Raw genomic sequence first — 56953 nt, 5'->3', positions numbered from 1 at the left:
TGGGTCTCGGCGTACGCCCGAACACGGCCCTCGCCGCAGCGGCCGGCCTGCCGCTCGGCCCGACCGGCGGGATCCGCACCGACCTGCGGATGCGGGTGCCCGGGATGCCGGGCGTCTGGGCCGCCGGCGACTGCGTGGAGACCCTGCACCGGGTCAGCGGCCTGCCGGTGCACATCCCGCTGGGCACCCACGCCAACAAGCAGGGCCGGGTCGCCGGGATCAACATCGGCGGCGGGTACGCGACCTTCCCCGGCGTGGTCGGCACGGCGGTGACCAAGGTCTGCGACCTGGAGGTGGGGCGGACCGGCCTGCGGGAGCCGGACGCCGCCGCGGCCGGGTTCGAGTTCGTCACGGTACGGGCCGAGTCGACCAACCGGGCCGGCTACTACCCCGGCGCCCGCCCCATGACGGTGAAGCTGATCGCCGAGCGGCCCGGCGGCCGGCTGCTCGGGGCGCAGATCGTCGGCTGGTCCGAGGCGGCCAAGCGGATCGACGCGCTGGCCGTGGCGTTGTGGAACGGCATGACGGTGGACGAGATGACCGCGCTGGACCTCGGCTACGCCCCGCCGTTCGCGCCGGTCTGGGATCCGGTCCTGATCGCCGCCCGCCGGGCCGTCGACGCCCTCTCCCGCACCGAACGGTAGGGCTGCTGTCGGTTTCGGGTGCAGTTGTTGTCGTCCCAGCGACAACAACTGCACCCAAAGTCGGCTCTGATCGTCAGATGCGGCTGCCGAGGGACGACGCGTCGGGGTTGGAGTGGCTGCTGTTCGAGCAGTCGGGGATCGTCACCTGGGCGCAGGCGACGGCGGAGTTGACCCCGGCCACCGTGCGACACCTGCTGGCCAGCGGGCGCTGGCAACGGGTGTGTCGCGGCCTGCTCCGCGCGGCGCCCGGCGGCCCGTTCAGCCAGGACGAACAGTGGTGGGTCGCGGTGCTGGCCGCGGGCGAGGGGGCGGTACTCGCCGGGCTGGCCGCCGCCCGGGCCGGCGGCCTGCGCGGGACCTGGCGGTACGAGGTGGTGGACGTCCTGGTGCCCCACCAGCGGCGCGCCACCGACCTGCTCCGCCGGCTCCCGCCGGGCCTGCCAGCCGTACGGGCGCGCCGGGTCCGCCAACTCCCGCACGCCGACCGGCAGCGGGGCCGGCCGGACCGGACCAGCATGGCCAGGTCCCTGGTGGACGCGGCGCAGTGGGCGCGTACCGACGACGAGGCGCAGGAGATCCTCGCGGCCGGCTGCCAGCAGCGGCGGGTCACCCCGGCGGAGGTCGGCGCGGTGGTGGACCGGCTGCCGCGCGCCCGGCGCCGGAGCCTGATCCGGGAGACGTTGCGCGACGTGGCCGGCGGTGCGGAGGCGCTCTCGGAGATCGATCTGGTGCGGCTCTGCCGCCGGCACGGCCTGCCGATGCCGGACGGGCAGGAGCGCCGGCGGGACGCCGAAGGCCGGATCCGCTACCTGGACGCCTACTGGCGGCGCTGGCGGCTGCACGTCGAGGTGGACGGCGCGCACCACATGGACGCCCGGCACTGGGCGACGGACCTGCGCCGGCAGAACCGGGTCTGGATCGAGGGCGACCGGATTCTCCGCTTCACCGCCCTCGACGTCCGCCGCCCGGAGGAGGTCGCCGCACAGCTGCGCGCCGCGCTGTCCGCCGCGGGCTGGCGTCCGTAATCCGCTTCGGGTGCAGTTGTTGTCGTCCCAGCGACAACAACTGCACCCAAAGTTTCTTGTCGGGGGGCGCGGTTAGCGTGTGCGCGCTGTCGCGGTGCCGGGTCCGGCGCCTTTTCCCCTCGGAGGCATCCCATGTCGCAGGAGACGACCTACCTCGAACTGTCCGAAGTGGACGGAGGAGCGCACAAGTTCTACGAGGTCGTGGTGGCGGACACCGCGATGACCGTGCGCTACGGCCGGATCGGCGACCAGGGCCAGGTGAAGACGACCACCTTCCCGGACAACGCCCGGGCCCGGGCCGCCGCCGCGAAGAAGATCGGCGAGAAGGTCCGCAAGGGGTACGCCCCGGCGGTGCGGGGCGTACGCCAGAAGCGGGCGGTCTCCCGCCGACAGATCGTGAGCACCCGCTCCACCGCCCGCACCGCCCCGGTCCTCTGGCGGTACGACTCGGGCGCGCCCGCGTTCGGCATCTTCATCGACGGGCAGAGCTGCATGGTGGGCAACGAGCGCGGGGTGATCACCACCCTGGGTCACGACGCCCGGGTGCTGAACCAGGTCCGGCTCCCCGACGGGGTGAAGTGCATCGTCGCCGACGACGCCTGGATCTACGCGGGTTGCGACGACGGCAACGTCTACGACCTCTCCGGCAAGGTGCCCCGGGTGGCGTACGCGATCGCCCCGGACATCGACATCTACTGGCTGGACATCCACGACGGCGTCCTGGGCGTCTCCGACCGCGAGGGCGGCATCGCCGCGATCGACCACGAGGACGAGTTCCTCTGGCGCCGGCCGGGGCGGGGCCGGTCCGCCTGGATGGTGCGCTGTGACACCGATGCGCTCTACCACGGCCACTCGCAGGGGGTGACCGGCTACGACTGGCGTACCGGGCGGGAGCTGTGGCACACCCGGACCGGGGCGGTGCTCTTCGGCTGGCAGGAGCGGGACAGCGTGTTCGCCGGCACCGGCACCCGCGAGGTGGTGCGGCTGCGCAAGGACGGCCGCGCCGAGCGGACGTACCGGTGCGACGCGGCGGTCTTCTCCTGCGCCACCGCCGAGGGCGGCCGGTACGTCTTCGCCGGCGACAGCGCGTCCTCGATCTACTGCTTCGACGCGGCCGGCAACCGGCTGTGGAAGCTCGGCACCGGCTGCGGCTCGGCGTACTCGATGCAGTACCACGAGGAGCGGCTCTACGTGGTCACCACCAGCGGCTACCTGGCCTGCATCGACGCCAGCGAGCCGGCGATCCGGGCCGCCGAGGCGGGCAGCGTGCCGGAGGTCGTGGACGTCAAGGCCCCGACCCGGCTGCCCGAGCCGGCCGCCTGGACCACGGTGGAGGTCACCACCGACGACCGGGCCGGCGTGGTGGTGGAGTGCGTCGAGGCGAGCGGCCGGCTGCGCATCCACGTGCTGTCGGACGGCTACCGCCGGGACTGGTCGGTGCAGTTCCCCAAGGGCATCCGGGAGCCGGGCGCCCGCTACCTGGTCACCGAGGTCCGGGAGGCCGGCCGGGGCGGGTTCTACCGGGCGTACGGCGACATCCGCCGCCTCCGCTGAGGGCTCCGGTCCGGGGGCGGGGCGGGACCGCTCCCGGACCGGTCATCGGCAGGTCCAACGCACCGCCCGCCACCGCCCCTGCCAGCCCGTCCCGGAATCGGTTGTACGCGACCCGCCGACGTGGTCCAGGATGGCCGGATGGCCGGGCAACTGGAGATCCCCGAGGGACTGGGTTGGGTCCGGCGGCTGCCGGCGGGCCGGGTCTGGCTGGCCGAGCTGCCGGATCTGCTGGCCGAGTGCGTACGGCGGTGGGAGCTGCGGGTCGGGCCGCCCTACCCGTACGCGTTCGCCTCGCTGGCGATGCCGGCGGAGCTGCCCGACGGCACCGCCGCGGTGCTGAAGCTCCAGTACCCGGACGCGGACAGTGCGCACGAGGCGACCGCGCTGGCCCGCTGGGCCGGTGCCGGCGCGATCCGGTTGCTGGCCCACGACCCGGCACGGCGGGCGCTGCTGGTGGAGCGCTGCGTGCCCGGCACCCCGCTGCACGAGCTGCCCCTCGATGCGGCGCTGGACGTGGTGGTCGAACTGCTCCCCCGGCTCGGCGTGCCGGCCGGCCCGCCGTTCACCCCGCTCGCCGAGGAGGCGGCCGGCTGGGCGGAGCAACTACCGGCGAACTGGGAGCGGGCCAACCGCCCGTACGAGCGGCGGCTGCTGGACGCGGCGCTCGGGCTGCTCGCCGACCTGGTGCCCAGCCAGGGCGAGCAGGTGCTGGTCAACCAGGACCTGCACGCCGGCAACGTGCTCCGGGCGACCCGGGAACCGTGGTTGGTCATCGACCCGAAGCCGCTGGCCGGCGAGCGGGAGTTCGCGCCGGTGCCGATGGTGCGCGGCGCGGAGCTGGGGCACTCGCCCGAGGCGGTCCGCTATCGGCTGGACCGGCTCAGCGCCGAGCTGGGCCTCGACCGGGAGCGGGTCCGGGGCTGGACGATCGTGCACACCACGGCCTGGAGCATCGGCGGGGACCAGGTCTTCCCGAACCAGGTCGAGGTGGTCCGCTGGCTGCTCGGCGAGGGGTGACCGACCCCGGGGAGGGGTCGGTCACCCCGCGAGGCCCGGCGCTCAGGCCGGGTACGGCGCCGCCTCCCGTGCCGTCCGCAGGGCCCCGGCCCACCAGGCGAGCTGCTCCAGCAGGGTCTTGGCGTATCCGGAAGCCTGGGGATCCAGCGGCCGGCCGTCCTCCCATCCCGTGAAGTAGTTCGGGAAGGCCAGGCCGTCGCGGATCGTCACCGCGTGCAGTTCGGTGAGGACGTTCTCCAGGTGCAGCACGGCGTGCCGGCCGCCGGCGGCCCCGCCGTAGCTGACGAAGGCGACCGGCTTGGCCGTCCACTGGGTGAAGTGCCAGTCGATGGCCGCCTTCAGGGCGGCGGGGTAGCTGTGGTTGTACTCCGGGGTGACCAGGATGACGGCGTCCGCGTCCGCGAGCCGGGAGGTCAGGGGCGCCATCCCCGCCGGGCGCGGGTACGCGTCGCCGGCGAACTTCGGCGACATCGCCGGCAACGACAGCGGGATCTCGATCTCCGCAAGGTCGATGACCTCGACGTCGAACCCGCCGTGCTCGCGCGCCCGCTCGGCGACCCAGGACGCGACGACCGGCCCGAACCGGCCCTCACGGACGCTCCCCACGACGATGACCAACTTGTGCTTCTCGTTCATGCGATCCACGGTCCGCTGTCACGTCGACGGTAACCAGACCGGGCGCAGGCTGGCCCCCGTAGGGCCACGCTACGACGGCTGCGGCTGCCGGGAGCCGCCCTAGACTCTGGATCCATGAGTACGCCGTTGGGCGACTTCGTCCGGGCGAAGCGCGACAGCATCCAGCCGGAGTCCTTCGGTCTGCCCGATCGTGGCCGGCGCCGCTCCCCCGGCCTGCGGCGCTCGGACCTGGCCACCCGTGCCGGGATCAGCGTGGAGTACCTCACCCGGATCGAGCAGGGACGGGACCGCAACCCGTCCCCCGCCGTGGTGAACGCGCTCGCGGACGCCCTGAGCCTGGATGCCGGGGAGCGCCACCACCTGCGCTACCTCGCGAAGATCACCGGTGGTGCCTGCTCCGCGCACCGGCGGCCGTCGCCACCCAACCGCGAGATCCGGCCCACCGTGCGGGAGACCCTCCGACTGCTCGAACCCGGCGCCGCGTTCGTCACCAACCGGCTGGGCGACGTGCTCGCGTACACGAGCGGGTTCGAGCTGGTCATGCGCGAGAGCGGGCTGCTCGACACCGAGTCACCGAACCTGACGCGCTACGTGTTCACCGACCCACGCGCCCGGACGTTCTTCCCCGACTGGGATCAGGTGGCCGACGAGCAGGCCTTCGACCTGTGGCTCGGGCCGTCCGCCGAGACATCCGAGTGGTTCAAGGCCGAGCTCGCTCCCGTCGCCGGGCAGGAGTTCACCCGACGGCTCAACCACCACCTGCCCCCGCCGCAGGTCCCGCTGCGGCTCGACCATCCCGCCGGGCAGGAGCTGCGCTGGCACCGGGAGCGGCTGGAGCTGCCCAGCATCGACGCGCAGCAGTTGGTCGTCCTCCTACCCGCGGACGGGACGACGGCGGAGGCCGTCGAGCGGCTCCGTCACCAACACCGCGTCCTTCGCGCGGTCGGTTGACGCGACCGGCGGGCTGGGGGATGCGACCGGGGATCGTCGGGCGGCAGCACCCGGGGCGGCCTGAACACCGGACCCGGCGTCAGCCGGCCTGGCAGGTGGGGCACCAGTAGAGGTTGCGGCCGGCCAGCTCGCCCCGGCTGATCGCGGCACCACAGACGTGGCAGGCCGCGCCGGGGCGGCGGTAGACGTACACCTCCCCGCCGTGCCGGTCGACGCGGGGCGCGCGGCCCAGCGCCTCCGGCAGGTGCTCGTCCCGCACGGTGTCGATCCGGCTCCGCTCGACGGCGAGGGTCATCAGCGCCACCAGGTCGGCCCAGAGCTCCGCCCAGCCGGCCGGGGTGAGGTGCCGCCCGGGCAGGGTGGGCGGCAGCCCGGCGCGGAACAGCGCCTCGGTCACGAAGATCAGCCCGGTGCCGGCCACCACCGACTGGTCCAGCAGCAGCGCGGCGAGCGGGGTGGGGCTGCGCCGGATCCGCGCGTACGCCCGGTCGGGGTCGGCGTCGGCGCGCAGCGGGTCCGGGCCGAGCCGGTTGCGCAGGGCCGCCACCTCGGGCGGGGTGAGCAGCTCGCAGGCGGTCGGGCCGCGCAGGTCCAGCCAGTGCCGGTGGTCCTCGCCGGCCGGCGGGACGCCGATGCCGGCCAGATCGAGGCCCACCTCGGCGCGCCTGCCGCCACGCCGAAAGCCGGCGCCGTCGTTGCTGAGTCGCAGCCGCACCTGCCCGACCGGGGGCGGCGGCTCGCCGGGCCCGTCGGCGAACTTGCCGTAGAGGCCGAGGTGCACGTGCAGGGTCAGCTCGCCGGCGTAGTGGTGCAGCAGGTGCTTGCCGTACGCCTCGGTGCCCTCGAGGACGGTGCCGGTGAGCCGGGCCGCGCCCTCGGCGAAGCGGCCCTGCGGGCTGGCGGCGTGCACCCGGTCGCCCGCGAAGAGCTCGGCGTGTCGGGCCGCCAGGCGGTGGATGGTGTGTCCCTCTGGCACGACGGCAACGGTAGCCCCGGCGCCCGGTCGGCGCCGCTGCGGAGTCCGGCCACCCGTCGACGGGTGTCGAATTCCCGGCGGCCGGGTACCTCCTGCGTGTCACGCGTGGTCGCCACTGCGCATCACCCGGCCTCCACGCAGCAGATCAGGAGGTGCCGAAATGAAGATTTTGTCCCACCGCAACGCCCCGGCTCGAGATGAGGACGTCAACGGCGACGGTGACGGCGTCGTCGACGGCCGCGGCCCGGCCGCCACCGGCCGTCCGGTCGCTACCGAGGAGCGGCGCACCGGGATCGACCCGGATCCGACCCTGGAGCGCACCGTCGACCTGGACCGGGACGGCCAGCCGGACCGGCCGTCGGCCCGCCCCGATGCCGATGCCCGGACGGCTCCCGTGGCCCTCGGGCCGAAGCCCCGAGCCAGCCTGCTGGCCACCCTCGGCCTGATCGTCTCCGTGGTCGGCGCCCTGTTCGTGCTGAGCGGCACCCTCGCCGGCTACGGCATCGGGCTCGGCGCGGTCGGCGCGGTGCTCGCCGTGCTCGGCCTGGTCGCCACCCGCCGGCGGCACGTGGCCGGTACGACCGACGCGCTGATCGGCGTGGTGGTCGGCCTCGCCGCCGTGGTGCTCGGCCTCGTCGCGCTGACCGGCCAGTTCGACTGGCCGACGACCGACGGCGAGTGGGTCGGCCGGTTCCGGGAGTGGCTTGATTCACAGTTTGCCGCGATGTTCTGACGGGCACTGATCGGCTCGCCTGGCGGTGCGCCGGCACGCCCGACCAGTCTGGTGGTTCACCAGCCGGGCACATCCTCTTCGGGGGCGGCGATGGCCGCCCCCGAAGTGTGTCCGGGCTGGCCGGGAGGGTCGACCACGGCGACGCCGGCCCGGATCGCGCCGGCCCGGGCGGGGCGTCGCGCCAGGTGGGCGGACCTGGCGACAGCCCGGCTGGACGAGACGCCCCGGCACCCGCAGGCCCACCTCGGGTGGAGCGGGACTGAGCGTCGACGCAACGATCCGACGCCGCCGGAGCACCAGACGCAACGATCCGACGCCGAACGCAACTTCTCGCGGTGGATGTCGCCGGCCTGCGGCGCATAACGTTGAACCACGGCGCCAGCCCGTGGGCCGACGGTGGCCGGGCGCGCCCGACCCCTGGGAGCACGACATGACGATGGACGCCACCCGCCAGCGCTTTCTGATGTGCCGGCCGACGTACTTCGCGGTCGACTACGCGATCAACCCGTGGATGGATCCGACCGCGCCGGTCGACGCCGACCTCGCGATCCGGCAGTGGGAGCAGCTCCGCCAGACCTACGTCGACCTGGGCCACGAGGTCGAGCTGATCGACCCGGTCGCGGGCCTGCCGGACATGGTCTTCGCCGCCAACGGCGGCACCGTGATCGACGGCAAGGCCATGGCGGTGCAGTTCCGTGACCCGCAGCGGGCCGACGAGGCCCCCGCCTACCGGGCCTGGTTCGAGGCCGCCGGCTTCGAGATGTACGACCCGAAGCACGTCAACGAGGGCGAGGGCGACATCCTGCTGGTCGGCGACCACCTGCTCGCCGGCACCGGGTTCCGCACCGCGCACGCCTCGCACGCCCAGCTCCAGGAGGTCTTCGGCTACCCGGTGATCACCATGCAGCTGGTGGACCCGCGCTTCTACCACCTGGACACCGCGCTCACCGTGCTCGACGAGCGGACCGTCGCGTACCTGCCGGAGGCGTTCTCGCCGGGCAGCCGGGCGGTGCTGCGCCGGCTCTTCCCGGACGCCATCCACGCCACCATGGCCGACGCCGAGGTGCTCGGGCTGAACGCGGTCAGCGACGGCCGGCACGTGGTGCTGCCCGCCCAGGCCACCGACCTCGCCGCCAAGCTGCGCGACCGGGGCTACCAGACCATCGGGATCGACCTGTCCGAGCTGCGCAAGGCCGGCGGCGGACCGAAGTGCTGCACGTTGCGACTCCGTCAGGGAAAGGCAGACAAGTGATCATCGACGACATGCTGCGGACGCCGTCCGCCGTACGGGACGCGGAGCGCCACACGGCGCACAACTACCACCCGCTGCCCGTGGTGATCTCGTCCGCCGAGGGCGCCTGGCTGACCGACGTGGACGGGCGCCGCTACCTGGACTGCCTGGCCGGCTACTCGGCGCTGAACTTCGGTCACCGGCACCCGAAGCTGATCGAGGCCGCGCACGCGCAGCTCGACCGGCTCACGCTGACCAGCCGGGCGTTCATCCACGACCAGTTCGCCGACTTCTGCCGGGAGCTGGCCGAGCTGTGCGGCAAGGAGCTGGTCCTGCCGATGAACACCGGCGCGGAGGCGGTGGAGACCGGCATCAAGGTCGCCCGCAAGTGGGGCTACCAGGTCAAGGGCGTGACCCCGGGCCAGGCGAACATCGTGGTCGCCGAGGGGAACTTCCACGGCCGGACCACCACGATCGTCAGCTTCTCCACCGACGAGGACGCGCGCGCCGACTTCGGGCCGTACACCCCGGGCTTCACGGTCGTCCCCTACGGCGACCTGGACGCGCTGACCGCCGCGATCGACGAGAACACGGTCGCCGTGCTGCTCGAACCGATCCAGGGCGAGCAGGGTGTCGTGGTGCCGCCGGAGGGCTACCTGCCGGGCGTCCGCCGGGTCTGCACCGAGCGGAACGTCCTGTTCATCGCCGACGAGATCCAGTCGGGTCTGGGGCGTACCGGCGCGACGTTCGCCTGCGACCACGAGGGTGTCGTCCCGGACATGTACCTGCTGGGCAAGGCGCTCGGCGGCGGCATCGTGCCGGTCTCCGCGGTGGCCGCGAACACCGACGTCCTCGGCGTGCTCAAGCCGGGTCAGCACGGCTCGACGTTCGGCGGCAACCCGCTGGCCTGCGCCGTCGCCACCGAGGTGGTCCGGCTGCTCGCCACCGGCGAGTTCCAGCGGCGCTCGGCCGAGCTGGGCGAACGGCTGCACGCCGGCCTGCGTGGCCTGATCGGCAAGGGCCTGGTCGCCGTCCGGGGCCGGGGCCTCTGGGCCGGCCTGGACATCGACCCGGCGCTGATGACCGGCCGGCAGGCCTGCGAGCGGCTGATGGAGCGGGGCGTCCTGGCCAAGGACACCCACGGCTCGACCATCCGGCTCGCCCCGCCGCTGGTGATCACCGAGGAGGAGATCGACCACGCGGTGGCCCAGCTCGCCGCCGTGCTGGCGGGCTGACCCCCGTACGCGAAGGGCGCCGGGACCGCGATGGTCCCGGCGTCCTTCGTCGTCGGCCTCAGGGACGCGGCAGGCGCATCGCCATGGTGGGGGCCTCCGCCATCACCGAGGTGGGGCTGAACTTCGCGTCGCTGGGCAGCTCGTCGGCGCGACCGACCTGCACGCCCGGATAGAGCTCGACGATGTCGCCCTCACCCAGCACCCGGGACTGCTGCGGGGCCAGCGCGATCCGGTCCGACTCGGCCATCGAGCCGCCCGGCCGTACGCCCGAGCCGTTGGTGCTGGTGTCGGTGACGATCAGCTCGCCTCGACCAGCCCGCAGCTCGAACCGGACGTGGCTGCGGCTGATCCAGCGCCGCGCCTCATCGTTGAGCCACTGGCCGAGCACGATCCCGCCGGACGAGTCCGGCGCCCGCCCGACCAGCACCGGCTGGGCCTCAGTGAGCACGAACCGCCGCCGGACCAGCCCGCCGATGCGTACCGCCAGCACCTCCGTCCGCGGCCGCGGCCCGGCGTCGCCGAGCCGGACGCCGTGCCGGGGGCAGGTCGGCACCCCGTTGCGCAGCGTGGGCGGGGGCTGGCCGGCCGGGGCGCGGTCCACCCGGGCCAGGTCGGCGAAGGCCCCGCCGCCCCCACCGCCGCCGAAGAGCGCGCACCCGGGCTCGGGGCAGCGCCACTGCCGGGCCAGCAACTTCGCGCCCACCGGTGAGCGGCTGCCGGCAGCCGGGCTCTGCCCGCCGCCGACGTGCGCGATGAACACCGGGCCACCGGCGCCGGGCACCGGTGCGAGCACCCTTCCTGCCTGCCCGAGCCACGGGTAGCGGCCGCTCAGGCCGTCGAAGCGGCCCCGGCTGAGCACGGGCAGCCCGAGCAGGTCGGCCACCTCCAGCACCCGGTCGCCGGGGTGGTCCAGCACCTCCACCAGACCGTCGTCCGCCCAGCGCCGCACCACCATCCGCTCGTTGGAGGTCAGGTCCGCGTCGGAGAGCAGGGCCCGGTGCACGATGGCGTAGACCGGGACGCTGTCCTCCCCCAGCTGCTGGGACAGGGCGTCGATCACCATGCCGAGCCGCAGCAGGCTGGCCGGCCGGCCGCCGTCCAGGTTCTGCCAGCGGATCACCTCGGCCAGGTCCACCACGGCCCGGGCCAGTGCGGGGTCGGTGCAGACCCGCCCCTCGATGGCGTCGAGCACCTTGCTGATCTCGAATCTCATGCCGCGCTCCGGGCCATGTCGTCGATCCGCCGGGTCGGGGCCAGCAGCCCCGCCTCGGCTGCCACCGCCTCGGCGGTGAGCACGTCTGCCATGCGACGACCCTACCGGCAGCGCTGATCGGGGCCAGTCGACGCACGCCAGAAATCGAACTTGGCCAGTCGGTGGCGGCGGCTAGGCTGACCGCCGGCCCGGCGGGCGCCGGGCCGGCCACCCTTTGTTGAGGAGAAGACCACGATGAAGATGCGACGGCTGGCGACCACGGGGGTCGCGCTGGTCGCCGTGCTCGGTCTCGGACTGACCGGCTGCGGCGGCCGAGACGGGTCAACCGGTCGCGGCACCGCCACGGCCTCCACCAGCTCGACGCCGGACCCGACGGGCGAACTGACCGCCGCCGTCCGGCGGCTCAACGAGCAGAGCATGCGGGTCGAGGTCACCTCGTCGATGCTCACCGCCAGCGGGGTGGTGGACCCGACAACCCGCGCCATGGACGTCACCCTGAGCCTCGGCGACCTCGGCGAGGTGCACTGCCTGGCGATCGGCGACGACGCCTACGTGAAGCTGAGCGGGGCGCTCGGCACGCAGTTGGGCGGGGCGAAGAAGTGGCTGCACATGGACGCCGGCAAGCTCTCCGGGGGGCAGCTGGGCCTGATGCCGGCCGACGACCCGGGCGGGGTGAAGAAGCTGCTGTCGGCCGTGGTCGACGTGCGGCGCACCGGTGACCGGTCCTACGCCGGCACGCTCGACTACACCCGCACGGGGGCCGACCCGAAGTCGCTGGCGGCGGCGGGCGACAAGGCCAAGGCGGTCCCGTTCACCGCGGCCGCGGACGAGCAGGGCCGGCTCACCGCCTTCGAGATGGACATGGCCGCGATCGACCCGGCGCTCGGCAAGATGACCGTCAGCTACCGCGACTTCGGGATGCCGGTTCAGCTGAGCAAGCCCCCGGCGGCCGACACCGAGGAGGCTCCGGCGGAGCTCGCCCGGGCCTTCACCGGCGGTTCCTGAGCGGGTACCGGGCGGAGGCCGCCGCCTCCGCCCGGCACGGTCCCGCTCAGCCGGCCCGCAGCGGGCGGCCGACCTCGTGCAGGTGACCCAGGGCCTGCCGGTACGACTCGATCAGCCCGGTCTCGACGTACGGGATGCCCTGCTCGGCGCAGTACGCCCGGACGATCGGCTGGGCCCGCCGCAGGTTGGCCCGGGGCATGTTCGGGAAGAGATGGTGCTCGATCTGGTAGTTGAGCGCCCCCAGCGCCACGTCCACGAACCGGCCGCCCCGCACGTTGCGCGAGGTGAGCACCTGCTTACGCAGGAAGTCGAGGTCGTCGTCGGCGGTGGGCATCGGCATGCCCTTGTGGTTCGGGGCGAACGCGCAGCCCATGTAGAGCCCCCAGAGCCCCTGGTGGACGGCGACGAAGAGCAGCGCCTTACCCGGCGACATCACCGCGAACAGCAGGCCGAGGTAGCCGACGGCGTGCGCGACGAGCAGCAGGCCCTCGACCGCGCGGTGCCGCACCGGGGTGCGCCACCGGCCGTCCGGCTCCCGGCCGACCAGCGCCTGGACGCTCGCCACGTGCAGCGCCAGACCTTCGAGCAGCAGCAGCGGGAAGAACAGCCACGCCTGCCGCCGGGCCAGCCACCGGCCCAGCCCCCGGGTCGCCGCCGCCTGCTCGTACGTCCAGACCAGCGCGCCCGCCCCGACGTCCGGGTCCTCGTCCTCGTGGTTCGGGTTGGCGTGGTGGCGGTTGTGCTTGTCCACCCACCAGCCGTAGCTCAGCCCGACCGCGAGGTTGCCGGCGATCAGGCCGGCAGACTCGCTCGGGCCGCGCCGGCGGAACATCTGCCGGTGGCCGGCGTCGTGCCCGAGGAACGCCACCTGGGTGGTGGCCACCGCCATCCCGGCCGCCAGCAGCAGCTGCACCCAGGAGTCACCGACCGCGGCCACCAGCACCCAACCGGCCACGAAGGCACCCAGGGTGAGCCCGATCCGGGCCGCGTACCAGGCCGGTCGGCGATCGAACAGGCCCGCCTCGGCGACCCGCCGGGACAGCCGCGCGTATTCGCTGCCCCGCCGGGCCGGTGGTGCCGTCAATGCTGAGGTCATGCCGTTCCCCGCTCCTCGGTCGGTACGTCACACCGGGCGGCGCGACCCTCCGTAACCAAGCATGCCTTGATCGACTGCGCTGGGTAATCCAGCCAGCCCCCCAGCCCTCGGTGGTGCTACCCCTACCCCATCCGGCCCACCACGGCCCGCAGCCGGGCCAGGTCGCGCCGGCGGCGCTCGTACGTCGCGGCGAGGGCGATCAGCGCCAGGCCGCCCAGGCCCAGGTAGATCCACCGGGGCAGCAGGTCCCAGCCCCGGGCCAGCTCGTGCAGCGCCAGCGGGACCAGGGTGACCGCGCCGAGCACGACCGGCGCCTGCCAGCGCCGGACCGCCCCGCCGAGCACCACGCCGAGCGCGACGACGCCGAGCGCCAGCCGGCGCCACGGCTGCGGGTCCGGCGCGGCCAGCACCGACACCAGGCTGGGCAGCAGCGCCGCCGCCAGCCCCGGGCCGAGCGCCAGCCAGCTGTTCAGGCCCGGCCGGGTGCGCAGCGCCACCAGGCCCGCGCCGAGGGCCAGCGCCGCCGCCGGCACGGTGTACGCCTCCAGCACCGCCACCCCGCCGGCGGCGAGCAGCAGCCAGCCGCCGAGCAGTTCGCTGCCGCCCGCGACACCGGCGAGGACCCACCGTCGGCCGGCCGGCTCGTCCCGCCGGAGCACCCGTACCGCCACGACCGCGCCCCACAGCGCGCAGACCGCCGCCGCGTGCCGCAGCGCACCGGTGGTGAGCAGCAGCGCCAGCAGGGCCACCGCGTGCGCCGCCACCTCCACCGCCAGCGCGGCCCGTGGGGTTGCCGTCGCGGGGCGGAGCAGCGGGCCGGCGTGCAGGGCCGCCGCCGCCACGGCCAGGACCGCGAAGGCGGCGGTACGCAGCGGCAGCCCGCCGGCCAGCGACGCGGTCACCGCGAACCCGGTGGCCGCCGCCAGGGCCGACAGCCGGCCGGCGAGCTGGATCCCGTCCGCCCGGCCGACCGCGCCCACGACCGCCGCCGCGACGACCAGCGCGCCCAGCCCGGCGAGCGTCCCGGCCCGGGTGGCGAGCAGCCCGCCCAGCCCGGGCACGGTGAGCGCCAGCCCGAGCGGCACGGTGACCGGCAGCAGCGCCCAGCGCGGCGCGGCGAGCGCCGCCACCAGCAGCGTGGCCAGCCCCGCCCCGAACGTCAGCGCGGGGACCACCGGCCAGGGCGCGCCGGTCGCCGCCAGCAGCACCGGCAGGGCGACCGCGCCGAACGGGAGCGCGGCCAGCGTGGGCAGCCGTCGCCCGCCACTCGGACTCCGGCTCGGCTGACGGCCATAATTCGGCCTCCGCGCCGCTAGGCGGCGCTCCGGACCGAATGAAGGCCGGTCCGGGCCGGCGCCGCGATCTGGAGCCGTCGCGGCGCGGGCGTACGCGGCGGCGGCCGTGCCGAGCAGCAGCAGCGCCAAGCCGGCGGGCACCGCGCCAGGCACCGGCCCGCTGGCGGGCACTCCGGACCAGGGCCGGACCGGCAACTCCAGGAGCACCCGCAGGACCGCCGGGGCGGCCGCGAGCAGCGCCAGGCCGGCCAGTCCGGCGCCGACCACCCGCGGGGCGACCGCCGGCCGGGCCGCCCCACCGGCGGCCACCGCCAGCAGCACGCCCGCCGCGGCGTAGAACGACACCCGCTCGGCGCCCGGTACGACCAGTGGGGCGACCCCGACCGAGGCGAGCGCGACGGCGAAGCCGGCCGAGGCGTACCCGTGCAGGTCGGGCCAGTGTCGGCGGACCGCGAGGACGGCGACCACGAGCAGCACGACGGCGCCCGACGCACCGCGCAGCCGCCACCAGGGCGCCGCGCCGAAGCCGAGCAGCGCGACCGCCACCGCCGCCGGTACGGCCAGCAGCGCACCGCCGAGCGCCACCCCGGCGACGGTCGGCTGGGCCCCCTCGCCCCGGCGACCCCGCGCCGCGCCCGCCACGCCGACGATCGCCAGGACCGCGAAGACCGTTCCCGCGCCGGCCGGGTCGGCGCAGCCGACCAGCAGGGCGTGGCCGAGGAGGACCGCCGCCGCCAGGGCGGGGACCAGCACCGTCGGGTACCGGCGGCGCGGCCGGTATACCGCGCCGAGCAGCAGCGCGGTGGCCGCCACCAGATCGAGGGTCACCACCAGCGGCCAGGGGGTGGCCACGGCGGCCGGCCCGGCGAGCACCGCCAGCGCGCCGCCGACGGCCCCCACCACCGGCCGCGCGGACGGGGGCACCAGCAGCACCACCGCCCCGGCGGTGAGCAGCACGGCCACCGGCAGCTGCCAGCCCCACGACGGGGCCGGGACCGGCTCGGCGCCCTGCCAGGCCGGGAACGCGGCGAGCACGCCGGCCCCGGCGACGAGCCCGGTGAGGATTGTGGTGACCTGCCCCGCCCCGGCCGCCACCACCAACGCGCCCACCCGCGGCCCGGTACGCAGCCGCTGCGGCACCGCCCGCACGGCCCCGGCCAGCCCGGCCGCCAGCAGCCCGGCCGCCACCAGCAGCAGCCCCGGGTGCAGCGCGGCGACCGGCCGGATCAGTACGGTGGCCAGCACCGGCACCAGCAGCCCGGCGGCGATCGCCCGGTACGTCCGGCCACCGGCCGCCAGCGCGCCGGTCAGCAGGGCGAGCGCCACCACCAGCAACGGACCACCGGCCAGCAGCGGAGTGCCGGCCACCCGCCCCAGCCCGAGCGGGATCAGCGCGCAGCCGGCCGCGACGGCCAGCGCGACCCCGTGCCCGATCCAGCCCAGCGCCCAGCCGGCCGCCACCGCCGCCGAGCCACCGGCGGGCACCGGCACGGAACGCGGGCCCACCCGGGGACCGGCCGGCGCCGGACCGGGCGGCACGGCCCCCGGGGCGACGACGCCGGTGGGCGCGGCGGCCGGCCCCCCGCCGGCCGCCGCTTCCCCGTGCGGACCGAAGTGGACCGGCCCCCCGCCGGCCACCCCGCCCCGCCCCGGGTCACCGCCACTGGCCGACGTCGCGCCGTCCGACGGCAGCGCGACGTGGGCCCGCGGAACCCGGTTCCGCAGGGCGATCACCACCACGAGATCGCCCAACGCCACCCCGGTGAACACCAGCGCCCAGCCGGCGGCGGACGGCTCGGCGGCCACCGCGGCCAGCGGCAGCACGGGCTGCGCGGTCAGCAGCGCCGCGAACCACGGCACGGTGAGCCGGCTGAGCCGCGCGTACCCGGCCGCGACCGCCGCGCCGATCCCCCCGACCAGCGCCGGGTAGCGGCTTCCGGGCCAGCCCGCCACCCCGAGCAGGTCCACCGACCAGGCGGCGTACCCGTCGAGGAGCACCAGCAGCAGCCCCACCGCGGCGAACGTCTCGGCGGTGCCGCGCAGCCCGCGCCGCCGGGCCACCAGCGGGGCAGCGAGGGCGAGCGCGGTGCAGCCGAGGAGGATCACCGCCCGCCCGGCGACCCCGAACGTGGCCCAGGCGACCGCCGTGAACACCACCGCCGCGGTGCCGAGCAGCAGTCCACCGAGGACGAACAGCAGGCCCTGCACGGTCCGGGTGGAGGTCTCCGCCCCGCCGGGCCGGACCGGGACGGCCGGCGGCGCGGGCAGCGGTGGCAGCGGCCCGACCGGGCGCGGTGCCGGGATCTCCCGACGGATCCGGGCGGCCAACTCCGCCCGGTGCTGCCGGGCGGCGCCGAGCCGGGTCGCCAGCTCCTGGTACGCGACCCGGGCCCGCTCCACCTGCGGCGTCAGCGCGGCGATCTCCCGGTCCAGCCGCACCACCTCGGCGGCCGGCGGGTACGGCGGACGACCGCAGCCGGGGCAGCCGGAGGCGAGATCGGCGGGGGCGCCGCAGCCGGGGCAGGGGTAGCCGGTGTTCTCCACCCGGCCAGCATCGTGACCGGCGGTCCGGCCGGACAGAGTAGGCGTACTCAGGGACGGGTGTGTTGGTGCACCCAGGCCGTGTAGTCCGGGTTGCCGCTCTCCACCCGGGTCACCAGGATCTCCGGCACCTCGTACGGGTGGTTGGCGCGGAGCTGGTCGATCAGCGCGTCCACCCGGTCCGGCGCGGTCTTGAGCTGCACCGACCACTCGGCGGTGGTCTGGATCGCGGACTGCCACCAGTAGGTGCTGTCCACCTGTCCGCTCACCTGGGCGCACGCCGCCAGGCGTCCGGCGACGGCCGCGGCCGCCAGGACGTCCGCGACCGCCCGCGCGTCCACCACCGTCGTCACCACGCAGATCTGCTCCACGAGCGCACCATACGTGGCCGCCCGCGTCACCGAGGGTTTGCTGCGCCCGCCACCCCGTCCCGGTTGGCCGCGATCCACCGGTCGATCCGCGACCACCAGTCGAAGAGCCAGTCGATGCGTTCCTGCCGCCCCACCGGGATGTCCTCCGGCGGCACCGACCAGAACCGCATCACGATCCGCTTGTCCATCGGCAGCTCCCGCCACACGTCGGTCACGGTGAGCATCCGGTCCAGTCCGGTGTGGGCGACGAAGACGACCCCGGCGTCCGGGGCGGCCTCCAGGGCGGCGAGCAGCCCACCCGGCTGCGGGGCGAGCACGTGCTGCATCCGTTCGGCGCGCGACGCCATCCGGTCCAGTCCGAGCGCCCGCAGCCGGGAGATGGCCCGCAGCCGCCGGCTCGGGGTGAAGTTGCCGCCCTCCGGGAAGATCACGAACGCGTCGTCGTCGTCCAGGTCGGCGGCGAGGTGGCCGATCTGCTCGAGCATCGTCTCCCGGCCGTCCGCCCCGGGCGCGATGAACCGGTTGGGCAGCCGGTTGAGCAGGACGTCGATCGCCGGGTCCCACTGGAGGGTCGCCTTGAGCACGATCCGGGGCTCCCGGTGGAACCAGTTCACCAGCGCGTGGATCAGGATGAACGAGTCACCGGGCCCGGCGTGCCGGCAGAGCACCAGCTCGGGGCGGCCGGGCAGGGCGGTGTCCGGGTCGGCGCCGACCACGTCGATGCGCAGCCGCAGCGCCCAGCGGGCCTGCCAGAACAGCACCCGCAGGAAGTGGCCGGCGAGCAGGTAGTGCGCCCGCTGGAAGGCCGGCGAGCGCTTGCGCGCCCCGAAGCCGGCGGCCACCCAGAGCACGAACAGGGCGAGCAGCGCGGCCGCGTCCCAGACCAGGTAGACGGTGACGATCCAGAGCAGCCGCAGCGGTCGCAGCCGCCCCGGCACCAGCGGCGAGGCGGCCAGCGCCAGCAACGCCCAGGCCGGCAGCGTGGTCAGCACCGTGACCGCGAGCAGCACCACGCCGGGGGCCAGCAGCAACCGGCGTACCCACCGCGGGGGCAGCGGCATCAGCGCTCCAGTCGGGTGTCCAGGTAGCGGCGGGAGGCGGTGTACGCGCGGCTGATCCGCCGCCCCACCGCCGCCATGTCCCGGTACGCCCACGGGGTGTCGTCGCGCGGCTCCAGCCCGCCGGTGGGCAGCACGTGCACCTCCACCCCTTCGGGCAGCGCCGCCATCTCCCGGGCGAACCGGTGCCGGCGGGCGATCTCGAAGGCCACCTGAGCGATCTCCCAGGGCCGGCGGGGCGGGCTGAGCGCCCGCTCGATCCGGCCCACCTGGAGCACGAAGATCTGCTTCGCGCCGAGGGCGACCGCCTCCCCGACCGGGATGGAGTTCACCACCCCGCCGTCGATGTAGTGCTGGCCGTCGATCTCCTTCGGCGGCAGCAGCCCGGGCACCGAGGCGGAGGCGAGCACCGCCGGCACCACCGGCCCGCTGTGGAACCAGTGCTCGGCGGCCCGCTCGATGTTCGCCGCGCAGCAGCGGAAGGGGACCTTGAGGTCGGCGAAGGTGGTGTCCTCGCCGAGTTCGCTCTCCAGCAGCCGGCGCAACGGCCGGGGTGAGTGCAGGTGCCGACGGGCGGCGAAGCGGCGCAGTTGCCGGGCGACGGAGTCCCCGTACACCTCGCTGGCCTCGGGCGAGGCCCAGAGCCGGACCAGCCGGTCGGTGACGGCCTCGCTCGGGTCGGCGGCGACCAGGGCGCCGTTGACCGCGCCGATCGAGGTGCCGAGCACCAGATCGGGCCGGATCCGGGCACGGAACAGGGCGCGCAGCATGCCGACCTCGACCGCGCCGAGCACTCCACCACCGCCGAGCACGAACGCCACCGGACCCCCTGCCATGGCGTTCATCCTGGCACGAGGCGGAAAGGCGGCCGGCCGGAGCCGCCCCGCGTGACCCGCGCGGTCACCCGGCGTGAGAAGGGCCGCGCGCCGCGCGACCAGGGACCGGACAGCCGTTGACACGCCGGACACATTCCCGCAACCTGATAGCGCTCCCAAGCCCAGGCAGGTGCGAGGTGAAGGCGTCACTGCACGCCGGCACGATGCTGGCCCGCAGGTATCGGCTCATCGACCAGATCGGGGCCGGTGGCATGTCGGTGATCTGGCGGGCCCGGGACGAGGTGCTCGACCGGATCGTCGCGGTGAAGGTGCTCGCCCCGGCGCTCGCCGCCGACGCCCGGTTCCGGGGCCTGGTCCGCGAGGAGGCCCGGTCCGCCGCCCAGCTCGTGCACCCGCACGTCACCGCCGTGCACGACTACGGCGAGACGGTGGCACCCGACGGCACCATCACCTCGTTCGTGGTGATGGAGCTGCTCGGCGGCGAGGGGCTGGAGCACCGGCTCACCGCGGGGCCGCTGCCCTGGGCGGAGGCGATGGAGGTCGGCGCCCAGGTGGCCGAGGCGCTGGCGGCGGCGCACCGGCTCGGCATCGTCCACCGGGACATCACCCCGGCGAACGTGATGCTGACCCAGGTCGGCGCGAAGGTGCTCGACTTCGGCATCGCCACCCGGATCGGCGCGCCGGACGAGGACGAGGACGGCGGCACCTTCGGCACCCCCGCGTACGTGGCACCGGAGCGGCTGGACGGCGCCCCGGCCCAACCGGCCACCGACGTCTACTCGCTGGGCGTGCTGCTCTTCGAGACGCTGAGCGGCCAGGTGCCGTACCCGGCGGACACCTGGGAGCAGCTCGGCGCGGCGCTGGCCGAGGACGCCCCGCCGGCGCTGGACGTACCCGGTCTGCCGTCCCCGGTCGCGGAGATCTGCCTGCGGTGCCTGGCCCGCGACCCACGGCGGCGGCCCACCGCGCATCAGGTGGCGGCCGCGCTGCGGGACCAGCTCCGGCCCGCCGGCCCGCAGGCCGCCACCGTGCTGGGCCCGACCATGGCGCTCCCCACCCCGGCGCAGCCGCAGCCCGACCCGGCCCCCGCCGGCCGGCCGGGCGCGAACGCCAGCGACCCGGCCGGGCCCCGCCGGGCGGTCGACCGTCGCTGGTCGGGCAGGCTCCTGGCGGCTGGCGGGGTGCTGGTCGGCGGTGCCGCGCTGCTGGTGCCCGCCCTGGTCCCGGACCGGGAACCCATGCCTCGGGTACTGCCGAGCGCCGGGCCGGTGGTGCCCTCGGCGGCGCCGTCGACCGGCGGCACGGCGGAAACTCCAGCACCCCCGAGCCCGACCCGGCCGGCCCCCGCGACCAGCACCGTGCCCGTGCTGCCACCGGCCGGCAGCCTGGTCGACGTCGCGGGCCGGGTGGACGGTCTGATCGAGGCCGGGCTGGTGGCCGGCCAGATCCGCGACGACGTCGGCGTCGACCTGCGCAACCTGCTGCGCAACGCCACCGCCGCCAGCGGCGAGGGCGCATTGACCGCCGCGGTGGACCGGCTCCGCGCGAAGATCGGCGAGCGCCAGCGCGAGGGCAGCATCAGCCCGGGGTACGCCCGCCAGCTCGACGCCGCCGCGGCGGAGCTGGTCGCGGCCCGCGCCTGACGGCGAGCCCCCGGCCGGGGCGGGTGCGGCGGCCGCTCGCCGCCGACCGACCGGTCATCCCGCGGCGACCGGAGCGGTCTCCGGCTGGCCGGTCCGCACGGCGGCGGCGACGAACCGGCGGTACACCGACTCGTAGCCGAGCGCCATCCGCTCCGCCGAGAAGTTCTCCGCGACGTGCGCCACGCAGTCGGTCGGGTCCAGCAGGTTCGAGTCGCGCAGCGCCGCCGGCAGCTCGTCGGGGTGTTCGCAGAGCAGCCCGGTCAGCCCGGGCCGGACCAGTTCCGGCACCGCGCCCCGGCGCAGCGCCACCACCGGCGTACCGGTCGCCATCGCCTCCAGCATTGCCATGCCGAACGGCTCCTCCCACTGGATCGGCATGATCAGGCAGCGGGCGTCCAGCAGCAGTTGCAGGGTGGCCTCCCGGTCGGCGTTCAGCACCAGACTGACGTCGTCGTCCAGCAGCGGCTCCACCACCTGCTCGAAGTAGCGGCGTTCGGCCGGCTCGTTGCACTTGCCGGCCAGGGTGAGCGGCAGCCCGGCCGCCCGGCAGGCGCGAATCGCCACGTCGGGCCCCTTGTCCGGGCTGAACCGGGCCAGCCACAGCACCGGCCCCTCGCCCGGGGTCCGCTTGCGCGGGAAGTCCCGCAGCGGCATCGCGTTGTGCACCGTGCCCACCCAGGGCAGCCCCGGGTTCGCCCGGCGCTGCGCGTGCGAGATCGCCACCAGGCCCACCCCCTCGTCGACGATGCCGAGCATGGTGCCGAACTCCCCCACCGGGTTGCCGTGCACGGTGGCCACGGTGGGCACCGACCGCCGGCCGGCGACCAGCGGGCCGATCGTGGTGTGGTCGTGGACGACGTCGAAGTCGGCCGGGTCCACCAGGCGGTTGACCTGAGCGAGGTGGGCCAGTTCGGGCAGCGACTCGCCCAGCCGGTCGTACTGGAGGTCCTCGCAGGTGGAGACGAACTCGGCGGCGGTGCCGTGGTCCCGGCCGGCGCCGAAGACGGTGACCCGGTGCCCCTGGTCGACCAGGCCGTTCACCAGCCCGGTCACCACCTGCTCCACGCCGCCGTAGCCGGGCGGCGGCAGCGACAGCCACGGCGGCACCACCATCGCGATCCGCAACGGCCGCCCCCGGGCCGGGTCCGGCTGATGATTCACGGCCACGAGTCCTCCCGATGGTCCCTGGCATCCGTGATCGGCGTCGCTTTCCCACCCGGATCGGCGGCAAACGGGCTCAGGCGGCCACCACGATCCGGTCGTGCACCTCGCGTACGCCGGGCATGGTCCAGGCCGCGCGTTCCGCCTCCTCCCGCTGCCACCAGGAGCGGACCACCCCGTCGAGCACCACGGTGTCCCCGGTGACCCCGACCCTGATCCGTTCCGTGCCGGTCCGTCGGAGCAGCACCCGTTGCAGGTCCCGCCGGTTCTGCTCGTCGCTGGACGGGGCCGGCGGACGGACCTCGATCAGGTTGGTGACCCCGCGTACGCCACGCAGCCGGCGCAGTTCCCGCTCGGCGGTACGCCGCTGGAAGCCGTACTCCACCTCGCCGCGGAGCATGACCCAGCCGTTGGCGACGGTCACGTCCAGCCGGTCGGCGGGGACGAAGCTGTCCCACTCCAGCGCCCGGCTGGCCGCGATGGCGATGTCGGCGTCGGTACGCTCCTCCGCGGCGGGCAGCCGTACCTCGAGGTCGCTGGCGACCGCCCGGACCCCGCGTACCCGGTGCGCGCAGCGCTCCGCCGCCCAGCGCCGGGCGTAGCTGTCCACCTGACCGGTGAGCGTCACCACCCCGTCGGCGACGGTCACGCCGATCTCGGTCGGCTGGGTCTGCGCGTCCCAGTCCAGCTCCGCGAGCACGTCCCGCTGGATCTCCTGGTCGGTACGGACGGCGGTCGTGGTCGTCATGACGTCCCCTCCCGTGCGGTTCCCGGTGCGTCGAGGGTGCCGCCGGACGGGGTGAGCCCGGCTCACCCGGGGCGGGTGAGCGCAGGAAAATGGGCGGCGGGTGACGGAGCCAACCCCCTTGACTCCGGCACCCGCCGCCCGCGGAGGAGGCAGGTCTGTTGGTTAGGACGACTCGGCGAGCGTCACGGTTGCGTTCTGCGTCGAACCGTTGCGCTTGAACTCCACCTGGACGCGGTCGCCGACCTTGCCCGCCTGGACGGCGCCGACCAGATCGTTCGAGTCGTTGATCACCTTGTCACCGAACTTGGTGATCACGTCACCCCGCTGGATCCCGGCCTTCTCGGCCGCGCTGCCCGGGGTGACCGAGGCGACCATGGCGCCACCGGCCTCGGCGGCGTTCACGCTGACGCCGAGCGACGGGTGGCTGACCTTCTCGCCGCGCTGGAGCTTCTCGGCGACGTCCTTGGCCTTGTTGCTCGGGATGGCGAAGCCGACACCGATGTTGCCGTTGCTGCCCTGCCCGGCGGTGGCGATGGCGGTGTTGATGCCGATCACCTCGCCCCGGGTGTTGACCAGTGCGCCGCCGGAGTTGCCCGGGTTGATCGGGGCGTCGGTCTGCAGCAGGCCGGAGATCGAGCTGGCGCCCTGCCGCGGGTCCATCTGCTGGCCGCCCTCGCCGGCCTGGATGGTGCGGTCGCGGGCGCTCAGGATGCCGGCGGTCACCGAACCCTGGAGGCCGAGGGGGCTGCCCAGGGCGAGCACCTGGTCACCGACCTGCATGGCGTCGCTGTCGCCGAACTTGGCCGCCTTCAGGTCGCTGACCCCGCTGGCCTTGACCACCGCGAGGTCGGTCTTCGGGTCGGTGCCGACGATCTTCGCCTGCGCGTTCTTGCCGTCGGCGAAGACCACCTTCACCGTGTCGCCACTGGCGGAGGCGACCACGTGGTTGTTGGTCAGCACGTACCCGTCGGCGCTGAGGATCACCCCGGAGCCCTCACCGCTGCCCGTCATGATCGTGACGATGCTGTCCTGGACGGAGGCCGCGATCTTCGGCAGGTCGGCGCTGTTGATCACGGGCGCGGCCGAGTAGGTACGGGTGATGGTGTTCCCGTCGTTCAGGGCGAGCGCGAGCGCCCCACCGGCCACCCCGGAGCCGAGCATCAGCGCCAGGCCCAGGGCGGCGGCACCGATGAACTTCCCGGCCCGGCTCGGCCGCGGCGCCGGCTGGGGCGCTCCCCACGGCAGGCCCGGCTGACCGGCCTGGTGCGGCTGCGCACCCGGGTACGGCTGGTGCGCCTGACCGGCCTGGTGCGGCTGCACGCCCGGGTACGGCTGGTGCTGCTGGTACGGCGGGACCGGCCCGCCGGCGTGCGGGGAGTAGTGCGGCCCGGCCCAGCCGCCCTGCTGCTGACCGCCGGCCCACGGGCTGGGCTGCTGCGGCTGCCCCGAGGTGGGGTACGACGGCGCCGACACCGGTGCGTATGGGCTGGCCGGTGGGTCGGTGCGACCGGGGTCGGCGGCCGGCGCGTCGAAACGACCGGCGTCGACGGTCGGCACGCCGGGGCGACCAGCGTCGGCGGCCGGCGCGTCGGAGCGACCGGCGTCGACGGCGGCCAGGGTTCCGGCGGCCGGGGAGTCGGCCGGAACCGGCGCGGCGGCCGGGGTGACGGTGGAGTCCGGGTGCCCGCTCTCGGCACGGGGCAGCTCGGCGGTGGGGTGCGACGGCTCGGCGTCGGCGGGAGCCGGCGACCGCTGCGGATCGGTCTCGTGGTCGGTCATGGATCCACCTTCCCCCCTGGCACTGCGACCAGCCTGGAACGTGCCTGAATGTTCTCTGAAAGTCACTCGCCGGACTCGGGTGACTGCGGCAGCAGCGGCAACTTCACCCGGAAGGTGGCCCCGCCGCCCGGCGTCTCGGCCACCTCGACCGTGCCGTGGTGCGCCGCCACCAGCGCGGCGACGATGGCCAGCCCGAGCCCGGTGCTGATCGGCCCGCCGGCCCGGCGGGTCCGCGCCGCGTCCACCCGGTAGAACCGCTCGAACACCCGCTCGGCCTGCTCCGGGGTGAGCCCCGGACCGGTGTCCGCCACCTCCACCACGGCCAGGTTGCCCGGCTCGACGCGCAGCCGCAGCGTCACCGAGGCGTCCGTCGGGGTGTGGGTGAGCGCATTGGTCATCAGGTTGCCGATCACCTGCCGCAGCCGGGCGTCGTCGCCCAGCACCACGAGCGGACCGGCACCGGGCTCGATCTCCAGCTCGATCCGGCGCTCCGGGTCCACCGCCCGGGCCGCCTGCACCGCGTCGGAGGCCAGCACCGGCAACTCGACCGGGGCCAGGGCGATCGGCCGCTCCCGGTCCATCCGGGCGAGCAGCAGCAGGTCCTCCACCAGCAGCCCCATCCGGGCCGCCTCGTCCTCGATCCGGCGCAGCAGGCCGGCCGTCTCCTCGGGCTGGCGGGCCGCACCCTGCCGGTACAGCTCGGCGAAGCCGCGGATGGTGGTCAGCGGGGTACGCAGCTCGTGCGAGGCGTCCGCGATGAACTGCCGCATCCGCTCCTCGGAGCGGCGGGCCCGCGCCTCGGACGCCTGCGCCGCCGCGGCGGCGTCCCGGGCGCTGACCTCGGCACTGCGCGCCGCCGCCTCGGACGCGGCCCGGGCCGTGAAGGCGGCCTCGATCTGGGCGAGCATCGCGTTCAGCGCCCGGGAGAGCCGGCCCAGCTCGGAGGTCGGCACGGCTCGGCCCTCCTCCGGGTCCGGCACCCGTCGGGTCAGGTCACCGCCGGCGATGGCCGCCGCGGTCCGCTCGATCTCCACCAGCGGCTTGAGACTGGTACGCACGATCCCCGCACCCACCGACGCCATGATGATCAACACGGCGCCACCAACCAGCAGGTCTATCCAGACGAGTTGCTTGACCGCCACGTCGATGTCGACCATGTTCTGCCCGACCGCGATGTAGTTGTCCGGAGTCACCTGCTTGATCACGACCCGCCAACGCAGGTGCTTGTCTGCGGCCTCCGTGGTGAAGGCGCCATGGCCGGCATGCTTTTGGTACCAGCTGAGCTGGGTCAGGGAGCCCGGCAGGTCGTCCCGGGCGAAGGACTTGTCATGGCGAAGGTCGCCCAGGCCCGTGCTGCGGTTGGCGATGACCACCATGTAGTCGGTCGGCAGGGTGTTGTCGGTGGTGTCGACGGGCAACGCCTCCTCGACCTGGCCGAGATAGGAGTTGAGCTGGTCGTCGGCCCGGCTCACCAGGTAGCTCTGCAAGAAGAAGGCGGTAAGTGCGCTGATCACCACGAGTGCCGCCGCCACCAGGGCAAGGACCGAGGCGACCAGCTTCACCCGCAGCGGGACGCTGCGCAGCCGGCCCTTCGCGTCGTGGACGAGGTTCACGCCGCCGGCTTACGCAGCACGTAGCCGACCCCGCGCAGGGTGTGGATGAGCCGGGGCTCGGTGTTGTCGACCTTGCGCCGCAGGTAGGAGATGTAGGACTCGACGATGTTGTCGTCGCCCCGGAAGTCGTAGTTCCAGACGTGGTCGAGGATCTGCGCCTTGGAGAGCACCCGGTTGGCGTTGAGCATCAGGTAGCGCAGCAGCTTGAACTCGGTCGGCGAGAGCTGCACCCGCTGGCCGGCCCGGTGGACCTCGTGGGTCTCCTCGTCCAGCTCCAGGTCGGCGAAGGTGAGCCGGGACGGGGCGTGCTCGCCCGTGGCGGTACGCCGCAGCACGGCCCGGATCCGGGCGGTCAGCTCCTCCAGGCTGAACGGCTTGGTGACGTAGTCGTCGCCGCCCAGGGTCAGCCCCCGGATCTTGTCGTCGGTGGCGTCCCGCGCGGTCAGAAAGACCACCGGGGTCCGCGTGCCGCCCTCGCGGAGCATCCGGATCACCTCGAAGCCGTCCAGGTCGGGCAGCATCACGTCGAGCACGACCAGGTCGGGCCGGTGGTCCTTGGCGGCGTTCAGCGCAGCGCTGCCGCTGGTCGCGGTGGCGACGTCGAAGCCCGCGAAGCGCAGGCTCGCGGAGAGCAGTTCGAGGATGTTGGGATCATCCTCGACGACCAGCAGTCGGGCCTCGGTCTGGGTAGCCACCATGGCCCCCATCATCCGCGCTCTGCCTGCGGCGGTGCTGGGTGGATGCTGGAAACAACCTGTGAGCCGACCCGCCCCGGTGACGGCTCAGCGGAGCAGCCGGCGCAGCCCGTCCAGCGCGCCGTCGAGCAGCCGGATCGCCGTCCGCAGCTGGGTGTCGGTGAGCCGCCCGGCGCGGACCAGCGCGCCGACCTCGACGGTGAACTCCGCCAGCCGCTGGTCGAACTCGGCGAGCAGCGGCGACTCGCCGGGCGCGCGCGGGCCACCGTCGGCGGCGGGCCGGGTGGGCGGCGGCTCCCAGTGCGTGCGCCGGGTCTGCCGGGCCGCCTCGCGCAGCTCCCGCTTGAGGTCGCGCACCGAGCCGCGCACCTCGGTGCGGATCTCGCCGGCCAGGGCGGAGAGGTCCTCGACGGAGGCGCTGATGTCCGATTCCAGGGCGGCCAGCTCGTCGGCGCGCTGCCGCAGCTCGGCGCGGCCCGCCTCGGTGATCTCGTACACCTTCCGGCCACCCGCGGCGGTGTGGGTGACCAGCCCTTCGACCTCCAGCCGTTGCAGGCGGGGGTAGATGGTGCCGGCGCTGGGCGCGTAGAGGCCGAGGAAGCGGTCCTCCAGCAGGCGGATCAGCTCGTAGCCGTGCTTCGGGCCGTCGTCGAGGAGCTTGAGCAGGTAGAGCCGGAGCCGCCCGTGACTGAACACGGCGGTCACGGCAGCTCCTCCAGGTCGTCGGCGTCCTCGACGGGCCGGGCGAGCAGGGCGATGCTGCCGGAGGTCGCGGACGCCCAGAGCTTACCGCCGCCCGTGCCCAGCACCCCGTGGCTGTCCTTCATCGCGCCGAGCCCGCCGCGACCGCGCACCTGCGGGAAGCCACTGGTGATCCGGCCGGAGACGGTGTGCAGGTCGACGGTGAGGTCGCTGTCCTCCCGGACCCGGACGGTGATGCTGCCGGAGATCGCGCTGAGCCGGATCTCGCTGCCCCGGGGGTTGTCCAGGTCGCAGGTGATCGAGCCGGAGACGGTGTGCGCGTGCACCCGACCGGGTGCGCTCTCGGCGAGGATCACCTCGCCGGAGACCGTCTCCAGGGAGAGGTCGCCGGCGACGCCGAGCGCCTCCACCGGCCCGGAGGTGACCTTGGCGGTGGTCCGGCCACGCAGCCCCATCAGGGTGATCTGGCCGGAGGTGACGTCGACCTGGGTGTCCCGGCGCAGGCCGGAGACGACCAGCGAGCCGTCCACCAGCCGCAGGTCGGCGAGCACGTCGGCCGGTACGGCGACGGAGACCTCGGCCCGGAACCGGCGGCCGAGCTGGCCGAGCCACCAGAGGAACCCGGGCCAACGCGGGTGTCGCTCGTGCCCGACGAACAGGCGTCCGTCGCGATGCTCCACGATGACCGGCCGGCGGCTGACCCGGGTGACGTCGATCCGGGCCGGACCGTCGGTGGCGACCACGTTGAGCCGGCCGGTGACCAGCCGCACGTCGAGCCGGGTGACCGGCCCGTCCAGGGTGAGCCGCTGCGGGCTGTCGACCGTCCAGCTGGCCATGGTGTCCTCCCCTCGGTGACGTGCCGACCCACGGCACGTCGAGTGACAGGAGGAGCATAACGCGATACATCGCGACTGAACAAGATAGTGTCGCGACTCTGTCAGGCGGCCCGGTCCAGCGCCACCTCCCGGGCGTCGAGCCCCGCGCCGGCCGCCGCGGCCGTCCCGGCCCCGGCGACGAGACCGGGCCCGGCCAGCACCGCGAGACCGCGGCCGGGCAGCGCCGCCGCTCCGACGGGCGCCGGCAGGAGGCCACCCAACGGGGCGGCCCGGCCGAGGGCCACCGGCCGGGCCGGCGTCAGGTGGACCGCCGACTCGGCGGCGCGGGCCAGCAGCCGCCGGTCCGCGTCCTGGGCCGGGTGCAACGCGGCGGCCACCACCACCGACACGGTCAGGTCCCGGGCGGCGAGCACCCGGCGCACCGATGCCCAGAGCGTCTCCTCGCCGAGGAACGCGGCCAGGGTGGTCGGGTCGCCGGCGTACCGGTAGTCGATGCGGAGCGGGACGACCGGCGCGCCGGCGTCCACGGCGGCCTGGAACATGGCCGGCCGGAACCCGCCTCGCGGCCGGCAGCCGGCGGCCTCGCCGCACCAGGTCGTGCCCTCGGGGAAGACCGCCACCGGAGTCCCGGCGCGCAGCGCGGCGGCCACCCGGCCGACGGTGGCGGGCAGGTCGCGCGGTCGCGACCGGTCCACGAAGACCGCGCCGGCCGCGGCGGCCAGCGGGCCCACCACCGGCCAGTCCCGGACCTCCCGCTTGGCGAGCATCCGGGCCGGGGCGACCGCGAACACCGCGAGGATGTCCAGCCAGGAGACGTGGTTGGCGACCAGCAGAGCCGGTCGGCGCGGCGCCCGGCCGCGGACCACCAGCCGCACGCCGAGGGCGCGCAGCGTCCCCCGGGCCCAGCCGCGCAGCGCGGCCTGCCGGTCCCGGGCGGGCAGCACCGGCAGCAGCACGGCCAGCCCGACCCCGGCCAGGAGCATCCCGACCACGCCGAACAGCCGGGCCACCCGGCGCGGGCGCGACACGGTGGACCCGGTGGCGGCGGGCAGGCACCACGACCCGCAGCCCGAGGTCGGCCGCCACAGCTCCGCGGCGGTCACGAGGTCCCCTCGCCCAGGAAGTGGCGCAGGTAGCGGGGGTTCATCCGGTCCAGCGAGAGCAGTACGTAGAAGTCGGCGCAGTCGAAGTCCGGGTCGTACGCCGGCTCGCCGCAGATCCAGGCGCCGAGCCGCAGGTATCCGCGGAGCAGCGGCGGGACCAGCGCGTGGCGCCCGGCCGGCGACAACTCCAGCCCGGCGCGCCTGTCGCCGCGCTGCGACCTGGAGCCGTCGGCCGTCAGGGTGGCCGGGTCGACGGCGGCCGGCGCCTCGGCGAACCACGGACGGCGGGGCGCGACCCGCAGCGGCGGCGGGGCGAGGTGGCGGGCGGTGGCCTGGGCCCAGACCTCGGCGACCGCCGTACCGCCGTCGGCCACCGGCACCGAGGCGCAGCCCCCGAGCCAGCGCGACCCGCGCAGGTGCAGGTAGCGGGCGATGCCGGCCCACATCAGGTTGATCACGGCGCCGGAGCGGTGGTCCGGGTGCACGCAGGAGCGGCCCGCCTCGACCAGGTCGTCCCGCAGCGGGGCGAGCGCGGTCAGGTCGAACTCGCCCTCGGCGTACCGGCGGTCCGTGCGGCCGGGCGGCAGCAGGCGGTACGTGCCGATCACCTCGTCGGTGCCCTCCCGCAGCACGACCAGGTGGTCGCAGTGGGCGTCGTACTCGTCGGTGTCGAGTCCGGCGGCCCCCGGCCGCAGGGTCGCGCCGAGTTCGGTGGCGAACACCTCGTGACGGAGGCGTTGGGCGGCCGCGACCAGCGCCGGGTCGTCGGCGATCAGCAGGGTGTATCCGCTGGTCGTGAGGGGTGCGCCAGCGGCGTGCAGAACAGCCATGGCTACCTGTGTAAGGGGCCCGGGTTGCCACCCCCGGGGACGAAGGGTGTCGATCCGGTGAACGCCAGCCCACCGCCTGCCACCAGGCGCACCGATCATGGCGTTGGCCGCACGTTTCGTCCGGTTCGTGACCGCCCACCTCATGATCGACGGGACGTGGCGGTGGGGCGGGTGGGGCGGCGTGGGAGGCTGCCGGGGGCGGGGTTGGCGAGGGGGCCTGCGGGCGGGGGCCGGGGGCAGGGTTGGAGGAATTGCATGATCATTGAGTCCCGCTTCCACGGGCCGGCCGGTTCGGGCAACGGCGGCTGGAGTGCCGGGGTTTTCGCGGCGGCGGTCGACGACCGGGGGCCGGTGGAGGTCACCCTGCGCAAGCCACCTCCGCTGGAGACCCCGCTGACCGCGGTGGACGGCGCGGTACGCGCCCCGGACGGCCAGGTGATCGCGCAGGTACGCCGGGTCGAGGACTTCAGCGCCGTGGTCCCGCCGGTGGACCGGCCCACCGCGGCGGCCGCCGCGAAGGCGTACCCGGGGCTGGTGGAGCACCCCTTCCCCGGCTGCTACGTCTGCGGCCCGGAGAACCCGGACGGGCTCCGGATCTTCCCGGGCCGGTTGCCGGACGGCCGGACCGCGGCGCCGTTCCGGGCCCCGGCCGAGGTGGTGCCCGCGACGGTCTGGGCGGCGCTGGACTGCCCCGGCGGCTGGGCGGTGATCGCGCCCGGCCGCCCGTACGTCCTGGGGCGGATCGCGGCGGTGGTCGCGGCGCTGCCGCGTCCCGGCGACGAATGCGTGGTGACCGGGGCGATGGTCGGCGGGGAGGGCCGCAAGGCCGAGGTCCACTCCAGCCTCTACGGCCCGGACGGCGCCCTGCTCGGGTACGCCCGCGCCACCTGGATCGCCCTGCCACCGGCCTGACTCATCCCTGGGGATGATCGCCTCCTGCCCCCGAGGGAGGAGGCCGTACGCATCGCGCCTGATTGACCGGCTTGCACGGGGTTGCCAGGCTGTGCCACGGCGCCCCCGCAACGGCGTCCCCACCGGCGCGCCCGCGCGCCGTGCCAGGAGAGGAGAACGATGTCCGACGGGCAGTGGAGCCCCAGCACCGGGACCGGCCAGATCGTGGTGTCCGGACTGACGAAGCAGTACAAGAACGTCCGGGCGGTCGACAATCTGTCCTTCACCGTCGAGCCGGGGCGGGTGACCGGCTTCCTCGGCCCGAACGGCGCCGGCAAGACGACCACCCTGCGCATGCTGCTCAACCTGGTCACGCCGACCGCCGGCGAGGCCACCATCGGCGGCCAGCGGTACGCCAACCTGGCCGACCCGCTGCGCTCGGTGGGCGCGGTGCTGGAGGCGTCCAGCGCGCACAAGGGCCGCACCGGGATCAACCACCTGCGGGTGATCTGCGCCGCGGCCGGCCTGCCCCGGCACCGGGCCGACGAGGCGCTCGCGCTGGTCGGGCTCACCCCGGCGGCGCAGCGCAAGTTCAAGGGCTACTCGCTGGGCATGAAGCAGCGACTCGGGATCGCCGCCGCGATGCTCGGCGACCCACAGGTGCTGATCCTCGACGAGCCGGCCAACGGCCTCGACCCGGAGGGGATCCGCTGGATGCGCGGCTTCCTCAAGGGGCTGGCCGCCGAGGGCCGGACCGTGCTGGTCTCCAGCCACCTGCTCTCCGAGATGCAGCTGCTCGCCGACGACGTGGTGATCATCGCGGCCGGCCGGCTCATCCGGCAGGGACCGGTCGATCAGGTGATCGGCTCGATGACCCACGGCGCGCGGGTGCGGGTACGCACCCCGCAGGCCGAGGAGCTGACCGCGGCGCTGCGCGAGCAGTCGGCCGCGGTGGACGCCGACGGCCAGGGCGGACTGCTGGTCACCGGGGTGGACGCGCCGACCGTGGGCCGGGTGGCCCTGGCCGCCAAGGTGGAGCTGCACGAGCTGACCACCGAGCGCCCCGACCTGGAGGGCGTCTTCCTCGAACTGACGGCCGGAAAGGCGGAGATCCGATGAACCTGGTCCGATCCGAGCTGCTCAAGATCCGTACGACCAGCACCTGGTGGTTGCTGGGGATCGGGGCCTTCCTCGCCACCGCGGTGGCCTTCGCGGTGAACGCCTGGCTCGCGCACACCACGCTGAGCGGCCGCGGCGAGGAGATCGGGGTCACCGGCGAACAGGCGACCGCAGCGTCGCAGGCGGCGAACGTCTACACCTCCGGCCAGTACCTCGGACTGCTCTTCGTGATGCTCATCGGCATCCTGATGGTCACCAACGAGTTCTTCCACCAGACGGCGACCACCACGTTCCTCACCACGCCACGCCGCACCTCGGTGATCCTCGCCAAGCTCGGCGCGGCGTCGCTGCTCGGCTTCGGCTTCTGGCTGGCCACCACCGTGCTCGACCTGCTCGCCGGGGCGGCCTTCCTGTCCCTGGACGGCCACGGCACGCAGCTCGGCGAGTGGGAGGTGCAGCGCGCCCTGCTGCTCAACCTGCTGGCGTACGCGATCTGGACCAGCCTCGGGGTGGGCATCGGGACGCTGATCCCCAACCAGCTCGGCGCGGTGATCACCGCGGCGGTGCTCTACCTGGTCGGCACCCAGATCGTGCAGCTGCTCTTCTTCCTGGTCTCCAACTGGCTCGACAACGAGGCCGTGATCAAGTGGCAGGTCGTCTGGCCGGCCGTCGCCTCCCAGGTGATGATCAGCGGGCAACCCAGCCAGTTCACTCCCGCATGGTGGGTGGGTGCCCTGGTGCTGGTCGGCTACGCCCTGGTCAGCGGGGTCAGCGGCGTCCTGATCACCCGGCGGCGGGACATCGCCTGAGCCGGATCCGCCGAACGGCCCCGGTGGGTGACCGGGTGTCACCGACCGGGGTCGTTTCGTCGCATAGCAGGAGTCGGTGGGATACGCAGCGTTTGCTGAACTTCTGGCATCTTCTGTGAAACGGAACACCAGCCGGAGGCGAGAATGCCTACGCCATTCGTACGGCGTAGCCTGGGAGCCGTCTTCCGTGCCCGGATTCGGGCCCGGGATGACACCGCGTGACCTTACGAACCCGCGTGAAAGAGGCGATCAGCGGCCGTGTCGACCCAGCAGACTTCGCAGGAGAACCCACTGGCGGGTTTCGGCCCGAACGAGTGGATCGTCGAGGAGATGTACCAGCGCTACCTCTCCGACCCCTCGAGCGTGGACTCGGCCTGGCACGACTTCTTCGCCGACTACAAGCCGGCCCCCGGCGCCGCCACTGCACGCCCCGACGGCCAGGCCAAGCCGGCCGCGGCGCCGGAACCCGCCGAGCAGCAGGAGGCGGTGGCCACGGTGACCCAGCGGCCGGCCGCGAAGCCGGCCGCCGCGCAGCCGGCCGCCGCGGCCAAGGCCGCCCCGGCCCCCGCCAAGCCTGCCGCCGCCAAGCCCGCGCCGGCCGCCAAGGCCGCCCCGGCAAAGCCGGCCGCCAAGGCCCCGACCGTGAGCGCCGCCGGCACCACCCCGCTGCGCGGGGTGGCCGCCAAGATCGTGCAGAACATGGACGCCTCGCTGGCCGTGCCGACCGCCACCAGCGTGCGCGCGGTCCCGGCGAAGCTGCTGGTCGACAACCGCATCGTGATCAACAACCACCTGGCCCGCGGCCGCGGCGGCAAGGTGAGCTTCACCCACCTGATCGGGTACGCGCTGGTCCGGGCGCTGATCGAGCACCCGGAGATGAACAACTCCTACGCCGAGGTCGACGGCAAGCCGGCGATGGTCCGCCCGGAGCACGTCAACCTGGGCATCGCCATCGACCTGGCCAAGCCGGACGGCTCCCGCAACCTGGTGGTGCCCTCCATCAAGGCCTGCGAGCAGATGGACTTCCGCCAGTTCTGGCAGGCGTACGAGGACGTGGTCCGGCGCGCCCGCCGCAACGAGCTGACCATGGAGGACTACGCCGGCACCACCATCTCGCTGACCAACCCGGGCGGCATCGGCACGGTCCACTCGATCCCGCGCCTGATGCAGGGGCAGAGCGCCATCATCGGCGTCGGCGCCATGGAATACCCGGCGCCCTACCAGGGCATGAGCGAGGCGACCCTGGCCGAGCTGGCGGTCAGCAAGATCATCACGCTGACCAGCACCTACGACCACCGGATCATCCAGGGCGCCCAGTCCGGCGAGTTCCTCAAGGTGATGCACGAGCTGCTGCTCGGCGAGCGCGGCTTCTACGACGAGATCTTCACCTCGCTGCGCATCCCGTACGAGCCGGTGCGCTGGATGCGGGACGTGGCCGTCGACAGCGAAGGCCAGATCAACAAGACCGCGCGGGTGCACGAGCTGATCCACGCGTACCGGGTGCGCGGCCACCTGATGGCCGACACCGACCCGCTGGAGTTCAAGATCCGCAAGCATCCGGACCTGGACGTCCTCCAGCACGGGCTGACCCTGTGGGACCTCGACCGGGTGTTCCCGGTCAACGGGTTCGCCGGCAAGCAGCGGATGAAGCTGCGCTCGATCCTCGGCGTGCTGCGCGACTCGTACTGCCGCCGGCTCGGCATCGAGTACATGCACATCCAGGATCCGGAGGAGCGGCGCTGGCTCCAGGAGCGGGTCGAGCGCAAGTACGAGAAGCCGACCCCGGACGAGCAGAAGCACGTGCTCAACCGGCTCAACGCGGCCGAGGCGTTCGAGACCTTCCTGCAGACCAAGTACGTCGGCCAGAAGCGCTTCTCGCTGGAGGGCGGCGAGTCGCTGATCCCGCTCCTCGGCGAGGTGCTGGAGTGCTCCGCCGAGGCCGGGCTGGACGAGGTCGTCATCGGCATGGCCCACCGCGGCCGGCTCAACGTGCTGGCCAACATCGTCGGCAAGCCGTACGAGAAGATCTTCTCCGAGTTCGAGGGGCACCTCGACCCGCGCTCCACCCAGGGCTCGGGCGACGTGAAGTACCACCTCGGCCAGAACGGCAAGTTCACCACCCCGGACGGCGGGCACGCGGTCAAGGTCTCGGTGGTGGCGAACCCGTCGCACCTGGAGGCCGTGGACCCGGTGCTGGAGGGCATCGTCCGGGCCAAGCAGGACCGGATAGACCTCAAGCTGGAGGGCTACACCGTGCTGCCGCTGGCGGTGCACGGTGACGCCGCGTTCGCCGGTCAGGGCGTGGTCGCCGAGACGCTGAACCTGTCCCAGCTGCGCGGCTACCGCACCGGCGGCACCGTGCACGTGGTGGTGAACAACCAGGTCGGCTTCACCACCGCCCCGGAATACAGCCGGTCCAGCCTCTACAGCACCGACGTGGCCCGGATGATCCAGGCGCCGATCTTCCACGTCAACGGCGACGACCCCGAGGCCGTCGTCCGGGTGGCCCGGCTCGCCTTCGAATACCGCCAGGCGTTCAACAAGGACGTCGTGATCGACATGGTCTGCTACCGCAGGCGCGGGCACAACGAGGGCGACGACCCGTCGATGTCCAACCCGCAGATGTACAAGATCATCGACTCGAAGCGGTCGGTCCGGAAGCTCTACACCGAGGAGCTCATCGGGCGGGGTGACATCACCGTGGAGGACGCGGAGGAGCTGCTGCGCGACTACCAGGCGCAGCTGGAACGGGTCTTCAAGGCCACCCGCGACGCCGCCACCACGCCGCGCCAGCTCAGCCGGCCACCCCGGCTGGTGGAGCCGGAGCCGCAGGTCGAGACCGCGACCGACGCGGCCGTCGTCAAGGCGATCGGCGAGGCGCACGTCAACCTGCCGGAGGGCTTCACCCCGCACAAGCGGATCCAGCAGCTGCTGGACCGGCGGGCCCGGATGGCGGTCGAGGGCGGCATCGACTGGGGCTTCGGCGAGATCATCGCGTTCGGCACGCTGCTGCACGACGGGGTCACCGTCCGGCTCGCCGGGCAGGACTCGCGCCGGGGCACCTTCGTCCAGCGGCACGCCTCGATCGTCGACTCGAAGACCGGCGACGACTACCTCCCGCTGAAGTCGCTCACCGGCGACGGCGAGCGGTCCCGCTTCTTCGTGCACGACTCGCTGCTGTCCGAGTACGCCGCGATGGGCTTCGAGTACGGCTACTCGGTGGAGAACGTCAACGCGCTGGTCTGCTGGGAGGCCCAGTTCGGTGACTTCGTCAACGGCGCCCAGTCGGTGATCGACGAGTTCGTCTCCTCCGGCGAGGTCAAGTGGGGGCAGCGCTCCGCGGTGACCCTGCTGCTGCCGCACGGCCACGAGGGCCAGGGCCCGGACCACACCTCCGGCCGCCCGGAGCGGTTCCTCCAGCTGTGCGCCGAGGACAACATGCGGGTGGCCATCCCGAGCACCCCGGCGAGCTACTTCCACCTGCTGCGCCGCCAGGCCCTCTCGCCGAAGCGGAAGCCGCTCGTGGTGTTCACGCCGAAGTCGCTGCTGCGGCACAAGCTCTGCGTGTCGCCGGTGGAGGACTTCACCACGGGCACCTTCCAGCCGGTCCTGCGGGACACTGCCGCCCCGGCGCCCGAGCAGGTGAAGCGGGTGCTGCTCTGCTCGGGCAAGGTCTACTACGACCTGTTCCAGGCCCGGCAGGAGCGGGGCGTCACGGACACCGCGATCATCCGGATGGAGCAGCTCTACCCGCTGCCGGTCGAGGAGATCCGGGCCGCGCTGGCGCAGTACCCGAACGCCGAGGACTTCGCCTGGGTCCAGGAGGAGCCGGCCAACCAGGGCGCCTGGTCGTTCGTCGCGCTCAACCTGCTGGAGCACCTGGACGGCGTCCGGCTGCGCCGCATCTCCCGCCCGGCCGCCGCCGCCCCGGCGGTCGGCTCGGCGAAGATGCACGAGGTGGAGCAGGGCGCGCTGATCGAGGCGGCCCTCCCCCGCCCGTGACCTGACCGCACCGCCAGCACCGGGGCAGCGACCGTACGACGGCCGCTGCCCCGGTCGCGTGGCGACCCTTTTCTTGTGAGAGGACGGATCATGTACTTCACCGACCGCGGCATCGAGGAACTGGTCGAGCGCCGGGGCGACGAGCAGGTCAGCATGGAGTGGCTGGGCGAACGGCTGCGCGACTTCGTCGACCTGAACCCGGAGTTCGAGACCCCGATCGAGCGCTTCGCCACCTGGCTGGCCCGACTGGACGACGAGGACGAGGACTGACCGTGACGCATTGACGGCGGGCCGTTCCCTGGCGTCCACTGGAGAGCAGCGCGCAGGGTCCGCCGAGGACCCACGTCCCGCCCGACGCCAGGGAGGCGGAGATGGATCCCGAACTCCGCAAGCCGCCGCAGGACGCGGTGACCGTACGCCACCTGCGTCTCGGCATCGGCTCCGTCGGCATCGCACTGCCGGTCGTGCTGGTGGTCGGTCACCTGGTCGCGGCCCGCCGGCTCACCCTGCTCGACTCGCTCAGCGCCTACTACCACACCGAGATGCGCGACGTCTTCGTCGGCTCGTTGTGCGCCGTCGGGGTGTTCCTGATCGCCTACCGGTACCGCCGGCCGGACGACGCGCTGGGCAGCGTCGCCGGGGTCCTGGCGATCGCGGTGGCGCTCTTTCCCACCACCGTGGGCGCGCCGGCCGGCACCACCGGCCACAGCGATCGAACGGTCGGCGTGGTGCACCAGATCGCCGCCGCCGGGCTCTTTCTGCTCCTCGCGGTCTTCTGTCTCTTCCTGTTCACCCGCCCGGATCGGGTCGGGGTGCCGCCGTCCCGGTCGGCCGTCCGGTTCTACCGCGTCTGCGGCGGGCTCATCCTGCTGGCGATCACGTTCGCGCTGGCGAGCACGCGACTGCCCGCGGATCTGCGGCACACGCTCAAGCCGGTGCTGTGGTGCGAGGCGGTCGCCGTGTTCACCTTCGGGGCCGCCTGGGTGGCGAAGAGCGACGCGCTGTTCCGGGCCGCGGAGTCCATCGACGAGAGCGACGTTCGCCAGGACCCCCGGCCGGCCGCGCCAACCTCGTCCTGAGCGGGAAGGGGCCGTCGGCCCCGGGCACAAGGACCCGGGCGGGGGCCACCACGATCTTGTAGCGTGAGGTCGTGGCACGCAGCGTGTACCTGACCAGCGTGGGCTCGGGCGGGGGCAAGTCGACCGTCGCGCTCGGGCTGGCGGAGCTGCTGTCCCGGCAGGTCGAGCGGATCGGCACGTTCCGGCCGCTGGTCGCGGGCCAGGGCCCCGACCAGATCCTGGCCCTGCTCACCGAGCGCTACCGGGTGGAGCTGCCGATCGACGCGCTGCACGGCTCGACGTACGCCGAGGCCACCGCGCTGGTCGCGGACGGCCGGCGGGAGGAGCTGATCTCCCGGATCGTCGCCCGCTACCGTGCGGTGGAGCGGCGCTGCCCCGCGGTCGTCGTGGTGGGCAGCGACTTCGCCGACGGGGACGGCGCCGGCCCGCGCGAGCTGGCGTTCAACGCCCGGCTGGCCATCGAGTTCGGCAGCGTCGTGGTGCCCGTGGTCGACGGGTTCGGCCAGCCGCCCGAGGCGGTCGCGGCGGCGGTGCGCGGCGCGTACCACGACCTGGTGGACCTGGGGGCGACCGTGCTGGCGGTGGTCGCCAACCGGGTGCCCGAGCCGATGACCCTGCCCGACCTGCCCGTCCCCGCGTACGCGATTCCCGAGGTGCCGGCCGTGTCGGCGCCGACGGTGGCCGAGGTGGCGGCGGCGCTCGGCGCCACCCTGCTCGCCGGGGACGACGCCGCGCTGGACCGCGACGTGCTCGACTACGTGGTGGGCGCGGCGCACGTGCCCATCCTGCTGGACCACCTGACCGACGGCGCGCTGGTGATCACCCCCGGCGACCGGGCCGACCTGCTGGTGGCGGCGGGCGCCGCGCACGTGGCCGGGCAGGTCTCGCTGGCCGGGCTGGTGCTCACCCTCGGCGAGCAGCCCGACCCGCGGGCGATGCGGCTGGTCGAGCGGCTGAACACCGGGCTGGCCGTGCTGTCGGTGCCCAGCGACAGCTACGCCACGGTCGAGGCGTCCAGCCGGATCGAGGGGCGGCCCAGCGTGGCCAACCCCCGCAAGGTGGAGGCGGCGCTCGGCGCCTTCGAACGCTGCGTGGACACGGTCGACCTGGCCCGGCGGCTCCGGGTCAGCCGCTCCGCACGGGTCACCCCGCTGATGTTCGAGAACGACCTGATCGACCGGGCCCGAGGGCAACGCCGGCGGCTGGTGCTGCCGGAGGGCACCGAGGAGCGCATCCTGCGCGCGGCGGAGATCCTGCTGCACCGGGGCGTCGCCGACCTGACCCTGCTCGGCCGGCCGGCGGAGGTCGCCCGGCGCACCCGAGAGCTGGGCGTCGACATCGGCGGTGCGCAGGTGGTCGACCCGGTCGCCAGCGAGTGGCGGGACGAGTTCGCCGCCGAGTACGCGCGGCTCCGCACGCACCGGGGCGTCACGCCCGAACTGGCCCAGGACATCGTGGCGCAACCCAACTACTTCGGCACCATGATGGTGCACTTCGGGCGTGCCGACGGCATGGTCTCCGGCGCCACCCACACCACCGCGGCGACCATCCGGCCGGTCTTCGAGATCATCCGGACCGTGCCGGGCGTCTCCGTCGCCTCCAGCGTCTTCTTCATGCTGCTGGCCGACCGGGTGCTGGTGTACGGCGACTGCGCGGTCAACCCGGATCCGGACGCCACCCAGCTCGCCGACATCGCCATCTCCTCGGCCGACACGGCGGCCCGGTTCGGCATCGAGCCCCGGGTGGCGATGCTGTCGTACTCGACCGGCGACTCCGGCTTCGGGGCGGACGTGGAGAAGGTCGCGGCGGCCACCAAGCTGGTCCGGGAGCGCCGGCCGGAGCTGCTGGTGGCGGGCCCGATCCAGTACGACGCGGCCATCGACCCGCAGGTCGCGGCCACCAAGCTGCCGGACAGCCCGGTGGCGGGCCGGGCGACCGTGTTCGTCTTCCCGGACCTGAACACCGGCAACAACACGTACAAGGCGGTGCAGCGCTCGGCCGGAGCGGTGGCGGTCGGCCCGGTCATGCAGGGCCTGCGGCGGCCGGTGAACGACCTGTCCCGGGGTGCCACCGTGCCGGACATCGTCAACACCGTGGCCATCACCGCCATCCAGGCCGCCGCGTCGTCGGAGGGGGTCGCGTGACCGATCGGGTGCTGGTGCTCAACTGCGGGTCCTCGTCGGTCAAGTACCGGCTGTACGACGGCGAGGAGGTCCGGGACAAGGGAAAGATCGAGCGGGTGGGTGAGCCGGGCGGCGGGACGCCCGACCACGCGAGCGCGGTACGGGAGATCATCGACCGGCTCGACCTCGACGGGCTGGCCGCGGTCGGGCACCGGGTGGTGCACGGCGGCCGGCGGTTCAGCGAGCCGACGCTGATCGACGACCCGGTCCTCGCCGCCATCGAGGACCTGGTGCCGCTCGCCCCGCTGCACAACCCGGTCAACCTGGCCGGCATCCGGGTGGCCCGGGAGGTGCTGCCGGACACCCCGCAGGTCGCCGTCTTCGACACCGCGTTCCACCACACGCTGCCCGACGCCGCCGCCACCTACGCGATCGACCGGGACACCGCCGAGCGGTACGGCGTCCGCCGGTACGGCTTCCACGGCACCTCGCACTCGTACGTCTCCCGGCGCACCGCCGAACTGCTGGACCGGCCGTACGCGGAGCTGAACACGATCACCCTGCACCTGGGCAACGGGGCGAGCGCCTGCGCCGTCCGGGGCGGGCGGAGTGTGGCCACCTCGATGGGCCTGTCACCGCTGGAGGGCCTGGTCATGGGTACCCGCAGCGGGGACCTCGACCCGACGGTCATCTTCCACCTGCGCCGCGAAGCGGGGATGGGTGTGGACGAGATCGACGACCTGCTCAACCACCGCAGCGGCCTGCTCGGCCTGGCCGGGGCCAACGACATGCGCGAGGTGCTGGCCCGCCGGGACGCCGGGGATCCCGCCGCCGCCCTCGCCTTCGACGTCTACTGCCGCCGGATCACCGGGTACGTCGGCGCGTACTACGCGCTGCTCGGACGGGTGGACGCGGTCACCTTCACCGCGGGCGTCGGCGAGCACGCCGCGCCGGTCCGCGCCGCCGCGCTGGCCGGGCTGGACCGGCTGGGGATCGCCGTCGAACCGGCCCGCAACGACGGCACCGGCGACCGGGTGATCTCCCCCGACGGGGCCGAGGTCACCGTCTGCGTGATCCGGACCGACGAGGAGCGGGAGATCGCCCGGGAGACCCGGGAAGTGCTCGGCTCACGCTGAGGCTGCCAGCCTGCGGCTGTCTGATTCGGCTAGCGGGACGACCGCTGCTCAACCCGGCGAGGGCCTTGCGAACCGGTTGGTGGTTGCCCGCTCGCTGTGGAGCTGATGTCGCAAGCGATTCACCGACCCGACGGGCCGCACATGGGCGCGCGGCACCAGGCCTGAGTCGTTCACGACATCAGCTCCACAGCGTCCCCAACACATGTGCGGCGCTGTCCGAAACAGCTGCGTGCTCCCGACCCCCAGCGGCGGGGCTCAGCTCAGCGCCAGCCAGGCCACCACGGCGACCACCACCACGGCGACGCCGATGCCGGCGATCAGCGGCAGCCGGGACGGCGCCTCCGCCGCCGCTGCCGTGTCGGGCGACTCGACGAAGGCACGGAACTGCGCGGTGTTGCCGCTCGGGTCGGTGTAGTTCTCAGCCATGCGCGTGACCCTAGCGAAGCTCGTCCAGCCGGAGGCTGTTCCGCCGAGCCGGCGACCACAACACGGTCCGGCCGGTGGAGGCCAGTCGGCCAGGTGGTGAGGGTGCTCGGTCCGGACGTCCGGGCCGCACCGGCCACCCGGCCGCCTACCGTGAAGTGGTGAGGGTGCAGCGGCTGGTCGCCGCGCTGGTGACGGCGCTGCTCGCGGGATGTGGTCCGGCCACCGCGACGACCCGCGGTGCGGCCGCACCCGCCATCCGAGCCGCCCCCGAGCAGAGCTACCCGGTCGGGGTGCGGCAGTTCGTCGTCGACGCGGGCGGTCCCCGGCCGCTGCCGGTCACCGTCTGGTACCCGGCGGCCTCCCCGGCATCCACCGGCCCGCCGTCGACCCCCACCGCCCTGCCGTCGACCTCAACCATCCCGCCGTCGACCCGCACCGCCGCGCCCAGCGCCCCGAGGGCGGAGACCGGGCCGAGCGTACGGGCCGGGGCGCCGGTGGCCGCCGGGCGGTTCCCGGTGGTGATCTACAGCCACGGGCTGCGCAGCCTTCCCGAGCTGCACGCCCCGCTGACCACCCGCTGGGCCGCCGCCGGCTTCGTGGTGGCGGCGCCGACCTTCCCGCGTACCAACCTGCGGGCGCGGGACTTCACCCGGGCGGACGTCCGCAACCAGCCCGCCGACGGCTGGCGGCTGATCCGCCACCTGGTACGCCTCGACGCCCGCCGCGGCGACCCGCTCGCCGGGCACCTCGCCGTCAACCGGATCGCCGCGGCCGGACACTCGGCGGGCGGCTTCACCACGGCCGGCATGTTCACCTCGGGGCACCCGGCCCGGCTGCGCTCCGGGATCGTGCTCGCCGGCGGCGGGCTGGCCGGCAGCTTCGCCGGTCCGGTGGCGCCGCTGCTGTTCGTGCACGGGGCCGCCGACCCGATCGTGCCCGAGTCGGTCGGCCGGGCCGCGTACGCCCGCGCGGTCGGGCCGGCCGCCTTCCTGAGCCTGCGCGGTCAGGGCCACGGCGAGTACCTGATCCCGGGAAACCTCGGCTTCCCCCAGGTCCTCGCCACCACCATCGACTTCCTCCGGTGGACCCTCTACGACGACCGGGCCGCCCTGCGCCGCCTCCCCACCGATGCCCGCCTCCCTGGCGTCACCACGCTGACCAGCCGCCTCCCCGGCTGACCCGGCCGCTCGCCAGGTGGGTACGGCCCTCGGCCCGCGCCGGCTCGGCGACATCGTGGCGTCGACCGGCCCCGGCCCCCGCCACATCGCCGACCTGACGTCGAGCATGACCGGGCCGAGCGGGCGCGGTCCGCCGCTGGGCGGTAGCGTCACCGCGTGGACGGGGGCGGGCTGGCGGACCGTGGGCCGGCACCCCGCTGCCCGAGGGGATGCTGGACGCCCGGCCGGGCCGCATCGGCCCGCTGGCCGCACCGATCATCAGTGCCGCCGCGCAGATCGAGTTCAAGGAGATGTTCCCGGTCTGGATGCCGGCCCGGCCCCGCCGCGCCAAGGACGCCGCCGACCTGGCCCGCCTCCGGAGCAGCCGATCCGACGGCGGCGGGTGACGACCGGCCCGACCGGATGCCGGCCGGTCGGCCCGGATCACGAGGCAGAATCGTCTTCATGCTCCGTCGCCGTGCCGCCCTGGTCGCCGCCGCCGTGCTCAGCGCGGGTCTGGCCGGCTGCTCCGGCGGGACCGTCCTGCCCGAGCGGGCCGCACCGACCCCGCCACCCAAGGCGACCACGCCGGCGCCGCGGGTACCCACCGGGCACGCCCCCACCGAGAGCTTCGTCGTCGGCGTACGCCAGCTCAAGCTGAACCGCGACGGCGACCGCGCCCTGCCCGTGACCGTCTGGTACCCGGCCCGGGGCGCGGCCGGCGGCGCGCCCGAGCGCTCGGCCGCGGCGGCGGCCGGACGGTTTCCGGTGGTGATGTTCAGCCACGGGCTGGGCGCCCGGCCGGAGGACTACCAGCTGTTGCTCGGCCGCTGGGCGGCGGCCGGGTTCGTGGTGGCCGCGCCGCGGTTCCCGCACACCGGGGCGGGCGGCGACGGCAACGTGCTCGACGTGCTCAACCAGCCGGCCGACGTGTCGTACGCGCTGACCCAGGTGCTCGCCCTCGACGCGAAGGCGGACGACCCGCTGCACGGCCGGCTGGACACCGAACGGGTGGCCGCGGCGGGGCACAGCGCGGGCGGGGTGACCACGATCGGGCTGTTCACGGCGGGCCGGGATGAGCGGCTCGACGCGGGCATCGTCTTCGCCGGTACGGCGCTCGGCGTCGGCACCGCCTTCGCCGGTGCGGCCGCCCCGCAGCTGTTCGTGCACGGCGAGGCCGACGAGGTGGTGAGCTACGCCTCCGGCAAGGCCGCCTACGACGCGGTGCCCTGGCCGAAGGCGCTGCTCAGCCTGCCGAAGGGCGACCACGGCCGGGCCCTGCTCACCGACGGCGCGGCGCTGCGGGTGGTCGCCGACACCACCGTCGAGTTCCTGCGCTGGACGCTCTACGGCGACGCGGCGGCGAAGCAGCGCCTCCCCGCCGACGCCACCCGCGGCGGCCTCGCCACCCTCGACGACCACCTCTGACGCACCCGCGCCGCGCCCCGTCAGGCGGTGTGGTCGATGACCACCTTGCCGAAGACGTCGCCGGAGGCGAGCCGGGCGAAGCCGTCCTCGATCCGGCTGAACGGCACCACGCTGTCGACCACCGGTCGCACCTCGTGCTCGGCGCAGAACGACAGCAGTTCGGTGAGCTCGTCCGGGGTGCCCATCGAGGTGCCGAGGATCTCCAGCTGCATGGCGAAGACCCGGCGCAGGTTGACCTTGGGCTCGTGCCCGGCGGTGGCGCCGGAGACCACGATCCGGGCCATCGGCGCGGCGGACTTCAGCGAGTGGTCGAAGGTGGCCGCGCCGACCGTCTCGATCACCACGTCGACCCGCTCGGGCAGCCGGGCGCCGGGCGCCAGCGCGGTCGCCCCCAGCTCGGTGATCCGTTCCCGCTTGGCGGCGTCGCGGCTGGTCGCGTACACCCGCTTGCCGAGCGCGACGCCGAGCGCGACGGCCGCGGTGGCCACCCCGCCGCCGGCCCCCTGGACCAGCACCGACTCGCCCTCGTCGACCCGCCCCTTGGTGGTGAGCATCCGCCACGCGGTGAGCCAGGCCGTGGGCAGGCAGGCCGCGTCGGTCGCCGACAGGCCCTCCGGCAGCGCCAGCAGGTTCATCCGGGGTACGGCCACCCGCTCGGCGAAGGTGCCGGGGAAGTGCTCGGAGAGGATGGAGACCCCGCGCGGGTCACCCGGGGTGGGCACCACCGGGTAGATGACCACCTCGTTGCCGTCCGGGTCGGTGCCGACCGCGTCGCAGCCGAGGATCATCGGGAGCTGGTCACCGCTGAGGCCCACCCCGCGCAGCGACCAGAGGTCGTGGTGGTTGAGCGAGCTGGCCCGTACCTGCACGGTGACCCAGTCCGGCTCGGGTCGGGTCGGCTCGGGACGGTCGCCGACGGTGAGCGCGGCGAGCGGGTTGTCGGCGTCGAAGGCCGAGGCATAGGCGGCACGCATGATCGGCACGGTAACAAGCTGAGCGCCCGTTAAGAAGGGGCCCTTCCTGTGCAAAATGCAATAAGAAGGGCCCTCCCGTCGACTCAGCGGCGGGCCACCCCGTCCCGGCGGGCCGCCTCGGCGACGGCCTCGGCGACCGCCGGGGCGACCCTCGGGTCCAGCGGGGACGGCACGATCGCCTCCGGGGTCAGCGACTCGGCGACCACCCCGGCGATGGCGTCGGCGGCGGCCACCTTCATCCCGTCGGTGATCCGGGTGGCCCCGGCGTCCAACGCGCCCCGGAACACCCCCGGGAAGGCGAGCACGTTGTTGATCTGGTTGGGGTAGTCGCTGCGGCCCGTGGCGACCACCGCGACGTGCCGGGCCGCCACCTCGGGGTGCACCTCGGGCGTGGGGTTGGCCAGCGCGAAGACTATGCCGCCCGGGGCCATCCCGGCCACCGCCGCCTCGGGGATCTGCCCGCCCGAGACGCCGATCAGCACGTCCGCGTCGCGCAGCGCCTCGGTGATGTCGCCCTGCCGGCCGTCCGCGTTGGTGGTCTCGGCCAGCTCGGCCTTGGTCCCGGTCAGCTCGCGGTGCCGACCGAGGATGCCCTTGGAGTCGCAGACCACCACCTGGTCCGGGTTCACTCCGCCGGCGACCAGCATCCTGGTCACCGCGACGCCGGCCGCACCGGCCCCGCTGACCGCCACCCGCAGGTCGCCGAGCTTGCGGTTGAGCAGGGCGGCCGCGTTGCGCAGCGCGGCCAGCACCACGATCGCGGTGCCGTGCTGGTCGTCGTGGAACACCGGGATCGGTAGCGCCTCGTCCAGCCGGCGTTCCACCTCGAAGCAGCGCGGGGCGCTGATGTCCTCCAGGTTGATCCCGCCGAACGACGGGGCGAGCGCCCGGACCGTCGCCACGATCTCGTCGACGTCCTGGGTGTCCAGGCAGATCGGCACCGCGTCCACGCCCCCGAACTGCTTGAACAGCACCGCCTTGCCCTCCATCACCGGCAGCGCCGCGCGCGGGCCGATGTTGCCCAGACCCAGTACGGCGGAGCCGTCGGTGACCACGGCGACGGTGTGCGACACCCAGGTGTAGTCGTCGACCAGGTCGGGGTCGGCGGCGATCGCCTCGCACACCCGGGCCACCCCCGGGGTGTACGCGAGGGAGAGATCCTCCCGGCTGGTGAGCGGGACGGTCGAGGTGACGGCCATCTTGCCGCCGGCGTGCAGCCGGAAGACGGGATCGGCGGGGTCCGGAGGGGCGGAAGACATGGTGACTCCTGGATCTGTCGAGCAGACGGACCGGCCGGCTCGGCGCGCGGTGGTCAGCGGCCAGCGGGGCGGCGGTGCGGGGGGTCACCCGGGCACTTTCCGAGCATAGTGGCGCACCCGTCACCGGGGTGTGAGCGGGGTCATATCCATTCTTGCCGACCTTTGACCAGCCCGGGATGCGGCCAGTAACGGACCACCACCCGACCCCGGACGTCCGCCACCCCGTACGCCCGGGAGTCGTCGGTGACCAGGTCGTTGTCGCCGCGTAGCCACCATCCGCCGTCCTGCGGACGGACCGCGCGCTTGACCACGAGCAGGTCGGGGCGGCTCCGGAAGACCGCGACCACCACGTCGCCGGGGCGGACCGGCCGGCCACCGACACGCACCAGCACCGCGTCGCCGTGCCGCAGGGTCGGGGCCATCGACGGGCCGGTGACCAGCACCGCCGCCAGTGGGCCGCGCAGCACGGTCGGGTGGGATCCGTTCACCGCTCGCACCGGGTTTCACCTCCCGCCCGCCGGGGAGCATGTCCAGGAGTAATGTCGTCTCGGATCATCGCAAACATCCCATGGAGGACCCTGATGCGCCTTCCCCGCATCCTCACGCCCCGTGTGACCGCCAGCGCCCACTGTGACCTGCCCTGCGGCGTTTACGACCCGGCGCAGGCCCGGATCGAGGCCGAATCGGTCAAAATGATCTGCGAGAAGTACCAGGCGAACACCGACCCGGAGTTCCGCACTCGGGCGATCATCATCAAGGAGCAGCGGGCCGAGCTGGTCAAGCACCACCTGTGGGTGCTCTGGACCGACTACTTCAAGCCGGCGCACTTCGAGAAGTACCCGCACCTGCACCAGCTCTTCAACGAGGCCACCAAGATGGCGGGCGCCGCCGGTGCCAAGGGCGCCACCGACCCGGCCAAGGCCGACGAGCTGCTGTCGAAGATCGACGAGATCTCCAAGATCTTCTGGGAGACCAAGCAGGCGTGACCCCGCCGCCTCCGGCACCGACGATCCGGCCGGCGCGTCCCGAGGACGTGCCGGCCGTCGTCGCGATGGTGCACGAACTCGCCGACTACGAGCGGGCGCCCGAGCAGTGCCACCTCACCGAGGAGCAGCTCACCGCCGCTCTTTTCGCCCCCGCGCCCGCACTCTTCGGCCACGTCGCGGTGGACCGGGCCGATCAGCCCATCGGCTTCGCCCTCTGGTTCCTCAACTTCTCCACCTGGACGGGCGTGCACGGCATCTACCTGGAGGACCTGTACGTCCGGCCGGCCGCCCGGGGCACCGGCGCGGGTCGCCAACTGCTCGCCACCCTGGCCGCGATCTGTGTCGAGCGCGGCTACCGGCGGCTGGAGTGGTGGATGATCAACTGGAACCCGGCGGCCCGGTTCTACTCGTCCATCGGGGCGAGCCCGATGGACGAGTGGGTTCCCTACCGCCTCGCCGGCACGGCGTTGCACGAACTCGCCGCGCAGGCGACGGCCGTCACATCCCCCGACGCCTGACCGGGTAGAGTCCCGCACCAGGGGGATGAGGGTGACTCAACTGACCGGCCAGCCGACGAGCGACGACGTCGTGCACCTCACCGTGCCCGCCGACGGCGGGTATCTCGGCGTGCTCCGCACCGCCACGGCCGGGCTCGCGGCCCGGCTCCAGTTCGCCCTCGACGAGATCGAGGACCTGCGCATCGCGGTCGACGAGGCCTGCGCCATGCTGCTCGCCATCGCCACCCGCAACGCCGAGCTGGAGTGCCGGTTCGCGGTGACCGAGGACGCGCTCACCGTCGAGGTGACCGTGCCGACGGTCCGGGGCGCGACGCTGCCCGCCGAGTCGTCCTTCGCCTGGAAGGTGCTCACCGCGCTGACCACCGCGGCGTCCGCCGAGGCCGGCGACGGCCGGGCCACCATCTCCCTGCTCACCCGCCGCGCCTCCGGCTACTGACCGCGCCGCTCGCGGCGGGACTGCCCTCAGCGGGCGGACGTCAGCCGACGCCGAGGGCCCGGTTGGTCGGCGAGCTGACCAGCAGCCCGGTGACCCCGACACCCAGCGCCATCAGCGGCAGCCCCAGCCAGCCCAGCCCGCCCTGGATCATGTACCAGCCGACCGGTAGCAGCATGAGCTGGAGCACGATGGCGGGTGCCCGGGCACCGGCCTTCCGGCGTACCAGCGCGCCGCCGAGGGCCCAGAGCGCCGCGGCTCCACCGATCGCGAACACCGTCACCAGCAGCGCCGAGGTCAGGTCGGTGGTGGGCGCGGTCAGGTCGGACCAGACCAGCCAGGCGGCGACCAGGCCGAGCGCCACCGCCTCGGCCCGTAGCAGGTGCACCGCCCAGCGGAGCGGGGCGGGGACCGGGTCGGAGTCGATCGTCACGGCGCCACGATACCCGTGGGTAGGCGCGGTACAGTGCCGCCCATGCAGGCCGTCCTGGTGGTCAATCCGAAGGCCACCACCACCAGCGAACGCAGCCGCGACGTCCTGGTCCGGGCGCTGCGCAGCGAAGTCGACCTGTCGGTGCGGTACACCCGCCGGCGGGGGCACGCCGTGGACCTGGCCCGGGAGGCCGCCGAGGAGGGCGTCGACCTGGTGGTCACGCTGGGTGGCGACGGCACGGTCAACGAGGTGGTCAACGGCCTGATGGGCGCCGAGCCGCCGACCTTCCGTACCGGGGACACCTCGGCGGAGCGACTGCCGGCGCTGGCCACCGTGCCCGGCGGTTCGACCAACGTCTTCGCCCGCGCACTCGGGCTGCCCCGCGAGTGGCCCGACGGGACCAGCATGATCCTGGAGGGGCTGCGCCTGGGCCGGTCCCGGACGATCGGCCTGGGCCGGGCGGACGACCGCTACTTCACCTTCTGCGCCGGCTTCGGCATCGACGCGGCGGTGATCCACCGGGTGGAGCGGGCCCGCCGGCGGGGCCGGGTCTCCACGCCGGCGCTCTACCTCCGGTCGACGGTCAGCCAGTACTTCCTGGCGTCCGACCGGCGCCACCCCAGCATCACCCTGGAGCGGCCGGGCGAGACCGCGGAGGCCGAGCTGGCCACCGTCATCGTGCAGAACACCGCGCCCTGGACGTATCTGGGCGAGCGGGAGATCAACCCGAACCCGGGGGCGTCCTTCGACCTCGGGCTGGACGTGCTGGCGATGCGGCAGCTGCGAGTCGCCAGCACGGCACGTACCGTGGCGCAGTTCTTCAGCCAGCAGCCCGACCCGCACGGCCGGCAGGCGCTCCGGCTGCACGACGTGCCGGAGTTCACCCTGGTCTCAGCCCGCCCGCTGGCCTTCCAGCTCGACGGGGACTACCTGGGCGAGCGGGAGAAAGTTAGATTCGCATCCATTCCGGCCGCACTGAGAGTAATCTGCTAGGCCTCGGGTACTCCCGTCCGTTGACACGGTGACCCACCGCTCCCCCGCGGTGGGCGACGGCTTCAGGTCGCGGCGCGGCGTCAGGCGCGCCGCAGCCGAACTGGAGTTGTCGGAGCCACGCCGACGAAAGGGTGCCGGAAATGTCAGCAATGTCACGCAGACTGTACTATATTGATCCTCGACTGTGGCACACCGGGTGACCAGAGCGCTCTGAAACCCGGACAAAAGGGTGGTGAGCCCGCTCACTGTTCGGAGTTTTTCCGAGCGGCACCCTTGACATCGCAGCAGTTCGTGAAAGTATTCACAAGCGAAGTCGTGTTACCGGGACATTGCCTGGATATGCTCGGCAGGTTGAGCTGTTCCAGCAGGTCCTCGGGCCCGCAGCCTGCTCACGCAGCGCCGAATTGATGGATGCTGACCGTCACCAATCGGCAATGCGGATGCATATAGGAAAAGCAACGAAGCGTTATCTGGCCCCCACTTAAGAATGAGGAGTGTTGCCGCCATGGACTGGCGCCACGATGCCGTCTGCCGCGACGAGGACCCGGAGCTGTTCTTCCCGATCGGGACGTCCGGTCCGGCCCTCCTGCAGGTGGAGCAGGCCAAGGCCGTCTGCCGGCGCTGCCCGGTGACTGACCAGTGCCTGCAGTGGGCGCTGGAGTCCGGTCAGGACGCCGGCGTCTGGGGCGGGATGAGCGAGGAGGAGCGCCGCGCGGTGAAGCGCCGCGGCGGTCTCCGGGTGCTGCGCGCTCACTCCGCCTGATCGCACCGCACAGCACGCCCCGGCCGGGTCCACCCGCCGGGGCGTCCTGCTGTCCAGCCCCGGCCGGCTCCGTCCTTGGCGATCATGAGGTTGACCGCGACCTGGACCGCGCCGAGCGCCGCCAACCTCATGATCACCTGAGCTGGGCGCGGCAAGCCGGGGGGCGTCAGCCGAGCTGGGCGGCGGCGCGGCGGAGGACCAGGTCGGCCAGGTCGGGGACGTCGGTGAGCGGCGCGGCGACCGCCGCCGCGCCGGCGTCCCAGGCGGCGCCGCACACGGTGTCGTGGAACAGGCCCGGTGCCAGGAAGTAGGCCGCCACCCCGACCCGGCGGGCCCCGCCCGCCCGCAGCTTCGCCACCGCCGCGCCGGCCGTCGGGGGCGCCGCCGAGGCGTACGACACGCGACACGGGACACCCAGCTCGGCACCGAGCGCCGCGGCGACCCGGCCCACCGAGCCGCGCGCACGGGGATCCCGGGTGCCAGCCGCGGCCAGCACCAGAGCGTCGTACCCGCCCGGCTCCGCCTCGGCCAGCCGGCGGCACAGCCCGGCCAGCAGCCCGGCGTCCACCCGCCCGTCGGCCGGCCCCAGCACGTCGGCGACCCGTACCTCGATCGGTGGCCCGTCCGCGCGCGCGGCGGCGACGGCCGCCGGGATGTCGACCTTCCGGTGGTACGCGGCGGTCAGCAGCAACGGCACCAGCACCGCACGGGAGTGACCGGCGGCGGCGAGCTCCCGCAGCACGGCGGCCGGCCCGGGCTCGGTGTGGTCCAGCCAGCTCGGCAGCACCGTGACGCCGGGGCGGGCGGCCGCCACGGCCCGGGCCAGCGCCCGGGTCGCCTCGGCCGCCCGCGGGTCACGACTGCCGTGCGCGACCAGCACCACCGGCGGGTCGGGCGTCAGGTGTGCAGGCCGCACTCGGTCTTCTCGAACATGGCCCACCGGCCCGCCCGCGGATCCTCCCCCGCCGTCGTCCGGCGGGTGCAGGGCCAGCAGCCGATCGAGCCGTAGCCGCGACCGAACAGCTCGTTGACCGGGATGTCGTACCGGGCGATGTAGGCGTCCACGTCGCGCTGCGTCCAAGCGGCGATCGGGTTCACCTTGACCTTGCCGCGCCGGGCGTCGAAGGCCACCACCGGGGTGTTGGCCCGGGTCGGCGACTCGTCCCGGCGCAGGCCGGCGGCCCAGGCGTCGTACCCGGTCAGCGCCCGCTCCAGGGGCTCGACCTTGCGGAGCTGGCAGCAGTCGTCCGGGGACCGGTTGAACAGCCGTGGCCCGTACTGGCCGTCCTGCTGCCCGACGGTCATCCGCGGCCGGATCGACCGGACGTTCACCGGCAGCCGCCGGGCCACCTCGTCGCGCACCCGGAGCGTCTCCGGGAAGTGCAGACCGGTGTCCAGGAAGACCACATCGACGCCGGGGGCGACCCGGGAGACCAGGTGGGCCAGCACCCCGTCGGCCATCGAGCTGGTCACGCAGAACCGGTCGCCGAACGTCTCGGCGGCCCAGCGGGCGATCTCCAGCGCGGGGGCGTCCGCCAGCTCCCGGGCGGCCGCCTCGGCCAGCGCGCGCAGCTCCTCGGGGTCGCGTCGGAGCGGATCGGCCGGGACCGGCCCGCCGATCCCGACCAGGCCCATGCCGGCGGCGGAGCGCAGGCCGCTCACCGGGTCACCGCCCGAGTGAGCAGGCCGGTGAACTTCACGGTGAAGACCCGCGCACACGCGTGGCACTCCCAGGCGCCGTGCCCGGCCTCGCTCGGCCGCAGGTCCTCCTCTCCGCAGTACGGGCAGTAGAGAGGCGCAGATCGAGCATCGCTCATCGCGCCACCTCGCTTCGCTCGGCACCACGATGAGCCACCGGGGCGCTGAACTGACTGATTCGCTCGCTACGCTCGCTCATCGGAGTTCCTCCTCGTCGACCCTGATCACCCAGTTGGCGAAGGTCTCGCCCTCCGCCCGGCCGGCCAGGTAGCGGCGGGCCAGCCGTTCCACGTACCCCGGAAGTTCCTCGGCGGTGGTCTTCAGGCCGCGCAGCTTGCGGCCGAAGCCGGCCGTCTGCCCCTGCGCCATGCCGAGGCCGCCGCCGAGGTGCACCTGGAAGCCCTCCACCTGCCGGCCGTCCGGGCCGACCACCAACTGGCCCTTGAGCCCGATGTCGGCGACCTGGGTGCGGGCGCAGGCGTTCGGGCAGCCGTTGAGGTGGATCGAGATGTCGGCGTCGAAGTCGCGCAGCCGCTCCTCCAGCCGGGTCACCAGCTCCTCGCCGCGCCGCTTGGTCTCGACGATGGCGAGCTTGCAGAACTCGATGCCGGTGCAGGCCATGGTGCCGCGCCGCCAGGCGGACGGCCGGGGCTCCAGACCGATCCGGCGCAGCTCCGCCACCAGCGAGTCGGTCCGCTCCGACGCCACGTCCAGCACCAGCAGCTTCTGGTACGGGGTGAGCCGCACCCGGTCGCTGCCGTGTGCCTCGACCACGTCGGCGAGCCGGGCCAGCTGCGGCCCGGAGACGCGACCCACCATCGGGGCCGCGCCGACGTAGTGGCGGCCGTCGCGCTGCGGGTGCACGCCGATGTGGTCGATCGGCTTGTCCGGCAGCTCCGCGGCCGGGCCGTCGAGCAGCGTCCGGCCCAGGTACTCCTTCTCCAGCACCTCGCGGAACTTCTCCACACCCCAGTCGGCGACCAGGAACTTCAGCCGGGCCCGGTTACGCAGCCGGCGGTAGCCGTAGTCGCGGAAGATGCCGACCACGCCGGCCCAGACATCTGGCACCTCGGCCAGCGGCACCCAGACGCCGAGGCGCTTGGCCAGCATCGGGTTGGTGGAGAGGCCACCGCCGACCCAGAGGTCGAAGCCGGGACCATGCTCCGGGTGCTGCACGCCGAGGAAGGCGATGTCGTTCGCCTCGTACGGCGTGTCGACCAACCAGGAGATCGAGGTCTTGAACTTGCGGGGCAGGTTGGAGAACTGCTTGTCGCCGACGTACCGGCGGACGATCTCGTCGAGCGCCGGCGTCGGGTCGACCACCTCGTCCCGAGCCACCCCGGCGACCGGGCTGCCCAGCACGACGCGGGGGCAGTCGCCGCACGCCTCGGTGGTCTGCAGGCCCACCTCCTCCAGGCGGCGCCAGATCTCCGGCACGTCCTCCACCCGGATCCAGTGGAACTGGATGTTCTGCCGGTCGGTGATGTCGGCCGTGTCCCGGGCGAACTCCCGGGAGATGTCGGCGACGACCCGCAGCTGCGCCAGGTTGAGCTCGCCGCCGTCCACCCGGACCCGGAGCATGAAGAACTCGTCCTCCAGCTCGTGCGGCTCCAGCACGGCCGTACGCCCGCCGTCGATGCCCGCCTTGCGCTGGGTGTAGAGCCCCCACCAGCGGAACCGGCCGCGCAGGTCCTGCGGGTCGATGGAGGCGAAGCCCCGGTGGGCGTAGATGTTCTCGATCCGGGCCCGCACGTTCAGCGGGTCGTCGTCCTTCTTGATCCGCTCGTTCGCGTTGAGCGGCTCGCGGTGCCCGACGGCCCACTGCCCCTCGCCACGGGCGCGGCGGGGCGCCCGCGCGGCGGGCGGGTTGTCGGCGCGGGTGGGGGTGCTGCTGACCGCCATCGCGGCGTCCTCCGTTGTCTGCTGTGCCTGGGTACGCAAACGCGGCGGCCGGCCCTGCCAAGGGCCGTGGACGGCGATGTCGATGACGGCCGGCGCGGTAGCGCGCCCGAGACGGATGGGTCGGGCGTCGTCAGTGGGCCGGACAGATCGCGCTGCGCACGCGGCCGTAATCGACGTGGCGGCGGGCCACGAAGCGGCGGACGACAGCGGCGGTCATGCGCCATATGCTCCCACAACCCACGGTGGCCGGCCAACGGCCGAGTGTGTGATCCCACATCACGGGCATTGACGATGATCCACTACCGCGAGGTACGGCTGGCGGGGGGTGGCCGGATCGCTCTCGGAGCAGCCGCCCAGTCACGTTGTGGCCGCACCCGCGCACGTTGTGGCCGCACCCGCGCACGGAGTGGCCGCACCCGCTCACGAGGTTGCCGGCGCAACTCACGTTGTGGCCGCGCCGTTCACGGGGTGGCCGGCGCCGCGAATCGGCCGACCCGCGCGGCGGACCTGTGTGACGCTGCGACAGGTGAGCACTCCTGCGTCGCCCACACCGGCCGGGCCGATGGACGACCGCCCGAGGTGGTGGGTCGCGGCGGCGCCGGCGCTGCTCACGCTGGTGGTCACCCTCGCCGGGATCGGGCACGCGCAGCCGTGGCGGGACGAGCTGGCCACCTGGAGCGCCGCCACCCGCCCGGTGGGCGACCTGATCCGGCTGGCCGGCACCATCGACGCCGCGACCGGGCCGTACTACCTGGCCATGCATGGCTGGACGACGCTGGCCGGGACCTCGCCGACCGCGCTGCGGCTGCCGTCCGCGCTCGCCATGGCCGGGGCCGCCGCGCTCACCGCCCGGCTCGGCGAACGGCTGGTCACCGCCCGGGTCGGGTTGATCGCCGGGCTGCTCTTCGCCGCCCTTCCGAGCACCTCCCGGTACGGCCAGGAGGCCCGCCCGTACGCCCTCGCCACCTTCCTCGCCGTGCTCGCCACGCTGCTGCTGGCCGGCGCGCTGCGCCGGCCGACGGGGCGACGCTGGACCGGGTACGCCCTGGCCGTCGCCGCCCTCGGCCTGACCCACCTGATCGCCCTCACCCTGCTCGCCGCGCACGGGCTCGTGGTGCTGCTCGCCGCCTGGCGCGGCCCGGCGGCAGCCGGCCCCGGCGCGCCGACCTCCGATGCGGCCGGCAGCGGCGCGACCGGCGATCGGGCAGGCAACCACGGAGCCAGCAACCGGGCGACCAACCGCGGGGCCGGCGACCGGAGGAGCGACCGCGCGACCCGCGACCGGGCGGGCGATCGCGGTGCCGCCCGGGGCACGACCGGCAGCCGCGCCGCCGGCGGCGTCGGTGGCGGCGATCCCAGCCAGGACCAGCGCTGCGGTGAGGGCGGCCGGGCGAACGGGGAGCGGGCGGCGGGCGAACAGCCGGTCAGCGACGGACCGGCGGGCAGGTGGCGTGGGCCGCTGGGGTGGTGGGTGGTCGCGTTGCTGCCGGCGGCACTGCTGGTCACCCCGCTGGTGCTGATCGCCGGCGGGCAGCGGTCCCGACAGCTCGACTGGGTGCACCTGGCCCGCCCCGCCGACCTGACAGCGCTGCCCAGTGGGTTGGCGCAGAGCGGGGTGGTGGGAGGGCTGCTGGTCGGCCTCGCCGCGCTCGGCGCGGGGCGGCTCGGCCGCCGGGCGCTGCTCCCCGGCGCCGCCGTCCTGCTGCCCGTACTGCTGCTCTTCGCCGCCGGGACGCTCGTGCCGCTCTGGGTGACCCGCTATCTCGTCTTCACCGTGCCGTTCGCCTGCCTGCTGGCCGGGGCGGCGTTGGCCGGAATACGGCTGCCGCCGGCGCTCGCCGTGGTGGCCCTGGCCGGGGTACTCGGCCTGCCCGACCAGGCGGCGCTGCGCCGTACGCACGAGTGGCCGCGCACCGCACCCGTCGACTACCGGGGCGCGGCCCGGATCATCGCCGAGCACCAGCAGCCGGGCGACGCGATCGTCTACTCGCCCCGGGAGAGTTGGCTCTTCCTCGACCTGGGCATGGCGTACCACCTGGGGGCACGGCGGCCCCGCGACGTGCTGGTGGTCCGCGACCAGCGGCAGCGCGCGGACCTCTGGGCCAGCGAGTGCGACCGGCCGGCGGAGTGCCTGACCGGGGTGGAGCGGCTCTGGCTGGTGGTGTCCGGGCGGCGGACCGATCCGGTGGCCGCGGTGCCGGGCTCCAAGGGAGGGGCGTTGCGCGACGGTTTCACCGTGCAACAGGTCTGGCCCCGCCCCGGCATCACCGTCGCCCTCCTCACCCGCTGAAGCCCTC

General features: G+C 74.1%; 52 protein-coding genes and 1 pseudogene (1 of these 53 cut by a window edge). 27 read left to right on the top strand and 26 right to left on the bottom strand.

The features are described from left to right. The 4 genes from ACFYML_RS27175 to ACFYML_RS27160 form a co-directional block, all read left to right on the top strand. Nucleotides 1-644, top strand: partial view of an FAD-dependent oxidoreductase gene (locus ACFYML_RS27175; protein ID WP_387423323.1) — the 3' portion only. 736 nt of this gene lie to the left of the window's left edge; 644 of the gene's 1380 nt are visible here — the last part of the coding sequence; the start codon falls outside the window, past its left edge; the stop codon is at nt 642-644. Nucleotides 645-721: 77 nt separating this feature from the next. Continuing rightward, nucleotides 722-1669 (top strand): hypothetical protein, encoded by a 948-nt coding sequence (locus tag ACFYML_RS27170; protein ID WP_387423322.1) that lies wholly within the window; start codon nt 722-724, stop codon nt 1667-1669. Nucleotides 1670-1801: 132 nt separating this feature from the next. Beyond that, nucleotides 1802-3223 carry a WGR domain-containing protein gene (locus ACFYML_RS27165; RefSeq protein WP_387423321.1) on the top strand — a complete coding sequence of 474 codons (1422 nt, stop codon included), beginning with the start codon at nt 1802-1804 and terminating at the stop codon, nt 3221-3223. A gap of 138 nt (nt 3224-3361) precedes the next feature. Beyond that, the gene (locus tag ACFYML_RS27160) at nt 3362-4240 is read left to right on the top strand and encodes an aminoglycoside phosphotransferase family protein (protein WP_387423320.1); all 879 of its coding nucleotides are present in this window, start codon (nt 3362-3364) and stop codon (nt 4238-4240) included. Between the two features lie 42 nt (nt 4241-4282). Here the strand turns inward: ACFYML_RS27160 and ACFYML_RS27155 are convergent, their stop codons facing one another. Continuing rightward, nucleotides 4283-4876, bottom strand: coding sequence for an NADPH-dependent FMN reductase (locus tag ACFYML_RS27155; RefSeq protein ID WP_387423319.1), 594 nt, complete (start codon nt 4874-4876; stop codon nt 4283-4285). 114 nt (nt 4877-4990) lie between these two features. Here ACFYML_RS27155 and ACFYML_RS27150 point away from each other — a divergent pair, with 114 nt between their 5' ends. Next, entirely contained in the window at nt 4991-5827 is an 837-nt protein-coding gene (locus tag ACFYML_RS27150) for a helix-turn-helix domain-containing protein (RefSeq protein WP_387423318.1), read from the top strand. 79 nt (nt 5828-5906) lie between these two features. Here the strand turns inward: ACFYML_RS27150 and ACFYML_RS27145 are convergent, their stop codons facing one another. Beyond that, nucleotides 5907-6803 (bottom strand): Fpg/Nei family DNA glycosylase, encoded by an 897-nt coding sequence (locus ACFYML_RS27145; protein ID WP_387423317.1) that lies wholly within the window; start codon nt 6801-6803, stop codon nt 5907-5909. A gap of 160 nt (nt 6804-6963) precedes the next feature. On the opposite strand from ACFYML_RS27145, the gene ACFYML_RS27140 reads away from it, so the two are divergent. The 3 genes from ACFYML_RS27140 (at nt 6964) to rocD (ending at nt 10002) form a co-directional block, all read left to right on the top strand. Beyond that, nucleotides 6964-7536, top strand: a complete 573-nt coding sequence (locus ACFYML_RS27140; protein ID WP_387423316.1) for a hypothetical protein — start codon at nt 6964-6966, stop codon at nt 7534-7536. Between the two features lie 436 nt (nt 7537-7972). Beyond that, the gene (gene ddaH / locus ACFYML_RS27135) at nt 7973-8788 is read left to right on the top strand and encodes a dimethylargininase (protein WP_187413458.1); all 816 of its coding nucleotides are present in this window, start codon (nt 7973-7975) and stop codon (nt 8786-8788) included. Further along, complete coding sequence (rocD, locus tag ACFYML_RS27130; protein ID WP_387423332.1) at nt 8788-10002, top strand: ornithine--oxo-acid transaminase; 1215 nt, start codon at nt 8788-8790, stop codon at nt 10000-10002. The genes ddaH and rocD overlap by 1 nt, the downstream gene beginning before the upstream one ends. A gap of 58 nt (nt 10003-10060) precedes the next feature. On the opposite strand, the gene ACFYML_RS27125 is transcribed toward rocD, so the two are convergent. Then, a complete protein-coding gene (locus ACFYML_RS27125) occupies nt 10061-11215 on the bottom strand; it encodes an FHA domain-containing protein (RefSeq protein ID WP_387423315.1) in 1155 nt (384 codons plus the stop codon). A gap of 234 nt (nt 11216-11449) precedes the next feature. Between ACFYML_RS27125 and ACFYML_RS27120 the strand changes: the two genes are divergently transcribed. Continuing rightward, nucleotides 11450-12220 carry a hypothetical protein gene (locus ACFYML_RS27120; protein WP_387423314.1) on the top strand — a complete coding sequence of 257 codons (771 nt, stop codon included), beginning with the start codon at nt 11450-11452 and terminating at the stop codon, nt 12218-12220. A 46-nt stretch (nt 12221-12266) separates the two neighbouring features. Here the strand turns inward: ACFYML_RS27120 and ACFYML_RS27115 are convergent, their stop codons facing one another. From ACFYML_RS27115 to ACFYML_RS27095, 5 genes are all read right to left on the bottom strand, one after another. Next, a complete protein-coding gene (locus ACFYML_RS27115) occupies nt 12267-13316 on the bottom strand; it encodes a fatty acid desaturase family protein (protein ID WP_387423313.1) in 1050 nt (349 codons plus the stop codon). Nucleotides 13317-13438: 122 nt separating this feature from the next. Further along, nucleotides 13439-17155, bottom strand: coding sequence for an SCO7613 C-terminal domain-containing membrane protein (locus ACFYML_RS27110; RefSeq protein WP_387423312.1), 3717 nt, complete (start codon nt 17153-17155; stop codon nt 13439-13441). 47 nt (nt 17156-17202) lie between these two features. Next, nucleotides 17203-17523 (bottom strand): divalent-cation tolerance protein CutA, encoded by a 321-nt coding sequence (gene cutA, locus ACFYML_RS27105; RefSeq protein WP_357439995.1) that lies wholly within the window; start codon nt 17521-17523, stop codon nt 17203-17205. 26 nt (nt 17524-17549) lie between these two features. Continuing rightward, nucleotides 17550-18584, bottom strand: a complete 1035-nt coding sequence (locus ACFYML_RS27100; protein WP_387423311.1) for a 1-acyl-sn-glycerol-3-phosphate acyltransferase — start codon at nt 18582-18584, stop codon at nt 17550-17552. Beyond that, entirely contained in the window at nt 18584-19417 is an 834-nt protein-coding gene (locus tag ACFYML_RS27095) for a patatin-like phospholipase family protein (RefSeq protein WP_357439990.1), read from the bottom strand. Before ACFYML_RS27095 ends, ACFYML_RS27100 begins: the two co-directional genes overlap by 1 nt. Before the next feature lie 176 nt (nt 19418-19593). Between ACFYML_RS27095 and ACFYML_RS27090 the strand changes: the two genes are divergently transcribed. Beyond that, nucleotides 19594-21060 (top strand): protein kinase, encoded by a 1467-nt coding sequence (locus ACFYML_RS27090; protein ID WP_387423310.1) that lies wholly within the window; start codon nt 19594-19596, stop codon nt 21058-21060. A 54-nt stretch (nt 21061-21114) separates the two neighbouring features. Here ACFYML_RS27090 and ACFYML_RS27085 read toward each other — a convergent pair whose 3' ends face one another. The 9 genes and pseudogenes from ACFYML_RS27085 to ACFYML_RS27045 form a co-directional block, all read right to left on the bottom strand. Further along, entirely contained in the window at nt 21115-22227 is a 1113-nt protein-coding gene (locus ACFYML_RS27085; protein ID WP_387423309.1) for a glycosyltransferase family 4 protein, read from the bottom strand. 70 nt (nt 22228-22297) lie between these two features. Next, complete coding sequence (locus tag ACFYML_RS27080) at nt 22298-22969, bottom strand: BON domain-containing protein (RefSeq protein WP_357439984.1); 672 nt, start codon at nt 22967-22969, stop codon at nt 22298-22300. 162 nt (nt 22970-23131) lie between these two features. Continuing rightward, nucleotides 23132-24748: a trypsin-like peptidase domain-containing protein gene (locus tag ACFYML_RS27075; protein ID WP_387423308.1), complete on the bottom strand. Its 1617-nt coding sequence runs from the start codon at nt 24746-24748 to the stop codon at nt 23132-23134. Between the two features lie 62 nt (nt 24749-24810). Next, nucleotides 24811-25893 (bottom strand): annotated as a pseudogene (locus ACFYML_RS27070) (ATP-binding protein); the annotation flags it as partial. 464 nt (nt 25894-26357) lie between these two features. Further along, the gene (locus ACFYML_RS27065) at nt 26358-27059 is read right to left on the bottom strand and encodes a response regulator transcription factor (RefSeq protein ID WP_357439976.1); all 702 of its coding nucleotides are present in this window, start codon (nt 27057-27059) and stop codon (nt 26358-26360) included. Nucleotides 27060-27143: 84 nt separating this feature from the next. Then, nucleotides 27144-27761, bottom strand: a complete 618-nt coding sequence (locus ACFYML_RS27060) for a PadR family transcriptional regulator (RefSeq protein WP_387423307.1) — start codon at nt 27759-27761, stop codon at nt 27144-27146. Beyond that, nucleotides 27758-28594: a DUF4097 domain-containing protein gene (locus ACFYML_RS27055; protein ID WP_387423305.1), complete on the bottom strand. Its 837-nt coding sequence runs from the start codon at nt 28592-28594 to the stop codon at nt 27758-27760. Before ACFYML_RS27055 ends, ACFYML_RS27060 begins: the two co-directional genes overlap by 4 nt. Before the next feature lie 101 nt (nt 28595-28695). Next, nucleotides 28696-29697 carry a lysophospholipid acyltransferase family protein gene (locus ACFYML_RS27050; protein ID WP_387423304.1) on the bottom strand — a complete coding sequence of 334 codons (1002 nt, stop codon included), beginning with the start codon at nt 29695-29697 and terminating at the stop codon, nt 28696-28698. After that, nucleotides 29694-30527 (bottom strand): GNAT family N-acetyltransferase, encoded by an 834-nt coding sequence (locus tag ACFYML_RS27045; protein ID WP_387423303.1) that lies wholly within the window; start codon nt 30525-30527, stop codon nt 29694-29696. Before ACFYML_RS27045 ends, ACFYML_RS27050 begins: the two co-directional genes overlap by 4 nt. Nucleotides 30528-30782: 255 nt before the next feature. On the opposite strand from ACFYML_RS27045, the gene ACFYML_RS27040 reads away from it, so the two are divergent. The 8 genes from ACFYML_RS27040 (at nt 30783) to ACFYML_RS27005 (ending at nt 41686) form a co-directional block, all read left to right on the top strand. Further along, nucleotides 30783-31439: a hypothetical protein gene (locus ACFYML_RS27040; protein WP_387423302.1), complete on the top strand. Its 657-nt coding sequence runs from the start codon at nt 30783-30785 to the stop codon at nt 31437-31439. A gap of 159 nt (nt 31440-31598) precedes the next feature. Continuing rightward, a complete protein-coding gene (locus tag ACFYML_RS27035) occupies nt 31599-32537 on the top strand; it encodes an ABC transporter ATP-binding protein (RefSeq protein WP_387423301.1) in 939 nt (312 codons plus the stop codon). Next, nucleotides 32534-33346 carry an ABC transporter permease gene (locus ACFYML_RS27030; RefSeq protein WP_387423300.1) on the top strand — a complete coding sequence of 271 codons (813 nt, stop codon included), beginning with the start codon at nt 32534-32536 and terminating at the stop codon, nt 33344-33346. Before ACFYML_RS27035 ends, ACFYML_RS27030 begins: the two co-directional genes overlap by 4 nt. Before the next feature lie 258 nt (nt 33347-33604). After that, nucleotides 33605-37348, top strand: coding sequence for a multifunctional oxoglutarate decarboxylase/oxoglutarate dehydrogenase thiamine pyrophosphate-binding subunit/dihydrolipoyllysine-residue succinyltransferase subunit (locus ACFYML_RS27025; protein WP_387423299.1), 3744 nt, complete (start codon nt 33605-33607; stop codon nt 37346-37348). A 90-nt stretch (nt 37349-37438) separates the two neighbouring features. Next, entirely contained in the window at nt 37439-37618 is a 180-nt protein-coding gene (locus ACFYML_RS27020) for a DUF6104 family protein (RefSeq protein ID WP_357440187.1), read from the top strand. A gap of 101 nt (nt 37619-37719) precedes the next feature. Further along, a complete protein-coding gene (locus ACFYML_RS27015) occupies nt 37720-38427 on the top strand; it encodes a DUF998 domain-containing protein (RefSeq protein ID WP_387423298.1) in 708 nt (235 codons plus the stop codon). A gap of 71 nt (nt 38428-38498) precedes the next feature. Beyond that, a complete protein-coding gene (gene pta / locus ACFYML_RS27010; RefSeq protein ID WP_387423297.1) occupies nt 38499-40571 on the top strand; it encodes a phosphate acetyltransferase in 2073 nt (690 codons plus the stop codon). Further along, nucleotides 40568-41686, top strand: a complete 1119-nt coding sequence (locus ACFYML_RS27005; RefSeq protein WP_387423296.1) for an acetate/propionate family kinase — start codon at nt 40568-40570, stop codon at nt 41684-41686. Before pta ends, ACFYML_RS27005 begins: the two co-directional genes overlap by 4 nt. Nucleotides 41687-41941: 255 nt before the next feature. On the opposite strand, the gene ACFYML_RS27000 is transcribed toward ACFYML_RS27005, so the two are convergent. After that, entirely contained in the window at nt 41942-42112 is a 171-nt protein-coding gene (locus ACFYML_RS27000; protein ID WP_357439946.1) for a hypothetical protein, read from the bottom strand. A 158-nt stretch (nt 42113-42270) separates the two neighbouring features. On the opposite strand from ACFYML_RS27000, the gene ACFYML_RS26995 reads away from it, so the two are divergent. The 3 genes from ACFYML_RS26995 to ACFYML_RS26985 all read left to right on the top strand — a co-directional run bounded on the left by ACFYML_RS26995 (nt 42271) and on the right by ACFYML_RS26985 (nt 44697). After that, entirely contained in the window at nt 42271-43290 is a 1020-nt protein-coding gene (locus tag ACFYML_RS26995) for an alpha/beta hydrolase (protein WP_387423295.1), read from the top strand. A gap of 209 nt (nt 43291-43499) precedes the next feature. Next, on the top strand, nt 43500-43676 hold the full coding sequence (locus ACFYML_RS26990; protein ID WP_387423294.1) for a hypothetical protein: 177 nt from the start codon (nt 43500-43502) through the stop codon (nt 43674-43676). 58 nt (nt 43677-43734) lie between these two features. Next, nucleotides 43735-44697 (top strand): alpha/beta hydrolase family protein, encoded by a 963-nt coding sequence (locus ACFYML_RS26985; protein WP_387423293.1) that lies wholly within the window; start codon nt 43735-43737, stop codon nt 44695-44697. A gap of 20 nt (nt 44698-44717) precedes the next feature. Here ACFYML_RS26985 and ACFYML_RS26980 read toward each other — a convergent pair whose 3' ends face one another. The 3 genes from ACFYML_RS26980 to ACFYML_RS26970 all read right to left on the bottom strand — a co-directional run bounded on the left by ACFYML_RS26980 (nt 44718) and on the right by ACFYML_RS26970 (nt 47427). After that, a complete protein-coding gene (locus tag ACFYML_RS26980; protein WP_387423292.1) occupies nt 44718-45680 on the bottom strand; it encodes a zinc-binding dehydrogenase in 963 nt (320 codons plus the stop codon). A gap of 74 nt (nt 45681-45754) precedes the next feature. Beyond that, on the bottom strand, nt 45755-46930 hold the full coding sequence (locus ACFYML_RS26975; RefSeq protein ID WP_387423291.1) for an NADP-dependent malic enzyme: 1176 nt from the start codon (nt 46928-46930) through the stop codon (nt 45755-45757). Between the two features lie 140 nt (nt 46931-47070). Further along, nucleotides 47071-47427 carry a S24/S26 family peptidase gene (locus ACFYML_RS26970; RefSeq protein WP_387423290.1) on the bottom strand — a complete coding sequence of 119 codons (357 nt, stop codon included), beginning with the start codon at nt 47425-47427 and terminating at the stop codon, nt 47071-47073. 84 nt (nt 47428-47511) lie between these two features. Between ACFYML_RS26970 and sodN the strand changes: the two genes are divergently transcribed. The 3 genes from sodN (at nt 47512) to ACFYML_RS26955 (ending at nt 48870) form a co-directional block, all read left to right on the top strand. Further along, nucleotides 47512-47916: a superoxide dismutase, Ni gene (gene sodN, locus ACFYML_RS26965; protein ID WP_073834713.1), complete on the top strand. Its 405-nt coding sequence runs from the start codon at nt 47512-47514 to the stop codon at nt 47914-47916. Nucleotides 47917-47981: 65 nt separating this feature from the next. Beyond that, nucleotides 47982-48434 (top strand): GNAT family N-acetyltransferase, encoded by a 453-nt coding sequence (locus ACFYML_RS26960; protein ID WP_387423331.1) that lies wholly within the window; start codon nt 47982-47984, stop codon nt 48432-48434. A 31-nt stretch (nt 48435-48465) separates the two neighbouring features. Beyond that, the gene (locus tag ACFYML_RS26955; protein WP_387278812.1) at nt 48466-48870 is read left to right on the top strand and encodes an ATP-binding protein; all 405 of its coding nucleotides are present in this window, start codon (nt 48466-48468) and stop codon (nt 48868-48870) included. 40 nt (nt 48871-48910) lie between these two features. Here ACFYML_RS26955 and ACFYML_RS26950 read toward each other — a convergent pair whose 3' ends face one another. After that, nucleotides 48911-49300, bottom strand: coding sequence for a hypothetical protein (locus tag ACFYML_RS26950; protein WP_357439926.1), 390 nt, complete (start codon nt 49298-49300; stop codon nt 48911-48913). Between the two features lie 42 nt (nt 49301-49342). Between ACFYML_RS26950 and ACFYML_RS26945 the strand changes: the two genes are divergently transcribed. Both ACFYML_RS26945 and ACFYML_RS26940 read left to right on the top strand, forming a co-directional pair. Then, nucleotides 49343-50293, top strand: coding sequence for a diacylglycerol/lipid kinase family protein (locus ACFYML_RS26945; RefSeq protein ID WP_387423289.1), 951 nt, complete (start codon nt 49343-49345; stop codon nt 50291-50293). 505 nt (nt 50294-50798) lie between these two features. Next, nucleotides 50799-51056, top strand: coding sequence for a WhiB family transcriptional regulator (locus ACFYML_RS26940; RefSeq protein WP_073834718.1), 258 nt, complete (start codon nt 50799-50801; stop codon nt 51054-51056). 166 nt (nt 51057-51222) lie between these two features. On the opposite strand, the gene ACFYML_RS26935 is transcribed toward ACFYML_RS26940, so the two are convergent. From ACFYML_RS26935 to ACFYML_RS26920, 4 genes are all read right to left on the bottom strand, one after another. Next, entirely contained in the window at nt 51223-51972 is a 750-nt protein-coding gene (locus tag ACFYML_RS26935; protein WP_387423288.1) for a sirohydrochlorin chelatase, read from the bottom strand. Further along, nucleotides 51954-52718, bottom strand: a complete 765-nt coding sequence (locus ACFYML_RS26930; RefSeq protein ID WP_387423287.1) for a phosphoadenylyl-sulfate reductase — start codon at nt 52716-52718, stop codon at nt 51954-51956. Before ACFYML_RS26930 ends, ACFYML_RS26935 begins: the two co-directional genes overlap by 19 nt. Then, nucleotides 52715-52873 carry a hypothetical protein gene (locus ACFYML_RS26925; RefSeq protein ID WP_357439915.1) on the bottom strand — a complete coding sequence of 53 codons (159 nt, stop codon included), beginning with the start codon at nt 52871-52873 and terminating at the stop codon, nt 52715-52717. The genes ACFYML_RS26930 and ACFYML_RS26925 overlap by 4 nt, the downstream gene beginning before the upstream one ends. Nucleotides 52874-52949: 76 nt before the next feature. Beyond that, nucleotides 52950-54656, bottom strand: a complete 1707-nt coding sequence (locus ACFYML_RS26920) for a nitrite/sulfite reductase (RefSeq protein WP_387423286.1) — start codon at nt 54654-54656, stop codon at nt 52950-52952. Nucleotides 54657-55218: 562 nt separating this feature from the next. Here ACFYML_RS26920 and ACFYML_RS26915 point away from each other — a divergent pair. Further along, nucleotides 55219-56946: a glycosyltransferase family 39 protein gene (locus tag ACFYML_RS26915; protein ID WP_387423330.1), complete on the top strand. Its 1728-nt coding sequence runs from the start codon at nt 55219-55221 to the stop codon at nt 56944-56946. Nucleotides 56947-56953: the final 7 nt, after the last annotated feature.

The organism is Micromonospora sp. NPDC007230 (genome assembly GCF_042869115.1).
GTDB lineage: Bacteria > Actinomycetota > Actinomycetes > Mycobacteriales > Micromonosporaceae > Micromonospora.
This window is presented reverse-complemented; position numbering and strand designations above follow the sequence as displayed.

Coding starts and splice junctions, on each gene's coding strand:
- ACFYML_RS26960 (WP_387423331.1), top strand. CDS start 47,982: ATGGTGCACGAACTCGCCGACTACGAGCGGGCGCCCGAGCAGTGCCAC.
- ACFYML_RS27000 (WP_357439946.1), bottom strand. CDS start 42,112: ATGGCTGAGAACTACACCGACCCGAGCGGCAACACCGCGCAGTTCCGT.
- ACFYML_RS27095 (WP_357439990.1), bottom strand. CDS start 19,417: ATGGCAGGGGGTCCGGTGGCGTTCGTGCTCGGCGGTGGTGGAGTGCTC.
- ACFYML_RS27080 (WP_357439984.1), bottom strand. CDS start 22,969: ATGACGACCACGACCGCCGTCCGTACCGACCAGGAGATCCAGCGGGAC.
- ACFYML_RS27160 (WP_387423320.1), top strand. CDS start 3,362: ATGGCCGGGCAACTGGAGATCCCCGAGGGACTGGGTTGGGTCCGGCGG.
- ACFYML_RS27170 (WP_387423322.1), top strand. CDS start 722: ATGCGGCTGCCGAGGGACGACGCGTCGGGGTTGGAGTGGCTGCTGTTC.
- ACFYML_RS27020 (WP_357440187.1), top strand. CDS start 37,439: ATGTACTTCACCGACCGCGGCATCGAGGAACTGGTCGAGCGCCGGGGC.
- ACFYML_RS27030 (WP_387423300.1), top strand. CDS start 32,534: ATGAACCTGGTCCGATCCGAGCTGCTCAAGATCCGTACGACCAGCACC.
- ACFYML_RS27040 (WP_387423302.1), top strand. CDS start 30,783: ATGATCATTGAGTCCCGCTTCCACGGGCCGGCCGGTTCGGGCAACGGC.
- ACFYML_RS27120 (WP_387423314.1), top strand. CDS start 11,450: ATGAAGATGCGACGGCTGGCGACCACGGGGGTCGCGCTGGTCGCCGTG.
- ACFYML_RS26945 (WP_387423289.1), top strand. CDS start 49,343: ATGCAGGCCGTCCTGGTGGTCAATCCGAAGGCCACCACCACCAGCGAA.
- ACFYML_RS27140 (WP_387423316.1), top strand. CDS start 6,964: ATGAAGATTTTGTCCCACCGCAACGCCCCGGCTCGAGATGAGGACGTC.
- ACFYML_RS27125 (WP_387423315.1), bottom strand. CDS start 11,215: ATGAGATTCGAGATCAGCAAGGTGCTCGACGCCATCGAGGGGCGGGTC.
- ACFYML_RS27065 (WP_357439976.1), bottom strand. CDS start 27,059: ATGGTGGCTACCCAGACCGAGGCCCGACTGCTGGTCGTCGAGGATGAT.
- ACFYML_RS27100 (WP_387423311.1), bottom strand. CDS start 18,584: ATGCCGCTGCCCCCGCGGTGGGTACGCCGGTTGCTGCTGGCCCCCGGC.
- ACFYML_RS26940 (WP_073834718.1), top strand. CDS start 50,799: ATGGACTGGCGCCACGATGCCGTCTGCCGCGACGAGGACCCGGAGCTG.
- ACFYML_RS27055 (WP_387423305.1), bottom strand. CDS start 28,594: ATGGCCAGCTGGACGGTCGACAGCCCGCAGCGGCTCACCCTGGACGGG.
- ACFYML_RS26990 (WP_387423294.1), top strand. CDS start 43,500: ATGCTGGACGCCCGGCCGGGCCGCATCGGCCCGCTGGCCGCACCGATC.
- ACFYML_RS26975 (WP_387423291.1), bottom strand. CDS start 46,930: ATGTCTTCCGCCCCTCCGGACCCCGCCGATCCCGTCTTCCGGCTGCAC.
- ACFYML_RS26985 (WP_387423293.1), top strand. CDS start 43,735: ATGCTCCGTCGCCGTGCCGCCCTGGTCGCCGCCGCCGTGCTCAGCGCG.
- ACFYML_RS26915 (WP_387423330.1), top strand. CDS start 55,219: ATGGACGACCGCCCGAGGTGGTGGGTCGCGGCGGCGCCGGCGCTGCTC.
- ACFYML_RS26920 (WP_387423286.1), bottom strand. CDS start 54,656: ATGGCGGTCAGCAGCACCCCCACCCGCGCCGACAACCCGCCCGCCGCG.
- ACFYML_RS27015 (WP_387423298.1), top strand. CDS start 37,720: ATGGATCCCGAACTCCGCAAGCCGCCGCAGGACGCGGTGACCGTACGC.
- ACFYML_RS27075 (WP_387423308.1), bottom strand. CDS start 24,748: ATGACCGACCACGAGACCGATCCGCAGCGGTCGCCGGCTCCCGCCGAC.
- ACFYML_RS27165 (WP_387423321.1), top strand. CDS start 1,802: ATGTCGCAGGAGACGACCTACCTCGAACTGTCCGAAGTGGACGGAGGA.
- ACFYML_RS26925 (WP_357439915.1), bottom strand. CDS start 52,873: ATGAGCGATGCTCGATCTGCGCCTCTCTACTGCCCGTACTGCGGAGAG.
- ddaH (WP_187413458.1), top strand. CDS start 7,973: ATGGACGCCACCCGCCAGCGCTTTCTGATGTGCCGGCCGACGTACTTC.
- ACFYML_RS27150 (WP_387423318.1), top strand. CDS start 4,991: ATGAGTACGCCGTTGGGCGACTTCGTCCGGGCGAAGCGCGACAGCATC.
- sodN (WP_073834713.1), top strand. CDS start 47,512: ATGCGCCTTCCCCGCATCCTCACGCCCCGTGTGACCGCCAGCGCCCAC.
- ACFYML_RS27115 (WP_387423313.1), bottom strand. CDS start 13,316: ATGACCTCAGCATTGACGGCACCACCGGCCCGGCGGGGCAGCGAATAC.
- ACFYML_RS27155 (WP_387423319.1), bottom strand. CDS start 4,876: ATGAACGAGAAGCACAAGTTGGTCATCGTCGTGGGGAGCGTCCGTGAG.
- ACFYML_RS27045 (WP_387423303.1), bottom strand. CDS start 30,527: ATGGCTGTTCTGCACGCCGCTGGCGCACCCCTCACGACCAGCGGATAC.
- ACFYML_RS27035 (WP_387423301.1), top strand. CDS start 31,599: ATGTCCGACGGGCAGTGGAGCCCCAGCACCGGGACCGGCCAGATCGTG.